Raw genomic sequence first — 56229 nt, 5'->3', positions numbered from 1 at the left:
CCTATCGGCACCGCCGCGGGGAACTGAAGGGTTGTGTGACCAGAACGTGAAGCAGGTCCGCTGGATCAGGCGGCAACGTCTTCGGCGACGGTCGCCTGGCCCATGTCGGCGCTGTCGAGCAGGGTCTCGATGTCCAGCAGGATCAGCATGCGGTCATCATGGGTACCGATGCCGGAGATGAAGCGGGTATCGACGGCGGCGCCGAACTCCGGGGTCGGGCGGATCTGCTCGGCCGACAGCGGGATCACGTCCGAGACGCTGTCCACCACGATGCCGACCACGCGGTCTTCCACGTTCAGCACGATCATCACGGTGAAGGCGTCGTAGCGGGCGTTGTCCAGGCGCAGCTTCAGGCGCAGGTCGATGACCGGCACGATGGTGCCGCGCAGGTTGATCACGCCCTTGATGTAGTCCGGGGCATCCGGCACGCGGGTGACCGCGTCATAACCGCGGATTTCCTGCACCTTGAGGATGTCCACGCCATAGTGCTCGGCACCGAGGGTGAAGCTGAGGAATTCGCCACCGGCGCTGGCGGCGGAGCTGGTCTTGTCGTTCATCGAGGGGTCCTGGTTCTGCCGGAAGTCCCGGTGTCAGGCTCGATATCGGCCCCGCCGTGGGGGACTTTAGCTGTGGCGCCCTGGGCATCCACGCATGGCGTGGATCTACCGGGGAGCGGTAGTGCCGGCCGCTGGCCGGCAATGGCCGTACCCGCATGGTCGCGAGGTTGCCGGCCAGTGGCCGGCACTACCACGTGACTACATCTCGCCGTTGCGGCGGGCCTTGCGCTGGCGGTCGATGCGGAAGATGTAGCGCTGGATGGCGCTGTCGGCGCCGCGCGGCAGGGTGTCGAAGCGCATGCCGACGCGCTTGACCTCGATGCCGTTGGGCTGGCGCTGCGGCAGCAGGTTGCAGACCACCAGTTCGATATCCAGGTCCGGGCCATCAGGCAGTGACAGCTGCGCCGGATAGCGCTTCTGCAGGCCGAACACCGCGCAGTCGTTGGGCACCACCACGGCCAGGCCGCCGCCGCTGATGTCCACCACCCGCATCGACAACGCTTCGGCGCGGGCTTCGCCGGGCTGCAGCAGCAGCTGCGGCGAGTCGGTGACCGGGGTCTCCAGCCGGTACAGCTCGCGTCGCTGCAGGTGCACCAGCTCGTCCGGCAAGGGCGCACGGAACGCAACGTGGCCGTCGTTGTCCACGCGCTGCAGTTCATGCAGGCGGAACCGCACCAGCACCCGTTCAAGCTGGGCGAAGCACAGCAGGTGGTCGGCCTGCTCGGCGGCGCGGTTGGACGCCTCCTGCGGGCTGCCATCGAGCAGCAGGTAATCCTCGTCCTCGTCAAGATCAAGCAGCGCCGTCGGGAACGAGCGGTCGCGGCCGTCGATATGCGCATTGATCAGTGATCGCTGGTCGATCAGCGAGCGCAGCAACTGGCGCAGCTGGCGCGGGTTGCGGACCAGGAAACGTTCGTCGGCGGCATCGGCCGCGTGGACATCATGCACTGCAGTGTCGTTGCCGTCGGACATGGAATCTACGGTCAGGGGCGGGCGCCAGCACGCATTGGCGCGAGGCTCGATGGGGATATCGGCCTCTGCATCGGATTATGAAGTGAGAATTACATCACTTTCCATGCGTGAGGGGTCAGATCCCTTTCCCGGAGGAAAGGAACCTGACCCCGATGTGCCACGCAGGTGGATCCACGCCATGCGTGGATGCTTTCCGCGTGGGGTCAGAACTCCTGCCAGTCGTCGTCGGCGGCCAGTGCCGGCTGGGCGCTCGAGCCGCGCAGCGTGCGTGCAGGTGCCGGCCTGTGGGCGGGCGCAGCGGCCGCTACCTGGCGCGGCAGCGGTGCGGTGGCCAGGCGCGGCGTGGCGCCCGGGGTCGCCTGCGATGCCAGCCGGAAGCGGGCCACGGCTTCCCCCAGCTGCACGGCCTGGTCTTCCATGGCGCGGGCGGCGGCGGTGGCTTCTTCCACCAGCGCGGCGTTCTGCTGGGTGGTTTCGTCCATCTGCACCACGGTCTGGTTGACCTGCTCGATGCCGGCCGACTGCTCCTGCGAGGCGGCCGAGATCTCGGCCATGATGTCGGTCACGCGCTGCACCGAGGCGACGATCTCGCCCATGGTGCTGCCGGCCTGGTGCACCAGGCTTGAACCTTCGGCGACCTTGCCGACCGAATCGTCGATCAGGCCCTTGATTTCCTTGGCGGCGGCGGCCGAGCGCTGGGCGAGGGTACGCACTTCACTGGCGACCACGGCGAAGCCACGGCCCTGTTCACCGGCACGCGCCGCTTCGACCGCGGCGTTCAGCGCCAGGATGTTGGTCTGGAACGCGATGCCGTCGATGACGCTGATGATCTCGGCGATCTTCTTCGACGAAGCTTCGATGGCCGACATGGTGGTGACCACCTGGCCGACCACCTCGCCACCCTGCGAGGCGACGCCATGTGCGCCGATGGCCAGCTGGTTGGCCTGGCGGGCGTGTTCGGCGTTCTGGCGCACGGTGGAGGTCAGCTCCTCCATCGAGGCGGCGGTTTCTTCCAGGTTGGCGGCCTGCTGCTCGGTGCGGCGCGACAGGTCACTGTTGCCCGAGGCGATCTCACCGGCGGCGAGGGTGATGCTGGAGGCGCTGGCCTGGATCTGGCCGACGATCTGGGTCAGCTGCGCGACGGTTGTGTTGGCGTCGTCGCGCATGCGGGCGAACACGCCGTTGAACTGGCCGTCCATGCGTGCGGTCAGGTCACCGGCGGCGATCGACTGCAGCAGCTGCGACAGCTGGCCGAGGTTGCCGTCGGCCACCTGCATCATGGTGTTGAGGTGCTCGATCATCAGCCTGAAGTCGTGCTGGAAACGCTGGGCATCGCCGCGCTGGCTGAAGTCACCGGCGGCGGCGGCCTCGGCCAGCTGCTGGATCTGCGTGTTGATCGCCAGCAGGCTGGCCTTGGCCGCGTCCATCGATTCGTGCAGGATCGCGCGGCTGCCGGGCAGGCGGCGCGCATCCGGGGCCAGATTGCCGATGGCGTACTGGTTGAGCACGTCGATGGCATCGCGGATCGCGTCCAGGTGCTCGAAGATCACCGTGTTGATGCCGCCGCCCAGCTGGCCGTAGACACCCGGGAAGTCTTCCGGGATGCGGTGGCTGATGTCCGGGCCGGCATGCATCTGCGCCATCAGCTGGGTCTGCTCGCTGAAGCGTCGCAGCATGGCGGTCATCTCGGCGGTGGCGGCCAGCATCTTGCCGGCCTCATCCTTGCTGGTGGCCTGGGTGCTGACGCTGAGGTCGCCGCGGGCGACGGCCTGGATCGCGTGCACGGCCTTGCCGAGCGGGCCGGTGACGGCGCGCGAGATCACCGTGGCCAGCGCGGCCGCGACCAGCGACAGCAGCACGATGCAGCCGATGATGGCGATCATGCTGGTGCGGTGGGTGGCGTTGGCGGCAGCGATCTTGGCGTCCATCAGGCCGGCGATGTGGGTACCGAGCGCCTTCATGGCCGCGAACAGTTCACGACGCGCCGGGCGTGACTGCTCGTCGGAGATCTGCTGGGCGAGTGCGCCATCACCTGCAGCTACGGCTTCGCGCATCGCCTTGTTGGCGCCGAAGTAGCGCTCCAGCTGCACGTTGGCGGCCTGGTAGAGCTCGCGCTCCCTGGCCAGCGCCGGCAACGCCGCGTACGCGGCCAGCTCGTCGCGTACGGTCTTGGCGGTGTCGTCCATGCGCTTGTTGTAGTCGGCCACCTTGTCCGGCTGGTCGAGCATGCTCAGCAGCGCCAGTTCGTAGGTGCGGAATTCACCCAGCTGCGAGCGCGCCTCGCCCAGGTGCTGGACCGACGGAATATCGTTGCCAGCCATCTCGCCCAATTGCGTATTGGCCTCGCTCAGGCGCAACAGTGCGAAGGCGCCGAGGACCAGGGTCATCAACGTGGTGAGGGTGAACCCCACGGCCAGCTTGCGTGCGATGGGCAGATCTTGGAACCACTTCATGCGGGGTGCTCCAGGTGGGCAGGGTGCCGGCGCAGTCGCGGCGGCTGGGGTGGTTGCAGAGCGAACGGAGGTGCCCGGTGGGGTTCGGTGACGGCCGTCATTGCGGGATAACGGCGCGGCCCGCGCGGACTTTATGGACGCAGATCACATTCGGTTGCGTAGGGATGACGGCGCGAAAGTGCTGCAGTGGCGGGGCTTTCGCTTGCGTGGCGTGGTTGCATGCGAAAGCACGGCGCCGACGGAGTTCACAGAAGGGATCTGACCCCGGGTGGAATGGGGCGCGCAAACAAAAACCGCCGCCCCGAAGGGCGGCGGTTCTGGACAGCCTGCAATGGGAATCAGGCGGCCTGTGGCATCCGCAGCGAGCGCACCAGGCCGCCGATATCGACGATCAGGGCGACGCGGCCGTCGCCGAGGATGGTGGCACCGGATACCCCGCCGATGCGGCGGTAGTTGTTCTCGATGTTCTTCACCACCACCTGCTGCTGGCCGACCAGCTCGTCCACTTCCAGCGCGATCTTCTGGCCATCGCCCTCGACCACCACCACCAGCGATTCGCTGCCCGGCGCACGGTTGCCGTAGCCGTAGTACTCGCTGAGCGACAGGATCGGCAGGTACTCGCCACGCACGCGCAGCACGCGGCCTTCGCCGGCCATGCTGCGGATGTCCTCGGCCTGCGGCTGCAGGGCTTCCAGCACATAGGCCAGTGGCAGGATCAGGGTTTCACCGGCCACCGCCACGGTCATGCCATCAAGGATGGCCAGGGTCAGTGGCAGGCGGATCAGGGTGCGCGTACCACTGCCCAGGCTGCTCTCGATCTGCACCTCGCCGCCCAGCGCCTGGATGTTGCGGCGGACCACGTCCATGCCGACGCCACGGCCGGACAGATCGGTCACCGCATCGGCGGTGGAGAAGCCGGGCTGGAAGATCAGGTCCCAGACCTGCGAATCGGTCGGGTTGTCCGGTACGGCCAGGCCACGCTCGTGCGCCTTGGCCAGGATCTTGGCGCGGTCCAGGCCGCGACCATCGTCGCTGACTTCGATGACGATGTGGCCGCCCTGGTGCGAGGCGGCCAGGGTGATCGTGCCGGTTTCGTCCTTGCCCGCACCGCGGCGCACATCGGGCATTTCCAGGCCGTGGTCGATCGAGTTGCGTACCAGGTGCACCAGCGGATCGGCGATCTTCTCGATCAGGCCCTTGTCCAGCTCGGTGCCTTCGCCGACGGTGCGCAGGCGCACCTGCTTGCCGAGGCGGCTGGACAGATCGCGGACCAGGCGCGGGAAGCGGCGGAACACCGCGTCGACCGGCAGCATGCGCACGCCGATCACCGCTTCCTGCAGGTCGCGGGTGTTGCGCTCAAGCTGGTCCAGGCCGGCGAACAGGCTCTCGGCAAGAACCGGGTCCAGCGCGTGCGAGACCTGCTTGAGCATGGCCTGGGTGATGACCAGTTCGCCGACCAGGTTGATCAGTGCATCGACCTTGTCGACGCTGACCCGGATCGAGGTTTCGGCTTCCTGGGGTGCGCCGCCGCTGGCCGCGGGCGCGGGTGCGGAAGGTGCCGCAGGAGCCGGTGTGGAAGGGGCTGTTGCGGACGGGGCCTGGGTGGCCAGGCTCGGCGGCGCCGCCGGACGGATGTCCAGTTCGCAGTCGTCCAGCACCCAGGCGAAGGTGTCTTCGATCTTGCTGCGCGGCACCTTGCCGACCAGGCCCAGGTCCCACGCCAGGTGGGCCTCGAGCGGGTCGAGCTGGGCGAAGCCGGGCAGGCGCTCGATGCGCGCGGCGACCTGCAGCGACCCGAGGTGTTCCAGTTCGCGGATGATGCGCAGCGGATCGTTGCCGCTCATGAACAGCGACGGTGCCGGAGTGAAGCCGATCTGCCAGGCTTCCGGCGTGTCGTCCACCTTGGCGGCCGCGGCGGCCGGGGCACTCGGCGCGGCCTGGCCGGAGAGCACCGCTTCCAGGCGTGCCTTCACCGCGGCGACGGCCGCGGGATCGGCGGCCTGGCCGTGTTCGGCTTCGCGCAACAGGGCGCGCAGCACGTCCACCGAGGACAGCATGGCGTCGACGGCGTGGCCTTCCAGTGCCCGCTTGCCGGCACGCAGCTCATCGAGCAGCGTTTCCAGCACGTGGGTCAGGCCGGCGATCGCATCGAAGCCGAAGGTGCCGGCGCCGCCCTTGATCGAGTGGGCGGCGCGGAACACCGAATTGATGATCTCCGCGTCCTGCTGCCCCGATTCCAGGGCCAGCAGGCCAGCCTCCATCGCGTCGAGGCCTTCGCGGCTCTCCTCGAAGAAGGTGGCGTGGAAGCGTTGCAGGTCCATGCTCATGGCAGTGGTGGTCCGGAAGCGAAGAAGGGGAGCGGTGCCGGGCGATCAGCCCAGCACTTTCTGCACGGTGGCGACCAGCTGTTCCGGATTGAACGGCTTGACCAGCCAGCCGGTGGCACCGGCGGCCTTGCCTTCGGACTTCTTGTCGGCGGCCGACTCGGTGGTCAGCATCAGCAGCGGGGTGAACTTGTAGTCCGGCAGCTGGCGCAGTTCGCGGATCAGCGCGATGCCGTCCATGTTCGGCATGTTGACGTCGGTGACCACCGCATTGAAGCGCTGGCCCTTGGCGCGACCGAGCGCGACCGCGCCGTCTTCAGCTTCTTCGACGGCAAAACCGGCCGAGGTGAGGGCGAAGGAAACCATCTGGCGCATCGACGCCGAATCGTCCACCACCAAGATACGTGCGCTCATGCAGCGTTCTCCACAGATTTCAGGTTGTCATGGGTTGCGTCCAGGCCCAGGGCCTGGGTGACGCCCAGCAGGCGCGCGGCGTCACGGAAGGTTGCGGTGCAACCGTGGAAGCCGGTGCCCAGGCCTGCCTCGCGGCGGGCCTGCACGAACGCACACAGCACCTGTATGGCGGCGGTGTGGATGCGGCCGACCTGGCTTGCATCCAGGGTCAGCTCGCCGGCCTGCGCCACCAGCGGGGCGAGGCGGTTCTTGAGCTCGGTGCTGCTCTCGATGCCGAGATCCTCACCCAGTTCGACAGTGCTCATCGTTGCTCCGGACAAACGGTTCCGTGATCCATAACGGCACCCCGGCGGGGTTCTTTAGAAGAATCGGCGCGATGCGCCGACTCAGCTCAACAGTTGCGTGGCGTCGAGCAGGATCATCGGGCGCTGGCTGACCCGGGCCACGCCACGGAACAGATCGTTGGAGATCTGGCAGATGCGCGCGGTATCGGGTGGCTCGATCTGCGAGTCGGTGAGGTTGGCGACGTCTTCCACCGCCGACACGCGCAGGCCGAGGGTCTCGCCGTCTTCTTCCAGCACCACGATGCGGGTCTGCGCGTCGTCCTCGGCGGCGGCGGCACCGAGGTGCAGGCCGAGGTCCATCACCGGTACTACCTGGCCGCGCAGGTTCATGATGCCGAGCATGGCCGGTGCGGTGCCGCGCAATGGCAGCAGCGGCACCGGCAGCACCACTTCCTGCACCTTCAGCAGCTCCAGCGCATAGGCCTGGGTGCCACAGCGCAGGCGCAGCCAGCGCGAGGTGCGCTCGCCGGCGCGGCGGTTCTGCGGGTGCGGGCTGCTGGCCGGGTGGTGCGCCTGCGCCTGCAGTTCCTGCCAGCTGCTGGGGCGGCTGGCTGCGGGGGCGTCCACGGCGACCCGCGGTGGCGGTGCAGCTGCGGCGCGTGCGGTGGGTACGGCGGCTGCTCGCGGTGCCGCCGGTGGTACCGGCGACGCAACCACGGCCGGCGGGGGCGTGGCGACGTCCTCGCCACCCGCGGCGGCTTCGAATGCCGCCTGCAGGCCCGGACTGTCGGTATGGGCGAGGCGATGGCTGTCAGCCGTATCGGTCTCGTAGATCACTTCGTCCGGAAGGTCGTCCCAGGTGGGTTCCGGGCCGGCGCTAGCGGTGGCCGGCGCCGGGGCTGTCTCGTGCAGCACCTCGTCTGGCAGGTCATCCCAGGTCGGTTCGCCGTCGGCGGCGGCCGGCGTTGCGGCGGCCTCGAATGCGGCCTCCAGCGCGGCGTCGTCCGCGGCCGGGGCAGCGGCCACGGTGTCGGTTTCGTAGATCACTTCAGCCGGCAGGTCGTCCCAGGTCGGCTCGCGCTCGATCGTTGCCGCCACCTCGAACGCGGCCTCGAGCGCGGCGTCGTCTGTGGACGGGGCGGTGGCCACGGTTTCGGTTTCGTAGATCACTTCGGCCGGCAGGTCATCCCAGGTCGGCTCGCGCTCGGCGGCCGCTCCGCTCGCTGCGCTCGGCCGGGCGCTGGCGGGCGGCGGCGCGACAATCGCTTCGCCCAGCAGTTCGTCCAGGTAATCGTCCAGTACGCCGGTGCTGTTCATGCGGCCTGCTCCAGGGCGCGCGCGTCCTCGCCGAGAATCCAGTTCAGGGCGCGGCGATACGCGGCCAGGCCGCGGCCAGGGTAGTCCTCGCCGACGCTGGGCAGGGTCAGGCCGGCGGCGTTGCTGATGCGGGTGTCGATCGGAATCGCGTCTTCCCATACGCGCGCGCCATGACGGTCCTGCATGGTGCGCAGCGACTCGTTGCCGGCGCGGGTGCGGCGGTCGAACAGGGTGGGCAGGATCGAGATCGGCAGCGGACGGCGGCGCGAGCGCTCGACCATCTCGCCGGTGCGGACCATGCCATCCAGGCCGTGCAGGGCCAGCGGTTCGGCCTGGGTCGGGATGATCAGGCGATCGGCAGCCGCCAGCGCATTGATCATCAGCAGGCCGAGGGTCGGCGCGCAGTCCAGCAGGATGTAGTCGTGCTGGCCCTGGTGGCGCGCCAGTGCATTCTGCAGGGCCAGGCCGAGGCCGGGCTGGTTGGCGCTGCGACGCTCCAGCGTGGCCAGTGCCGACTGTGCGCAGACGTAGTCCAGGCCGTGGATGCTGCTGGCATGGCACAGGCTGGACAGGTCGGCCGGTGGGGCGCCGAACAGTTCCAGCACGCCGGCCGGCGGCGGGTCCACCGGCACGCCGAAGGCGCGGCTGAGCGAGGCATGCGGATCGAGGTCGATCAGCAGCACGCGGTGGCCGAGCGCGGCCAGGCCGCGGCCGAGGGCGAGGGTGGTGGTGGTCTTGCCGACTCCGCCCTTCTGGTTGGCGACTGCCCAGATGCGCATCGGTTTACTCCTTCATTGCCGGGGGAACGGCGGCGCCGACGCGGCTGCCAGCCGGCACCGGCGGCAACTTCACCGGTGCGATGGGGGAGGTGGGGGCGGTAGCCGGAGTTGCGGCGGCTTGTTCGGTGGCGCTGGTGTCGACGGCGCCGGTGGCAGCGTTCAGGCGCTGCCCGAGCGGATCGACCGAGTGCGAGGTGTCGGCCAGGATGATGACCATCACCCGGCGGTTGCGGTTGCGGCCCTGCGCGCTGTCGTTCTCTTCGCGCGGGCGGAACTGGCCGTAGCCGACCATCGCCAGCCGTGACGGCTGCACGCCCTGGTCGGCGAACAGGTGCACCACGCTGGCCGCGCGCCCGGCCGACAGTTCCCAGTTGGACGGGAAGGTGGCGGTGGCGATCGGCACGTTGTCGGTGTGGCCTTCCACGCGCACGCTGTTGGGCACATCGCGCAGCACGTCGGCCAGGCTGGCCAGGGTCTGCCGTGCGTGCACGTCCAGCGCGGCCGAGCCGGTGGGGAACAGGATGTCACTGTTGATCTCGACCTCGATCCACAGTTCGGTGCGGCGCACGCTGATCATGCCGCGGTCGATCAGCGGCGCCAGCGCGGCGGTCAGGCGGTCGGCGATGCTGTTGAGCTGGCGCTCGGCGCGCGCGATCTGTTCCTGGTTGTGCACCGATACCGGCATGCGCATCTGCGATGCCATCGACGGCAGCAGCGTCGGGTCATGTGACGGGGCGGGTGCGGACGGACCGATCTTGGTGCCGGACTTGATCACCGACGGGCTGTCCCAGCCGCCGCCCTGCACCTGCTTGTTACCAACCTGCACCGGGTTGATGGTGCGCGGCGCACCACCGAAGGCATCGGTGAGCGCATCGGCCATGATCCGGTACTTGCCCTCGTTGACCGAGGAAATGGCATACATGACCACGAAGAAGGCGAGCAGCAGCGTCATCAGGTCGGCATAGGGGATCGCCCATGCTTCATGGTTGGCGTGCTCTTCGTGGTGCTTGCGGCGGGCCATGTCAGTGCAGGAAGCCGGAGAGATTGGTTTCGATGTTGCGCGGGTTCTCGCCCTGCGCGATCGAGATCAGGCCTTCGATGACCATTTCGCGGTCGCGGGTATTGTGCGAAATCACACTCTTGAGCTTGGCGGCGATCGGCAGGAACAGCAGGTTGGCCGAGGCGATGCCGTAGATGGTGGCGGTGAACGCGGCGGCGATGCCGTGGCCGAGCTTGCTCGGGTCGGCCAGGTTCTTCATCACCGCGATCAGGCCCAGCACGGCGCCGATGATGCCGAGCGTCGGCGCATAGATGCCCATCGCCTCGAACACCTTGGCGCCGGCCTGGTCCTGGTGTTCCTGGCTGCCCAGTTCGATTTCCAGCATGTGCCGCATCGACTCCGGTTCGACGCCGTCCACCAGCAGCTGCAGGCCCTTGCGCAGGAACGGGTCCTGCTGTGCTTCCACCTGCGACTCCAGGCCCAGCAGGCCCTGGCGGCGTGCGATGTTGCTCCACTCGACGATCTGCTGGATCAGCTCACGGCGGTCGCTGTGCGGCGGGCGCACGACCCAGCGCACGATCTTGAACGCGTGCTTGAATACCGCCGGTGAGGTGTGCAGCAGGATCGCGGCGATGGTGCCGACGATGACGATCACGAACGCCGCAGGCGACCACAACGACGCCAGGCCGGCGCCCTTGAGGATGCTGCCGCCGACCAGCGAGGCCAGGGCGAGAAAGAGTCCAATGAGGCTGAGTCTATCCATGGTTCCGGTATCGGCGTGTATGAATGGGACTTGAGACACCGGGAGATCGCGTACAGACGGTAGTCACAGTTTTCGGGCCGCCGGGCGGGGCCCGGCGGGGTTCATCGCAGGCCGTCCACGTCCAGGATCAGCGCCATGCGACCATCGCCGATCAAGGTTGCACCGGCATAACCACGTAGGCCGCGCAGGGCCTTGGGCAGCGGCTTGATCACCACTTCCTCGCGCCCGCGCACCTGGTCCACGACCAGGCCGAAGCGGGCTTCGCCAGCCTGCAGCACCACGATGGTCAGCAGGGTCGAGGCGGCCGGCGTCACATCCAGCCATTGGCGCAGATCGACCAGCGGCAGGGTATGCGAGCGCCGGTCGAGCACGGCACGGCCATCGAACCAGCCCAACGAGGTGCGCGGTGCGTGCAGCACTTCCATCACGCGCGCCAGCGGCAGCGCATAGACATCCTCGCCGGCCTGCACCAGCAGGGTGGGGAGGATGGCCAGGGTCAGCGGCACGCGGATCAGGAAACGGCTGCCTCGGCCCAGTTCCGACTGGATCTGGATCTGGCCGCTCAGTTCGCGGATGCGCGACTGCACCACGTCCATGCCGACGCCACGGCCGGAGATATCGGTGACCTGCTGCTTGGTCGAGAAGCCGGGCAGGAACACCAGGTGCAGGCATTCTTCACTGCTCAGGCGGGCCGCGGCTTCCGGATCGATCAGGCCCTTCTCGCGTGCCTTCGCACGCAGCTTTTCCGGGTCGATGCCGGCGCCATCGTCCTGCACCTCGATGCTGACATAGTCTCCTTCCTGCTGGGCTGACAGGCGCACATGGCCCATCCGAGGCTTGCCCTGCGCTTCGCGCAGGTCGGGCATTTCCACGCCATGGTCGATGGCGTTGCGGACCAGGTGCACCAGCGGGTCGGCCAGAGCCTCGACCAGGTTGCGGTCGAGCTCGGTCTCGGCGCCGATCAGCTCAAGGTCCACTTCCTTCTTCAGCGAGCGGGCGACGTCGCGGGCCACCTTGGGGAAGCGCGAGAACACTTTGCCGACCGGCTGCATGCGGGTACGCATCACTGCCGACTGCAGGCGGGCAGTGGCGATGTCCAGGGTGGAGACCGCGCGGTCCAGCTCTTCGTCGCGCAGGCGTGCGCGCAGTGTCTTCAGCCGGTTGCGTGACAGCACCAGTTCGCCGATCAGGTTGACGATCGCGTCCAGGCGCTTGGTGTCCACGCGCACGGTGTGTTCGGCCTCGGCCAGTGGCTTGGCGGCCGGCTTCGCGGGCGGCGTGGGCGCCGCCGGGCGGGGTGCCGGCGGCGGAGCAACCGGCGCGGCGGCGACCGCTTTGCTGCCGGGGGCCGCACCACCGTGCAGCTGGTCAAGCAGGGCTTCGAATTCGTCCTCGCTGATCAGCCCGTCGTCGGCCTTCTTCGCCGACGTCACCGCAGTGGGCGCGTTGCCGCCGTGCAGCTGGTCGAGCAGGGCCTCGAATTCGTCTTCGGTGATCAGGTCGCCGCCGCCGGCAGCGGGTGCCGAGGCGGTGGGGGCCACGGTTCCGCCACCGTGCATGTCGAACTGTGCGATCAGCTCCGGCGGGGCGTAGCCCGGTTCGGTGCCGGAAGACACTGCATCGAGCATCGACTGCAGGTAATCCAGCGATTGCTGGGCCGCGTCGAAGTGATGGGCCTGCAACACGGCGTGGCCAGCGCGCGCGATGCCGAGCGCTTCTTCGGCGGCATGGCACAGCTCGACCATGGCGGTGACGCCGAGGAAGCCGGCACCACCCTTGAGCGTGTGGTAACCACGGAACACCGCATTGAGCTGCTCGCTGTCCTGCGGTGCCTGCTCCAGCGACACCAGCTGTTCGCCCAGGCGGTCCAGGATTTCCTGTGCCTCGATGATGAAATCGGCAGTGATGTCGTCGGATACCGCGCTCATGCTTACAGCCCCAGGTCCGACAACAGGTCGTCGGCGTCGTTCTGCGAGACCGCGTGGCGGTCCAGTCCCTTCAGTGCCGGCCCGGCCAGTTCCGGGTCGGTGCGATGCTGTTCCGGCGGCAGGCCGAGCGCGCCGAAGCCTTCGTGCACGCGGCGGACGATGCCGACCACGCGACGGATGATCTGCCCGGTCAGGTCCTGGTAGCTCTGGGTCAGGGCGATCTCGGTGAGGTTGTGGCGGATGCGCTCAAGCTGCGCATCCTGGCCAGGCTGCAGGCCTTCGGCGCGCAGTTGTTCGGTCAGGCTGCGGCATTCCTCGGCCAGGTCGAGGGTGCGGTGCGTGGCCTGTTCGGTCATTGCCACCACGTGGTCCAGGCGCGCGCAGGCGTCATCGAGCTCACCGGCTTCGCTGGGTACGGTCGGCAGTTCACCCAGCGCCTGTCCCAGTTCGCGGGCCAGCCGCGAAAGGCCGCTCATCATCGGCTGCGTGCGCAGCGCGACCAGTCCGTCGATGCGCTGCCGCCAGGCGGCCTCGTCACCGGACTCCAGTGCGTCCAGGGCTTCCTGCAGGCGCAGGGCGAGGGCATTGCGGTCGACCGTGGTGTCCATCAGGCGCTGGCCGCCAGGCGTTCGAAGATCTTGCCCAGCTTTTCTTCCAGGGTCTGCGCGGTGAACGGCTTGATGATGTAGCCGTTCACGCCGCTCTGGGCGGCTTCGATGATCTGCTCGCGCTTGGCTTCGGCGGTGACCATCAGCACCGGCAGGGTCTTCAGCTTGGCATCGGCACGGATCGCCTTGAGCAGCTCGATGCCGGTCATCACCGGCATGTTCCAGTCGGTGACCACGAAATCGAACGGCTGGCTCTGCAGCAGCGACAGCGCAGCATGCCCGTCCTCGGCTTCGGCGGTATTGGTGAAGCCCAGATCGCCCAGCAGGTTCTTGACGATTCGACGCATGGTCGAGAAGTCGTCGACGATCAGGATGCGCATGTTCTTGTTCAAAGCAGAGTTCCTTTGTTGTTCATTCCGGGCGGCCGGGGGCAGCCGCCTCGGGGATGTTCATTCTTCCAGGCCGGCGTCCGCCGCCTCGAAGATTTTCAGCCGGCCACGCAGGCGCAGCACGGCCTGGCCGTGGATCTGGCAGACCCGCGACTCGCTCACGCCGAGCACCGCGCCGATCTCCTTCAGGTTCAGTTCCTGCTCGTAATAGAGCGAGAGCACCAGCTGTTCGCGCTCGGGCAGATGGCCGATGGCCTTGCCCAGCTCGCGGCCGAACTCGCCGCGCTCCAGCACCTGCTGCGGGGTCGGGCCGCCTTGGGCGACGGTGTCCAGCTCGCCCTGGTCCTCGATGCGCGACTCCAGGCTCAGCACCTGGCCACGCGCGGCGTCTTCCATCAGCCGCAGGTATTCGGGCAGCGGCATCTCCATCGCGGCAGCCACTTCGGTAGCGCTGGCGGCACGGCCACTGCTCTGCTCGAGCCGGCGGATGGTGGCGGCGGCGTCGCGGGCGCGGCGGTGCACCGAGCGCGGCACCCAGTCGCCCCGCCGGATTTCATCGATCATCGAGCCGCGGATGCGGATCGAGGCGTAGGTCTCGAACGAGGCGCCCTGGTCGGCGTCGTAGCTGCGCGAGGCCTCGATCAGGCCCATCATGCCGGCCTGGATCAGGTCGTCGACTTCGACGCTGGCCGGCAGGCGTGCGGCAAGGTGGTGGGCGATGCGCCGCACCAGGTCCGAGTGCTGGGCGATCACCTCGTTGGCGGCCGAGCGCTGGACCTCCCGGTACTGGGCTGCGCCTTTCATGCCGCCACCCCACGTTGCTTGAGGATGCGTTCGAGGAAGAACTCGACGCCGCCGCGCGGTTCGGTCGGCGCCTGCCAGCGTGCGGTGCGGCGGGCGATCTCGGTGATCGCCAGCGCCGCCGGGCTGGACGGGTAGGCCTTCACCACCGGCTGCTGGCGCTGCACCGACAGGCGCAGCCAGTCATCCTGCGGCACGCAGCCCAGGTAGTTCAGCGAGACATCGGCGAGGAATTTCTCGCAGACGCGGGTCAGCTTCTCGTACAGCACGCGGCCCTCGTTGGGGTCGCGCACCATGTTGGCCACCACCTGGATGCGGTCCACGCCGCGTTCGCGCGACAGCACCTTGATCAGTGCGTAGGCGTCGGTGATCGAGGCCGGCTCGTCGCAGACCACCACCACGGTGTCCTGCGCGGCCTGGCAGAAGGTCAGAACGCCGTCGGTGATGCCGGCGGCGGTGTCCACCACCATGATGTCCAGCTCGCGTTCCAGTTCGGAGAACACGTTGACCAGGCCGACATGCTCGGCCGGGGCCAGCTCGGCCATGTGCCGGCGGCCGGACGCGGCCGGGACCACCAGCACGCCGTTCGGGCCTTCGACGATGACGTCTTCCAGCGAGCAGCGGCCGGCGACCAGGTCGGCCAGCGTGAAGGTGGGGTTCAGCCCCAGGATCACGTCGATGTTGGCCAGGCCGAGGTCGGCGTCCAGCAGCAGCGTGCGCTTGCCCATGCCGGCCAGTGCCACGGCCAGGTTGGCCGAGACGTTGGTCTTGCCCACGCCGCCCTTGCCGCCGGTGACGGCAATGGTGCGCACAGGGCCGAGCGGCTCGCTGCGGGTGGCCGACAGCGGGAAGGTCTTGGTCAGCTTGGCGTACTCACGCGACGGCATGGTTCAACTCCGGGTTGCAGGGCATATCGGCCGCTCGGCGCAAATCTTCAAGGCGAAGTACAAGATTGGCTGCGCTGGCCCGGTGCAGGTCCTCCGGAACATCCTGGCCATCGGTCACCCAGGTGATCGGCAGGGAGTGGTCGACGGCCACCGACAGGGCGTTGCCGAAGCGGCCGGTCTCGTCCAGCTTGCTCAGTACCAACCCCTGCGGGTTGGCGGCGCCGAAGCGGCGGACCACCTCGTCCATGTCACCGAAGCTGGTGTTGGCTGGCAGCACCAGCAGGGTGCGGACCTGGCGGGCGGCGCGCAGCCACTGCAGCTGGGCGGCCAGTGCACGGTCGCGCGGGCCCAGGCCGGCGGTGTCGATCAGCACCAGCTTGTAGTCCTTCAGGCGTTCCAGCAGCTGGTCCAGGTCGGTGCCGCTGTTGGCCTCGTGCACGGCGATGCCGAGCTGGCGGCCGTAGCCGTACAGCTGCTCGCGGGCGCCGATGCGGGTGGTATCGGTGGTCACCAGGGCGACGTCACGCGGGGCGTGCTTCTCGGCGAAGCGCGAGGCGAGCTTGGCGATGGTGGTGGTCTTGCCGGCGCCGGTCGGGCCGACCAGGGCGATCACGCCGCCTTCTTCCAGCGGGTCGACCGGAGCGATCGGCAGCTTGCGCGAGATCAGCCCCAGCATCAGGCCGCGGCCACGGTGCGCTTCGGTCTCCAGCGGGATCTGCATGGCCACGTCGCGGGCCAGGCCGGCGTCGAAGCCGTATTCGTCCATCAGGTCCAGCGCGGTGGCGCGTACCGGGCAGCCGCGCAGGCGCTCGTCGGTGAAGCGGTTCATCTCGCGCTCGATCACCTGGCGCATGCCGGCCACTTCGTGGCGCAGCTGGCGGATCTCGGCGTCGTCCGGGGCGACCACCGTCAGCGTCGGGGCCGGGGCCAGCACCGGGGCCGGGCTGGCTTCGTCGTCGGCGTCCACCGCTGCCGGTTCGCTGGCGGCGATGCCGGGCTGCACGTCGGTCACGGCCACGGCAGCGGTCGGCAGCGGCGGCGGCTGTACGGCCGGCGCCGGACTTTCGTGATGCGCCTCGTGCGGCGGGTCGATCGGGAAGCGGGCGCGGTTGGCCGGTGCGGCCGGCGCGACGATGGTTTCGGCGAACGGGGCGAAGATCTGCTCCGGCAGCGCCGGTTCGTTGACGGCGGCGCGTGCCAGCGTGGCGGCGAAGCCGGTGCTGCCGCGGGTCGGCACGATTTCGTCGGCGCTGTCCAGGGTGCGGCCGGTGGCGCCGACGGCCGCACGGGCGAGGGCAGCGACGGCCGAGGTGGTGGCGGCCACCGGTTCCGGTGCCGGGGTGCTGCTGCGGCGGCGGGTAACCGCGGCGATCACCGCATCGGCGGCGGTACGCGGCTTGGGCGCCGGCGGCGGGGCCACGTCGCGGCGCGAGGCTTCCAGTGCACGCTGCACGGCGCTCTCGTCGTAGTTGGCGGCGGCGACGATCTCGATGCCTTCCTCGATCCGGCGGTTGGACAGGATCACGGCGTCAGGACCATGTTCCTTGCGCACCAGGTTCATGGCCGAGCGCATGTCGGCGGCGACGAATCGTTTGATTTTCATGCTGTGGTCACGGGACGAAGACGGCGGAGTGGCGGTCGGGGAACTCGGGTGGTCGGTGGTCTGCACGGTGCGGGTTCCCCTTGGTGTCTGTCTGTTGCGTTGGTTCGAAGGTGGTGTCTGTTTTCTGGCGCATCGAAGGGCGGCGTCAGCTGATCGTTCCGACCAGCTTCAGGCGCTTGTCTTCCGGCACCTCGCTGTAGGCCAGGACCGACAGCGACGGAACGCTGTGGCGGACCAGGCGGGCCAGCGCGGCGCGCACCGGGCCGGGTACCAGCACGACCGCGGGCTCGTTGCGGGCTTCCTGCTTGCTGACACATTCGGCCAGGCTCTGGTGCAGTCGCTCAGCGAGTCCGGGTTCCAGCGCGGCGCCGTTGCCCTGCGTGGACTCCTGCAAGACACGTTCCAATTGCGGGTTGAGGGTGAACACCGGCAGCTCCGCCGACATTCCGGCGATCTCCTGCACGATGAAGCGGCCCAGCGCAGTGCGCACCGCGGCGGTCAGCACGGCCGGGTCCTGGCTGCTGGGCGCATGCTCGACCAGCGCTTCGGCGATCTTGCGCAGCTGGCGGATCGGAATGCGTTCCACCAGCAGGTTCTGCAGCACGCGCACCACCGCCGACAGCGGCAGCGCCTTCGGCGTCAGATCTTCGACGAGCTTGGGCGCGCTCTTGGCCAGGTTGGCCAGCAGGTGCTGCACTTCCTCGTGGCCGAGCAGTTCCGGCGCGTGCTCGCGGATCAGGTGCGACAGGTGGGTGGCGACCACCGTGGCCGGATCGACCACCGTGTAGCCCAGCGTTTCGGCCTGGGCACGCTGGTGCGGCTGGATCCAGGTGGCATCCAGGCCGAACGCAGGGTCCTTGCCGGCAATGCCCTCCAGTGCGCCCAGCGCGCTGCCAGGGTCCAGCGCCAGCTCGCGGTCGGGATGGATCTCGGCGGTGGCCACCGGCACGCCATGCACCAGCACGCGGTAGCCGTTGGCCGGCAGTTCCAGGTTGTCGCGGATGTGTACCGAGGGGATCAGGAAGCCGACATCCTGGGTCAGCTTGCGGCGCACGCCCTTGATCCGCGCCATCAGCTCGCCGCCCTGGTTGGCATCCACCAGCGGGATCAGCCGGTAGCCGACCTCCAGGCCCAGCGGATCGACCGGGCGCAGCTCGTCCCAGCTCAGTTCGGCGGTCGGTGCCGGTGCGGCCGGGCGGCCCAGTGCATTGAGCGCGGCCGCGTCGCCGCCCGCGGCCGCCGCATTGGCTGCCGGTGCCTTCTCCTTGCGGTACAGCTTCCAGGCGATGAAGCCGAGGATCGCCGCCAGCGTCAGGAAAGCGACGTTGGGCATGCCCGGCACCAGCCCGACCAGGCCGAGGATGCCGGCGGTGATCGCCAGCGCGCGGTACTGGCCGAACACCTGGCCGGTCATGGCCTGGGCCATGTCCTGCGAACGCGAGGCGCGGGTGACCAGCATCGCCACCGCACTGGACACCAGCAGCGCCGGCAGCTGCGCCACCAGGCCGTCACCGATCGACAGCAGGGTATAGGTGGCGGCCGCCTGGCCGAACGGCATGCCGTGCTGCATCACGCCCACGGCCAGGCCGCCGAGCATGTTGATGAACAGGATCAGGATGCCGGCGATGGCGTCGCCGCGGATGAACTTGCTGGCACCGTCCATCGCGCCGTAGAAGTCGGCTTCCTCGCGGACTTCCTCGCGGCGCGCCTTGGCCTCTTCACGCGTCAGCAATCCGGCGTTGAGGTCGGCGTCGATGGCCATCTGCTTGCCGGGCATCGCGTCCAGGATGAAGCGCGCGGTCACTTCCGAGACGCGGCCGGCGCCCTTGGTGATGACCACGAAGTTGATGATGGTCAGGATCGCGAACACCACGATGCCGACCGCGTAGTTGCCGCCGATCACGAACTCGCCGAACGCGGCAATGACCTTGCCCGCGGCGTCATGGCCGTTCTGGCCGTTGAGCAGGATCACGCGGGTGGAGGCCACGTTCAGCGCCAGCCGCAGCATGGTGGTGATCAGCAGCACGATCGGGAAGATGGTGAAGTCCAGCGGGCGCTTCACGTAGACCACCGCCAGCAGCACCATCAGCGAGATGGCGATGTTGAAGGTGAACAGTGCATCGAGCACCGGCGCGGCCAGCGGCACCACGACCATGGCCAGCAGGGCCAGCACGATCAGCGGCGCGCCAAGTCCCTGGCGGATCATTTCCAGGGCGCGGCGGGTGTTGAAGCCGGAGGAAGGCTGGGCGCTCACGGGCGGCCTCCCTTGCCGAATTCATCCACCTGGATGTGCGGGGCGTCCGGCATCGGCCCAGTGCGCCAGGAGCGCAGCTGGTAGACGTAGGACAGGACCTGGGCGACGGCCGAATACAGTCTCACGGGGATTTCCTTTCCGAGTTGGCCTTCCCGATACAAGGCGCGTGCCAAAGGCGGGGCAGAGACGATCGCGACCTTGTTGCCGTCGGCCACTTCACGGATGCGCAGGGCGGTCTCGTCCACGCCCAGGGCGACCACGGTGGGGGCGTTCATGGCGCCGCCTTCGTACTTCAGGGCCACCGCGTAGTGGGTCGGGTTGACCACCACCACGTCGGCAGTGGGCACCGCTTCCATCATCCGGCGGTTGGCCATCTGCTGCTGCAGCTGGCGGATGCGCCCCTTCACCTCCGGGCTGCCCTCGCTTTCCTTCATTTCCCGGCGCAGCTCTTCACGGGTCATCTTCAGCTTGCGCATCCAGTTCCAGCGCTGGTACGGGGCATCGATGGCGGCCAGCACCAGCATCGCGCCGGCGGTGGCCAGCAGCAGCCGCAGGGTGAAGCCGAGGCCGTCGGTGATGGCGGTCTCCAGCGGGTGGTGGATCAACCCGCGCAGGGTATCGAAGCCGGTCCACACCACCAGGCCAGCGGCGACGCCGACGAAGGCCACGCGCAGCAGCGATTTGGTGAACTCGGCGATGGCCTCCGGGCCATACAGGCGCTTGAGCCCGCTCATCGGGTTCAGCCGGTTGATGTCGGGCAGCAATGCCTTCTGCGACCAGCGCAGGCCGCCCATCACCAGCGGCGCGACGAAGCTGGCCAGCAGGCAGACCAGCACCAGCGGCGCGATCACCAGCAGGAACTGCAGCAGCAGGTCGCCGAAGTGGCCGAACAGTTCCTTCGGGTTCTGCCGCAGGCTCTGTTCCGGGCTGAGCGCATGCTTCATCCAGGCGGTCGCGCCGCGGCCGATCGAGCCGCTCATGGCCATCACCGCCAGCACGCCGGCGCCGAACACGGCGGCCGTGCCGAGTTCGCGCGAGCGCGGCAGGTTGCCCTGTTCACGGGCGTCGCGCAGGCGTTTTTCGGTGGGTTGTTCGGTCTTTTCGCCGGCGGATTCGTTCTCGGACATCACGGGCACTGCGGCAGGGGATGCCGGGGTGCGTGCAAGAACTGTTCCGTGACGGGTTCAGGTGCCAACCAGGATGGGCACCTGCCAGGGCAGGTGCGGGCAGCACCAGGCCGTACCCCGCAGGCGTGCAGCCCGGAGTTACCCGGGTGGATGCTGGGTCGGCGGGCTCTGCGCCAGTTCCACCCGTGGCCGGGGCAGGTCGTGCAGCTGCATGAAGCGGGCGGCATCGACCGGGCGACCGAGCAGGTAGCCCTGCAGGTAGTCGCAGCCCAATCGTTCCAGGTAGGCGCGCTGGGCAGCGGTCTCCACCCCTTCGGCCACGATGTCCATGTCCAGTGCGTGGCCCAGCGCCACGATCGCCGAGACGATCACCACGTCCTCAGCGCTGTGCTCCAGGTCGCGCACGAAGGCGTGGTCGATCTTGATCTCGGTGGCCGGCAGCCGCTTCAGGTACAGCAGGCTGGAATAGCCGGTGCCGAAGTCGTCGATGGAAATGCCGACGCCGAGCGCCGACAGCGCCTGCAGCAGGCGCAGGCTGGTGTCGGTATCGCGCATCACCGTGCTTTCGGTGATCTCCAGCACCAGATGGCGGGGCGCGATGGCGTGGCGTTCGATCACCGAGCGCACGTCCTGCAGCAGATGCGGCGAACTGAACTGTACCGGCGACAGGTTCACCGACATCGACCAGCCTTCGTGGCCGGCGTCGTGCCAGCGCCGCAGCTGCTGGCAGGCCTGGTCCAGCGCCCAGCGGCCGATGTCGTTGATCGCGCCGCTGCGTTCGGCCAGGCGGATGAAGCGATCCGGCGGAATCAGGCCATGCTCGGGATGGCGCCAGCGGATCAGCGCCTCGGCGCCGGCCACCTTCTGCGTGGCCACGCGGATCTTCGGCTGGTAGTTCAGGAACAGCTGATCGCTGCCGATCGCCCGGCGCAGGTCGGCCAGCAGGCGGAACTGCTGCTCGGCGCTGTCGTTCATCCAGTCGGCGAACAGCACGAAGGCGTTGCGCCCTGATTCCTTGGCCTGGTACATCGCTGCATCGGCGAAGGCCATCAGCTGGCGCTCGCTTGCGGCGTGGTCGGGGCAGATCGCCACGCCGATGCTGGCGGTCACCTGCAGTTCGTTGTCGGGCAGCAGCGGGCCGCTGCCCACCGCCTGAAGGATGCGACGGGCCAGGGTCGGCAGGTCCTCGTCGTGCTCGATGCGCACCACCAGCACGAATTCATCGCCGCCCAGCCGTGCCAGCATGTCGTGCGGCCGCAACAGCTGGCGCGTTCGCTCCGCCACCGCCACCAGCAGGGCATCACCGGCCTGGTGGCCATAGGCATCGTTGACCTGCTTGAACCCGTCCAGGTCCATGAACATCACCGCGAAGCGGTTGCCGCCCTGTTCGGCCTCGGCCAGCGCCTGCACGATGCGCCGTTGCAGCAGCAGGCGGTTGGGCAGGCGGGTCAGGGGGTCGTGCAGCGCGGCCTGGGTCAGTTCCTGCTGGGCGTCGGTCAGCGAGGTGCTCAGCAGTGAATTGCGCAGGCGCAGCAGCTGCGCTTCCACGCGCTGATCCAGCCACGACACCACCAGCACGACGGCCAGGATGGCCACGGTCAGCACCACCACCAGCATCGCCAACCATTCGCTCTGCAGCCCGTCGCCCACCGCCGCGCCGCAGACGCTGCCTTCCGGGAAGCGTGCGGCGGCCATGCCGGTGTAGTGCATGCCGACGATGGCCAGCCCGAGCAGGCCGGCCGCGGCCAGCCGATCACCCACCCGCGTGCGCTGCGCGCGCAGGCGGAATGCCACGTACAGCGCGGTCCACGAGGCGGCGACCGCCACCATCAGCGAGAACAGCAGCCAACCGGGGTCGTATTCGATGCCCGGGCGCATGCGCATGGCGGCCATGCCAACGTAATGCATGCCAGCAATGCCGGTGCCCATCAGCAGCGCACCACCGGCCAGCCGCGGATGCGGCAGGGTGCGCAGCGAGACCAGCCACAGCGCGAACACTGACGAGGCAATGGCCAGAGCGAGCGAAAGCAGGGTGATCGGCAGGTCGTAGCCGAGCGGAATGGGCAGGTTGAAGGCGAGCATGCCGATGAAGTGCATCGACCAGATGCCCAGGCCCATGGCGAAGCCGCCGCCGAGCCGCCACCACCATGCGGCGCCCTTGCCGGGTGCGGTGACCGTGCGCCCGGCCATCGCCAGCGCGGTGTACGAGGCCATCACGGCAACCAGCAACGAGATCGCCACCAGCCACGGGTTGTACGTGCCTACCAGCATTCGTCAGTCTCCCGGACCTGCCTGTCGACGGAAACCACGGTGGGGCATGCATGAGGCGGGCCGGCGCGGAACGCTGGCCGATCGTGGCGTCCCCCCTGGACGCCACGCATTCACTCTAACGCGCAGACCCGGGGGAAGGGCAAGCGGCAAAACGTGATGACCGGGTCAGCGTGTGACCGCGTCCGCAGCCTGGAAGGCGGCGTCGAACAGGCGCTGTACCGGTGGGCCCATTTCCCCGGCCAGCAGGGCCAGCAGGAACAGGCCCAGCAGCAGCGAGACCGGCAGGCCGAGCTGGATCGGGTTCAGCGCCGGCGCGGCGCGGGCCAGCACGCCGAAGGCCAGGTTCACCGCCAGCATTGCCACTGTCAGCGGAATCGCCAGGGTCAGCGCGCCACGCAGCACGGTCAGCAGGAAGGTCGGGGCGATGCTGAAGAACGCGTGCGGGTCCGGCAGCGGAGCGCCGATCGGCAGCGCCCGGTAGCTGTCCACCACCAGCGAGATCAAGGCCAGGTGGCCGTTGGCAGTGAAGAACAGCAGGCCGAACAGCAGGTAGAACCACTGGCCGATCACGCCCGAGGTGCCGCCGCGCAATGGGTCGCTCATCTGCGCGAAGGCCAGGCCGGTGCCCTGGGCGATCAGTTCGCCGGCCATCGCGCCGGCCTCGAACACCAGCCGCAGCAGGATGCCGATGGCCACGCCGATCGCCAGTTCACGGGCGACGGTCAGCACGGTGGCGGCATCGAAGCCGGTCCACTCGGGTACGGGCGGCAACAGTGGCGCCAGCGCGATGGCCAGGGTGCCGGCCAGCACCACGCGGACCCGCGCCGGTACTGCGCGGGTTCCAACCATCGGCATCGCCATGGCCACCGCACCGATACGCAGCATGGTCCACAGCACGGTGCCGATCATGCCGAAGGCCTGCAGGCCGTCGGCGGCCATCTGGGTGGCGGCATCCATCGAGTTGCGCGTCCTAGCCGATCAGGTGCGGAATGCGCTGGAACAGCAGCGTGGTGAATTCAACCAGGTGGCCGATCAGCAGGCTGCCGAGGGCGAACAGCACGGCTGTCAGTGCCGCCGCCTTGGCGACGAAGGCGATGGTCGGTTCGTTCAGCTGGGTCGCGGCCTGCACGACACCGACCACCACGCCCACCACCAGCACGGTAAGCAGCAACGGGCCGGCCACCCACAACACGGTGATCAGGCCGCCACGCAGTTCGGTCAAGGCAAGTTCGGGAGACATCGTCTTTCCATCGGTAGCGCCGGGCGCTGCCCGGCGACGCTCATGTAGAGTCGAGCCATGCTCGACTGCGCTTTACGACGGATATCAGGCCGGATTGAAGCTGGCCGCCAAGGTGCCCACGGTCAGCACCCAGCCATCGACCAGCACGAACAGCAGGATCTTGAACGGGGCCGACACCAGCATCGGCGACAGCATCATCATGCCCATCGACATCAGCACGCTGGCCACGACCAGGTCGATGATCACGAACGGGATGAAGATCAGGAAGCCGATCTCGAAGGCGGTCTTCAGCTCGCTGGTGACGAACGAGGCCACCAGCACCGGGAACGGGATCGCGTCGGGGCTGGCATAGGTACCGTGCCCGGCGATGCCGGCGAAGGTCATCAGGTCGGTCTCGCGGATCTGCGCCAGCATGAAGCCACGCAGCGGTGTGGTGGTCAGTGTCCACGCGGCCTGGAAGTCGATCTCACCGTTGAGGTAGGGCGCCATGCCGGCACTCCAGGCCTTGTCCCAGGTCGGCATCATCACCATCGCGGTGAGGAACAGGGCCAGCCCCAGTAGCACCTGGTTGGATGGCGTCTGCCCGGTGCCCAGTGCCTGGCGCAGCAGGCCCAGCACGATGATGATGCGGGTGAACGAGGTCAGTACCAGCAGCATCGACGGGATCAGGGTGATCGCCGTCATCAGCAGCAGGGTCTGCAGCGGCAGGCTGACCGGCGCACCGCCGATCTTGCCGACGTTGATGTCCGGCAGCGGCGTGGTCGGCGCGCCGGGCGCGGCGAACGCCAGTGCCGGCAACAGGCACAGGGCAAGCAACAGCAGCCACGGCATCAGGGTGGCAACACGGGTACGGGTGACACGCATGTCAGGGGTCCTTGCGCAGCCGCTGCTGCAGCAGCTGGGCGAAATTCGGCAGGTTCTTGAAATCCGGCACGCGCACCGGTGCCGGCGGCGGCAGCGGTTCGGGCAGGGTGTGCAGGGTATTGATGCCACCGGCGGTCACGCCCAGCAGCAGCTGCTGGCCGTTGACCTCCACCACCACCACGCGTTCCTTGGCACCGACGCTCAGGCTGGCCACCAGCTTCATGCCTTCGGCCGGGCGGAAGCCGCTGCCGGGCAGGCGCTTGAGCAGCCAGCCCAGGCCGATGACCAGGGCCAGCACCGCCAGCAGCGCCAGCACCGCACCGAACAGGCTCGGTGCGGCGGCCGCGTGCTGGCCGACCTGCGGGCCAATCGGCGCGGCGGTCTTGCCGACCGCCAGCAGGGTGGAGGCCAGCAGGCTCAACGCAGTCTCCGGATCCGCTCGCTCGGGCTGACCACGTCGGTCAGGCGCACGCCGAAGCGGTCATTGATCACCACCACTTCGCCGTGGGCGATCAGGGTGCCGTTGACGAACACATCCAGCGATTCGCCGGCGCCGCGTTCCAGTTCCACCACCGAGCCCTGGTTGAGCTGCAGCAGGTTGCGGATCGGCAGGCGGGCGCGACCGACTTCCAGCGACAGGGTCACCGGCACGTCGAGAATCACGTCCAGGTTCAGGTCGGGACCGTTCGCCTCATCGGCCTGCAGGCTGCTGAACTGGGCCGGGGTCGGTTCGAGGGCGTCGATATCGTTCATTGCGGGTCTTCCTGGGTGACGGGTACGCGCGGACGGGTGCCCGGCGGATGGGTAGCGGTGATCTTCACGGCGTTCATGCCGTTGGCGATGCCGAACTCGCCGGTGAACACCGGGATGTTCTCCACGCACAGCGGCACCTGCGGATTCAGCTCGATCGGCAGCACATCACCAACCTTCAGCCGGGTCAGGTCGCGCAGGGTCATGCGCTTGCTGGCCAGCACGCTGGACAGCGTCACCTCGGCGATGTTGAGCTGCTCGCGCAGGGTCTGGCCCCAGCTCTCGTCGCGGTCGTTGCGGTCGCTCTGGATGCCCGCGTCGAGCAGTTCGCGGATCGGCTCCAGCATCGAGTACGGCAGGGTGACGTGGATGTCGCCGCCGCCACCGTCCAGTTCCACGTGCAGGCGGCACACCACCACGTATTCCCGCGGGGTCACGATGTTGGCGAAGTGCGGGTTGATCTCCGAGTTGATGTACTCGAAGTCGACGTCCATCACCGGTGCCCAGGCCTCGCGCAGGTCGGCGAAGGTCTGCTTCAGCAGCAGGTGGATCACCCGCATTTCGGTGGCGGTGAACTCGCGGCCCTCGATGCGCGTCGGGTAGCGCCCGTCGCCGCCGAAGAAGTTGTCGACGATGGCGAACACCAGGGTCGGCTCGAACACGATCAGGCCGGTGCCGCGCAGCGGCTTGAAGCGGATCAGGTTCAGGTTGGTCGGCACATACAGCGAGTGCATGTAGTCGTTGAACTTGATCAGCTCGATGCCGCGCACCGACAGCTCGGCCGAGCGGCGGATCAGGTTGAACAGGCCGATCCGCCACAGGCGCGCGAAGCGCTCGTGGACCATTTCCAGGGTCGGCATGCGACCGCGGATGATGCGGTCCTGGCTGGCGAAGTCGTACGAACGTGCCTCGCCTGACGGCGGTTCCGGATCGGTCTCGACCGCGCCACTGTCCACGCCGTGGAGCAGGGCATCGATCTCATCCTGGGACAGCAGGTCATTCATCGGTGGGCCCTTACTGGGTCACGAAGCTGGTGAACAGCAGATCGTCGGCGCCGTTGCTGCCGGTCTCGGCTTTGAGCACCTTCTGCACTTCGGCGAGCGAGGCGGCCTGCAGCTTCTGCTTGCCGGCGATATCGGCGATCTGGTCGGGGCTGACCTGCGAGAACAGCATCAGCAGGCGCGCCCGGATGGCCGGGGCGTGGGTCTTGATCGCCTCCAGCGCGGCCGGGTCGCGGGTCATCAGCTGCACTTCCAGCTGCAGGTAGCGCGGGCCGTCGACCGGGCCGTTGAGGTTGACCACGAAGGCGGGGTCCAGCGCGAAGTACTGGGCGGGGGCGGGCGTGGTGGTCTTCTTCGGCGCCTGCGCGGCCTTCTCTTCGTGCTTGGACTGGGTGAAGAACCAGACGCCACCACCGGCGGCTGCGGCGGCCAGTACGGCCACCAGTGCGGTGATCAGGATCGGACTACGCGGCTTGGCGGTCTTGTCCTTCTCGGCGGTCTTCTTGGTTTTTTCAGCGGCTGCGGCCACGGGGTGAAGCTCCTGAGGGTTGCTTCACCGGGATATGCAAGGGGCGTGCCGAAGGGCGGGTGGAGGGGTGCGACGGAATTCCGTCGGATACCTGTGTCGGTGGGTGCCAACCGCTCCGCTCTGGTGGGTGCCAACCTTGGTTGGCACGCCTGTCAGGCATAGGCGTCCAGCAACCCGCGCTGGCGGATCAACTGGGCGGGGGAGACGCTGGCGTCGCCCGGCGTCGGTTCTCCGTCACCGGCCAGCCCGCCGCCACCGGATGGTCCCGACGCATTGCCGTCACCACCGGGGGCCTGGTGGCCGACATCGGCGTGGGCCAGCTGGAAGCCCTGCTCGCCGAGCAGCTCGCGCAGGCGCGGCAGGCTGTTTTCCAGGGCCTGGCGCACGTCCACATGCGGGCTGCTGAAGCTGGCATGCACCTTGTCGCCATTCAACTGCAGGCGCACATCGACCGGGCCCATGTCATCCGGGCTCAGCCGGATGTGGGCGTGGCCGATCTTCTGGTCGGCCAGCCAGCCCAGCCGCGCGCCGATGGCCTGGTCGAAGCCATCATCACCGAGCACCGGCTTCGGCGTCGGCTCGCCGTTGAAGATCGCGTTGCCAGCAGCGAGTGCGGCCTTCAGGTCCTGCACCGCGGCGTTGGCCGGGGCGTGCAGCAGGGGCGCCGCGGTGCGCTCGCCGATCAGGGGCGCGTCGCCGTCTTCACTACGCTCGCTGCGTTTTCCGGGCAGCAGCATCTCAGGCAGTGGCAGCGTGGTCGCCTGCTCGGTGCCGGACGCGGCGTTGGCCTTGCCTTCGGTGGCGGCGGCAGCCGGTGTGGTAGCGGCCGGCACAACCGCAGCGGCCGATTGTGCAGCTGTGGCAGGCAGGGCAACGCCGTCTGTGTCGGTGGCCGGCACAACCGCAGCGGCGGGCAGGGCAGCGGCAGGATCGGCGGGAAGCGGTACCGCCAGCACCAGCCCGGCCAGGCCCAGCGGCGGCCAGGGCGCTTCCTCGGTTGCAGCCGGTGCGTCCTTCTCGGCAAGGGGCTTGGCCGGTACTGCAGGCACCACGGCCGCGGTGTCCTCGGGTGCGGCGGCAGTGTCCGGGTTGCGCTCGCTGCCAGCCTGACCCCTGCTGTCCGACGCTGGACCCTGCGGGGTGGTGGGTGCCGGCGCGCTCGACGCCCGGGCGGGCGCATCGGCAGCCGGCGCGCCTCCCTGCAGCAGCTGGCTGAATTCCTTGTTGCTGTCGCTGCGCGGGGTGCGCGCGGCACCATTGCCGGAGCCCTGCGGCTGGGCGCTGGCGCTGCCGCTGAGTGGAGCGGGCATCACGCGCGGCCTCCCTGCTCGGCACCGTCCTGGTCTTCGGCCTGCACCAGCCGCGCCCGGCGCGCGCCGATGTCATCCATCTCGCGCTGGTCGCGGCGGTCGGTCACCACTTTCTCCTGCGCGCGGTAGCTGGCGGCCAGCTGCTCCAGTACGGCCTTGTCGCGGCTGGCCAGGATCAGTCGCGCCCGCTCGGCTTCCACTTTCTCGCGGTTGCCGTCGACGGTGCGCTGCTGCTGCTCCACCGCGCTGTCGAGGCGGTCGAGGAAGGCGCGACGGTTGAGCAGTTGCGCCGGGCTGGTCGCCGCCATCTGGGCGTTGGCGTACTCCTCGGCATAACGGCGCAGTTCGTCCAGTCGCGATAGATGGGTATCGAGCGCGCGCTGGCGTTCGGCGAGATCGCGGGCCACCGCGTCCTCGTGTTCCTGGGCCCGCTTGAGCAGGGGATCGATGCGCTTGGACTGGTTCATGGCTTAGCTCTCTTGTTCCACCAGGCGCTGCAGCGCCGCCTGGCTGTGCGGGAGATCTGCGGCCTTGGCAACGTCCTGGCCGAGGAACTCCATGATTTCCGGCCAACGTTCCAGGGCTTCGTCGGTCGCGGCGTCGTTGCCGCGCTGATAGGCACCGATGGCGATCAGGTCGCGGTTGGCCGAGTAGGCCGACACCAGCCGCTTCAGCTTGCGGATGCGCAGGCGCCACGGCTCGTCGGCGATTTCCGTGACCACGCGGCTGACCGACGATTCGACGTCGATGGCCGGGTACAGGCCACTGTCGGCGACGCGGCGCGACAGCAGGATGTGGCCGTCGAGGATCGCGCGCGCCGCATCGGCGATCGGATCCTGCGGATCGTCGCCCTCGGTCAGCACCGTGTAGAACGCGGTGATCGAGCCGCGGCCCTTGGCACCGTTGCCCGCGCGTTCAACCAGCGCTGGCAGCTTGGCGAACACCGACGGCGGGTAGCCGCGGGTGGTTGGTGGTTCGCCCACCGACAGGCCGATCTCGCGCTGCGCCTGCGCGAAGCGGGTCAGCGAGTCCATCAGCAGCAGCACGTTCAAGCCCTGGTCGCGGAACCACTCGGCGATGGCGGTGGCGCGGTAGGCGCCGTGCAGGCGTGCCAGCGGCGGCCGATCGGCGGGGCTGGCGACCACCACCGCGCGGCGCAGGCCTTCCTCGCCCAGCGTGGTCTCGACGAAATCGCGCACTTCGCGGCCGCGCTCGCCGATCAGGCCAACCACGATCACGTCGGCGGCGGTGTAGCGGGTCATCATGCCCAGCAGCGTCGACTTGCCGACGCCGGAGCCAGCGAACAGGCCGACACGCTGGCCGCGGCCAATCGGCAGCAGCGCATTGATCGCGCGCACGCCGACGTCCAACGGCTGGGTGATCGGTTCGCGCGCCAGCGGATTGATCGACACGCCGGCCATGCCGACATGCCCTTCGGCGCGGATCGGGCCCTTGCCGTCCAGCGGTACGCCGTCGCTGTCGATCACGCGGCCGAGCAGGCCTTCGCCCACTGCCACGCCGCCACGGCGCGCCGAGGGCACCACCCGCGCGTTGGGCAGCAGGCCGTGCAGTTCGGCACTGGGCATCAGGTAGGTACGTTCGCCGGCAAAGCCGACCACTTCGGCATCGACCCAGCCGCCATCGACCACTTCGACCTTGCAGCTGGCGCCCAGTGGCGCCTCGCAGCCGACCGCTTCCAGGGTCAGGCCGACCGCGCGGCGCAGCACGCCTTCGCGGATCAGCCCGCGACCATGCGCGGTGTCCACGCGCAGGCCGTCGAGACGGCTGGCCAGGCGCAGGTTGCGGGCCACGGCCCAATCGGCCGGCTGCGCCGCCGGTTGTGGCGCGGCTTGCGATTCCGGGCTCATGCGGTTGCTCCGGTCTGGCGGATCACCGCATCCAGCGCACCGCGCAGGCGCGCTTCCAGGGTGCCGTCGATGCGCACGGCTTCGGCGTGCACGCGCAGGTCGCCACGACTGAGGCTGGTATCCGGTACCAGGCGCTGCTGCGGCGACAGGTTCAACAGCGGGGCGAGGGCGGCAATGTCGTCCGGGTGCAGGCGGACTTCCACCTCGCGGGTACTGCCACCCACGGCATCGATCGCTTCACCGACCAGCTGCGCGAGCAGCGCCGGCTCGGCCTCGTAGGCACGACCGACCAGCGCACCGGCGATACGCACCGCCAGCTCGCCCAGCGCGCCGACGACTTCGTTTTCCAGCCGCACCAGCGGCCGGCTGAAGTTGTCGAGGATGCCCTCGATCTGCGCGGCGAGGCGTCGCACCTCGGCCTGGCCCTGGCCATAGCCTTCGGTATGGCCGTGCTGGAAGCCTTCCTTCTCGGCGCTGTCCTGGATCGCCTGGATTTCCTCCAGGGTCGGCAGCTGCAGCGGCGGCTCCGGTTCGTGTTCCGGGTCCGGCTCGGTGAGTTCGAACACATCCTCCTGGGCCCGCGCCGGTTCGGGCTGGGCCAGCAGGTCCGGGGCAAGCCAGCGCACGACGTTGCTCACAGCATGGCCTCCGCGCTGCCACCGATGGTGACAGTGCCTTCATCGGCCATGCGCTTGACGATGGCCAGGATCTCGCGCTGCGCGCCTTCCACGTCGGACAGGCGCACCGGGCCACGGGCCTCCATGTCTTCCAGCAGGATTTCCGCCGCGCGCTGCGACATGTTGCGGGTGATCTTGTCGCGCACCTTGATGTCGGCACCGCGCAGGGCCAGGCCCAGGCGCTCGCCGCTCACTTCGCGCAGCACCAGCTGCATCTCGCGGTCGTCCAGGTCGACCAGATCGTCGAATACGAACATCAGGTCCTGGATGCGGTTGCTCAGCGGTGCGTCGATACGGGCGATCTCGCCCAGGATCGCCTGGTCCTGGCCGCTGTCCATGAAGTTCAGGATGTTGGCCGCGCACTGCACGCCGCCGATGTTGGACGACTTCAGGTTCTGGTTGCCGGCGAACTGGCGCTCCATGATCTCGTTGAGTTCATTCAGCGCGTTCGGCGGAATACCGTCGAGGGTGGCAATGCGCAGCAGCACGTCCACGCGGGTACGGTCGGGCAGCAGCTTCAGCGCATCGGCGGCCTGGTCGGTTTCCAGGTGGGCCATCACGATGGCGATGATCTGCGGGTGCTCGTTGCGCACCAGGTCGGCCACCGCACGCGGATCCATCCACTTCAGCGCATCCAGGCCGGTGGTGTTGCGGCCGAGCAGGATGCGGTCGATCAGGTTGCCGGCCTTCTCGCTGCCCAGCGCCTGCACCAGCATGTTGCGGATGTAGTCGTCCGAGCCCACGCCCAGCGAGGTTTTCGAGCCCAGCTCCTGGCCGAACTGGTCCATCACCCGTTCCACCTGCTCGCGGGTGATGTCGGTCATGGTGGCCATGGCGATGCCGATCTTCTGCACTTCCTTGGGTTCCATGTGGCGCAGCACCTCGGCCGCGTCCAGCTCACCCAGGGACAGCAGCAGTACCGCCGCGCGCTGCACACCGGTCAGTTGTGCCTCAGTCATTGGCCACCCAGCCCTTGACCACCTGGGCCACGCGCTTGGAGTCGGTCTTCACGGCTTCACGCGCCATCCGCAGTCGTTCCTCATATGAATCCACCGGCAGGGCCAGTGCATCCGGCCCGCCCAGGCTGGCCCGGTCGGCGCCCAGCGCCGGCAGCGGCATGCCATCGTCATCCACCAGCTGCACGTCCGCGGTATGCGGCTCCAGTGCCTGCTCGTCGTTCTTCTTCTGGCCGGTGATCGCGCGCAGCGCCGGGCGCAGCACGCCGAACAGCAGCGCCAGAACCACCACCGCGCCCAGCAGCATGCGGCCGGCATCGTGCACCCACGGCAGTTCCCACCAGGCCGGGCCTTCGACCGGCGTGGTGTCACGCACGAACGGGGCGTTCATCACCGACACGGTGTCGCCACGCTCGGCGTTGAAACCGACCGCCTGCTTGACCAGCGCTTCGACGCGGGTCAGTTCGGCGGCCGACAGCGGCTGCGGCGCAACCTTGCCGTTGGCACCGGCGCGCGGCACGTTGTCCACCAGCACCGCCACCGAGACGCGCTTGATGCGGCCGGCCGGCTGGCGGGTGTGCTGCAGGGTGCGGTCCAGCTCGTAGTTGCGGGTCGCGTTCTTGCTGCTTTCGGTCGGCGCCTGCGCGGTGGCCGGTGCGGCCTGCTGGCCCGGCGGGCTGTTGCTGGTCGCACCCGGCACGCCCTGCGGGCCCGGCGTGGTGGTGCTGTTCTCGCTCATCTGCTCGCTGCGCAGCTTCTGCGGCTCACCGTTGTAGAGCTCACGGGCTTCCTCGGTCACCGAGAAATCCATGTCCACGCTCACTTCCGGGTTGACCCGGCCGGGGCCGGTCATCGGTTCCAGCAGTTCGCGGATGCGCTGGTTGAACGAGGTTTCCTGGCGGCGCACCTGCTCGAACTGGGCGGCGTTGACCGCAGCCTCGCTGTTCGGATCGCTGACGCTGAGCATGCGGCCGCTCTGGTCGACCACGGTCACCCGTTCAGGCGCAAGGTCCGGGATGCTGGCCGCGACCATGTGCACGATTGCGTCGACCTGGCTGCGTTCCAGCTGCTGCCCGCCACGCAGCTCCAGCGTTACCGAGGCGCTGGCCACGTCACGCTGGCGGGTAAAGGCGCTGGGCTTGGGAATGGCCAGGTGCACGCGCGAATCGCGCACCGGGCGCAGCGTGTTGATGGTGCGCGACAGTTCGGTTTCCAGCGCGTGCTGGTAGCGCGCGCTTTCCACGAACTGGCTGACGCCGAAGCCGGGGTCGCGTTCCATCAGCTCGAAGCCGAGCTTGCCGCTGTCGGTCAGGCCCGATCCGGCCAGCTTCAGGCGGGCGTCGTGCAGGTTCTTTTCCGGCACGGTGATGCCACCGGTGGCCGGGTCGAGCGCGAACGGAATCTGCGCGGCTCGCAGCAGGTCGGTCGCTTCAGCGGTCGCCTTCTGGTCCAGGCCGGTATACAGCGGGACCATGCCCGGCTTCTGCGACCAGAAGAACACGGACAGGCCTGCCGCCACCGCCACCGCGATCATCGCCATCAGGCCCAGCCGACGGGTGATCTGCAGACTCTGCAGGCGGTCGAACCATTGCCCGGCCTTCTCGGCGTTCAGGCTGTCCTTGGAGAGCGTCAGTGCCATGCGTCAACGTTCCTTACAGCGGCATGTTCATCACGTCCTGGTAAGCCTGGACGAGACGGTTGCGGACTTCCACGGTGGCGCGGAAGGCGATCTGGGACTGCTGCGAGGCGACCATCACCTTGGCCAGGTCGGCACTGGGGTCACCCATTTCGAAGGCCTTGGCCAGGGCGCCGGACTTCTGTTGCGCATCGTTGACGCCGGCAATCGCTCCGCGCAGGGTTTCGGTGAAGCTGGCGGGCTGGACCTGCGGCGCATCCAGCACCGTGCCCGGCAGGGCATTGCTACGCGGCGCTTCGGCCAGCGGGTTGAGCGCCGCGGACTGTCCCACCTGGGTCTGGTAGGAGCGGATCTGGGAAAGGATCGAAGTGACGGAGTGGGACATCTGCAACGGTTCCAGAAACAGGGATGGGGTTGTCTGCTGGAGCTTGTGCAAGTGCCGTGCCGAAACCGGTTTTCGATTCAGTGTCGTGAGGGTGTGGGTGTGCTGGCAGGGCTGCGCCCTGCACCCGCGGTAGTGCCGGCCGCTGGCCGGCAACTTCAACAGCAACGGCAGAAGCTGGTGTGCTGAGGGGTGGCGGGGTGGGTCCGGTTGCGGGGGACGCCGTGAATCCCCCTCCGGGGTCCGGCCCAGCCGCTGGCGGCTGTGCGTTCGGGCGTTTGCGAAGCAGTGCTTCGCAAGCAAAGCGCCGTCACCCATGGAGGCTCGGTCGCGCCATCCATGGCGCTCACGCCCCCGCAACCGGACCCACCCCGCCTTCGACAGTTTCCTGCTGCTGTTGGTGGGTGTCGACCTTGGTCGACACGATTTGGCCGGCACGGGCGCTGACCACCATTGATGGCGCCATTTAACCGGCGTCGGTTTTCTGGCCTAGGGCTGCAGGGTCCAGTGGCCGGAATTCTGGCGCTGGCGCGGTGCGATGGGGCCGTCGTGCTGGGTGTAGATGAAGCGGCCCTGGCGGTCGCCCAGGCAGGTCAGCAGCAGGGTGTAGCGGGCAGGGCCAGCCGGGTGGGCTTCGGTCATCTGGATCTCGGCGATGTGCGGGGCCAGGCGCTGGTAGCGGTAGCTGCCGCCGATGCGCAGATCGGTGCCGAGGATGTCCAGCACGTACTGGTTGCCGGCGAAGCTGACCTGCACCATGCGCCCGGCATTGGGGTTGTCCGGTGCGTACAGTGGATCGCTGAGGTTGGTGAACTGGCGTTGATCCAAAGTGGTGGGCAGGCTGCAATCGGCGGCAGTGGCCACGACCGGGAAGAGCAGGGTGGCGAGCAGGGTGAGGCGATGCATGGTGGGACCTCCTTGGGATGTCCTTGCCATGCTCCGCATTGCGGCGGCGTTGTCTTTAGGAAAATGTGCAAATGCATCGGGCACGCAGGTAGCGCGTGGATCTTCGGCGCCACAAACATCAACGCCTGGGCAAGCCCAGGCGTTCGTGCCCCCTTCATGCTGGAAACGCGGTTCAGCCGGCCAGTTCGGCCTGCTCGCGTTCAATGCCGTACTTGCGCAGCTTTTCCACCAGGGTGGTGCGGCGCAGGCCGAGCAGCTGGGCGGCGTGGGCGACCACGCCCTGGGTGCGTTCCAGTGCTTCGTTGATCAGGCCCAGTTCGATGTTGGCCATGTGGTTGCGCAGGTCCATGCCTTCGTCGGGCAGGGCGGCCGGTGCTGCCACACGATTGACGGCGATGCCATGCTCCAGCGCCGGCTGGTTGCCGCTGCCCGGGGTATGGAACGAGAAGCTGCGCAGGTCCAGGCGCTCTTCGCTGGCGACGGACTGCACCGGTGCCGGTGCGGCGACTGCCGCCAGCGCGGCGTCGCCCCGGTAGCGGGCCGGCAGGTCCTGCACGCGCACCGAGCCACCCGGGTGCAGCACTGCCAGGCGCTCGACCAGGTTGGTCAGCTCGCGTACGTTGCCCGGCCATTCGTAACCGGCCAGGGCCTGAAGCGCCTCGGCGGTGAAGCGCACTTCGCCACGGCCGGTACGCGCCAGCTGCGCGGCGATGGTTTCCACCAGCGCCGGCAGGTCCTCGCGGCGTTCGCGCAGGGCCGGCACGTCGATCGGGAACACGTTGAGGCGGTAGAACAGATCCTCGCGGAACTTGCCTTCGGCAATGCGCGTTTCCAGGTCGCGGTGGGTCGCGGCGACGACGCGCACGTTGCAGCGGATGGTCTGGTTGCCACCCACGCGTTCGAAGCTGCGCTCCTGCAGCACGCGCAGCAGCTTGACCTGCATCGGCAGGCTCATGTCGCCGATTTCGTCGAGCAGCAGGGTGCCGCCCTCGGCCATTTCGAAACGGCCCTTGCGCGCGGTGAGCGCACCGGTGAACGCGCCCTTCTCGTGGCCGAACAGTTCGCTTTCCAGAAGGTCGGCCGGAATGGCGCCGCAGTTGATCGCCACGAACGGGCCGTCACGGCGCGGCGAGCGCTGGTGGATGGCGCGCGACACCACTTCCTTGCCGGTACCAGATTCGCCCAGCACCAGCACGGTGGTATCGAAGGCGGCGACCTGTTCGATCATCGTGCGCAGCGCGGTAACGGCCGCGCCGTTGCCGGTCGGGCCCTGGTCCTGCGCGGCGCCGGCCTGGTGCTCGGCGTCCAGGCGCTTGAGGCTGGCGCGACGCAGCAGGGCTTCCATCTGGGCGTGGCGCAGCGGTGTCTCCAGCGGCCAGATGTTGGCCTCGTGCAGGCCATGCTGCAGCGCGAAAGCAGCGGCATCGCCGTCGGCCAGCAGCACCGGCGGCGGCAGGCTGCTGCCGCCGAGCCAGTGGTACAGCGCAGTGCTGGCGGCGCTGTCATCCAGGCTGCCGACGATCACCGCCATCCAGTCGTTCTGGCGCTGGCGGCCCAGGTCGAAATCGGCCGCGTCGGAGACCCAGCGCGGGTTGAAGTCCATGAATTCCAGCAGGGCAACGGTGCGCTCGGCACGCACGGCGTCGTTGTCCAGTACAAGGATGCGCGATTCGCTCACGATCGATCCTCCCTGAGGCCTTCCAGGATCGGCATGACTTCCTGGATGTAGGACAGCTTGCTGACGAAATTGTCGGCGCCGGCGCGCAGCGCGTGTTCGCGGTGCTCGGCGTCGTCGAAGTGGCTGGCGATCACGATATACGGTGCGTCGTCCTGCGACTTGATCAGGCGGGTGGCCTGCAGGCCGCCCATTTCCGGCATGGCCAGGTCCATCAGTACCACCTTCGGGCGCAGCGTTTCCGAGCGCTCGATCGCTTCCAGGCCGTTGCCGGCGCTGCCGACGATCTGCAGCCAGTCGATCTTGCGGAAATGGCGCATCGCCGCGTTGATGAAGCCCTCGTGGTCATCGACCAGCAGGACCGTAAGCTTGTTCATGTCCAACATCCTTTTCAGCCCACCCGGGCCAGCTGCGGTTGCCTGGCGCCGAGCCGGCGCCGTTCACGGGCCGGGGCGATGTCCAGTTGTTCCCGGTATTTTGCGACGGTTCGGCGGGCAATGTTCACCCCCTGGCGCGAGAGCAGGCCGGCAATGGCCTCATCGGCCAGCGGCCGGCCGGCCGGTTCGGCGTCGATCAGGCGGCGGACCATGGCCTTGACCGCCTGGCCGGAGACGCTGGCGCCTTCCAGGCGCACGGCGAAGAAATGCTTCAGTTCGAAGGTGCCGCGCGGGGTCTGCAGGAATTTGCCGGTGGTGATGCGCGAGACGGTGGACTCGTGCATGCCGATTTCCTCGGCCACTTCCTTCAGGGTCAGCGGCGCCATGGCCTCCTCGCCACGCACCAGGAAAGCGGCCTGGCGCTCGACGATCACCCGCGCGGTCCGCAGCAGGGTGTCGTAGCGCATCGACAGGCCGCGGCTGAACCAGCGCGCTTCCTGCAGCATCTCGCGCAGGGCCGGGGCGGCTTCGCTCGTCTCCGACAGCGCCTGCTCGTACTGGCTGTTGATCGACACGCGGCGGCTGGTGGCCGGGTTCAGCGCCACCTTCCACTGCGCGTCGGCGTGCCAGGCGACCACGTCCGGCACCACCACGGCGTTGCGCTCGGGCAGCAGGCTGTCGCCCGGGCGCGGTTGCAGCGAGAGGATCAGGCGCACCGCCTCGCGCACGTCGTCGATCTCGGCGTCGTGCTGGCGGGCGAGGGCGGGGTAGTCATGCGCGGCCAGCGCATCGAGCGCGCCGTCCAGGATGCGCGCGGCCAGATGACGGGCAGCCACCACGCCGTGCAGGCTGCGCAGCTGCGCCTGCAGGCCTTCGCGCAGGTCCTGCGCTGCCATGCCGGCCGGTTCGCCGTGCAGCAGCTGCTGGCGGATCGCTTCCACGCCGTCGGCGTCGATGTCGAACTGGGCGCTGGCCAGCAGCTGCAGCTGGCCCAGCGGCGCCTGCAGGTAGCCGGCGTCATCGCAGTGGTCCAGCCAGAAGGCAGCAACGGCCAGCCCGCGGTCGTCCATGTCCAGCGACAGGCGCTGCAGCACGCGCAGCTGCGGATCGGTCGATTCACCGGCGGCGATGCGCGCCATGCGATCGTCGTCGCCGTCCTGCCAGCTGGTGCCGGCCACGTCCCACATCGAGGATTCCGGCAGCTCGTCAAACGCGGCCGTCTCCAGCGTGGTGGTGCTGGCCTCGGTGGCCTCGGCGGCGGGGGCTTCGGCCTCTTCGATCTCCAGCAGCGGGTTGGAGTCCAGCAGGCGCTGGATTTCCTGTTCCAGGTGCAGGCCATCGAGCTGCAGCAGCCGGATCGACTGCAGCAGCTGCGGGGTGAGGTGAAGTTGTTGGCCCAGCTGGGTCGAGAGTGCAGCCTTCATCGTGGTTCCCCGGCACCGCTCCCCGGCGCCTTGTGGAACGCATCTTGCTTTTGATCCGACGGGTGCGGAATCGGGGGGTTCCTGAGGGCTTTCGTATATATCCCGACAGGATGTAGGGATTTTCCCTACATGGACGCGGGATGTTGACGAAGGTCGTCGCCAAGTCATTGATTCGTGGTGCCGAGCCGGCCGTGCTCGCGGGGCGCCATGTACGGATTCCTGTCAGGGCCTGTCAGGGTGACGGGAATTCGTCGCCGATGCGGGGATGTCGCGGGTTGGTAGAGTCGACTGTTAGTCGACTGCTCTCAGATCAGGCTCTGGAAAAGTCCCGCGCTCCGCGCGCAAATCGACTAACTGTCGACTCTACCGACAATCGACTCCACCCCGGCATTGTCCGGCGATCACGGTGAGGCCGATTCACTCCAGCTCGTGCTGGTGGCGGGCGGCCAGCAGCAACAGATCGTTGGCGCGGCGGCAGCCCAGCGATTCCATCATGCGCGCGCGGTGGGTCTCCACCGTCTTGACGCTGATGCCGAGGTCAGCGGCGATTTCCTTGTTGCTCTCGCCCTTGCCGATGCGGCGCAGGATCTCGCGCTGGCGCGGCGACAGCGCGGCGATGCCGGTGGGCTTCTCGCGGCCCAGCATGGGCGCCAGCATCTTGGCCGAGATCTGCGGGCTCAGGAATACCTGGCCGGCGTGCGCGGCACGCAGGGCCAGTTCCAGCTCCTGCGGCGCGGCATCCTTCACCACGAAGCCAACCGCGCCGCGATCGAGTGCATCGCGCACATGCGCGGCGTCGTCGTGCATGGTCATCATCACCACGCGGGTACCGGGGGCGCGCAGGCGGATGTCACTGAGCGCTTCCAGGCCGGTGCGCCCGGGTAGCGACAGATCCATCAGGACTACATCCGGCGCATGCTGCAGGGCCAGCTGCAGCGCCTGTTCGGCATTGCTGGCCTCGGCAACCAGCTGCACGTCGGCAAACCCCTGCAGCAGCCGCGCCAAGCCGGCACGGACCAGGGTGTGATCGTCGACGATGAGAACTCGCACAGGCACGCAACTGGTCCGTGTAGGGGAGTCCACCTTAACTTAGCTGAACGGGCGCGCCAAGCGTTGCCTGTCCTGCACCGCAAGGGTGGGTTTCAGCGGGCCCGGCGCGCCTCGGCCACCTGGCGGCGGTGCAGGCGGAACAGGTGCCGCTCCATGGCCATTTCCAGGCCGTCGCCGAGGCGCTGGAAGCGCAGCCAGAGATAGTGGCCACCGCCGCCGTCGGCGGCTTCGGCGATCACTTCCACCGGCAGGTCGATATGGTCGGGCAGCCAGTCGCTGGGCTGCAGCCGCACAAGTCCGGCCTGGCCAGGCGTGGCGGCGCTGCGCGGGCCCAGCTGCAGGCGGATGCCACGGCGTGACCAGCGCACCGGGCGCAGGGTCAGTTCCTGGCCCTGCTGGCGGACCAGCCGGCCGAGCAGCACCATCGCCAGGTCCAGCTTGGCCTCGAGCCGCTGCAGCTGCAGGCTGGCCTCGTTGCGGTCGTCATGCTCGTCAACGCGGCTGTCTTCCACCAGCGCCAGGCTGCGCAGCAGGCCTTCGGCGCTGCTGGTGCGGCCGGCGGCACTGCCGGGCTGGAACTCGGCCGGCAGGGCCAGTTCGCAGCTGAGCGTTTCGTCGAACAGCTCGCTTTCGGCGGGGTGGTGCAGCGACGTTGTCGGCAGTTGTGTCATGCCAGCGATTCTGCCTGCAGGTAGGCATGCGCCGCGCGAAGAGAACGCTGTCCATCGTTCATCAGGGCAGCGACCGCGTCGCGGCGCTGGCGCAGCAGCCCGAGCAGGTTCTGCTGGCGTTCGAACAGCGCGCTCAGTGGCGCGTGGTCGGCCGCGGTGAGCGGCTGGCTGAGCAGGGCATGCAGGGCGCAGTCGTGGCCGTCGAGCAGGCTGTCGGCCTGGTCGAGGGCTTCTTCGCCCAGTGCCTTCTCGAACGCGTCCAGCTGCGCGTGCAGTTCGTGCAGGCTCATGGTGCCACCGCGGCCGGGCGGCGCTGTTCGTGCGGGATCGCGTTCCAGGCGCTGTCGATTTCGCCCAGCAGCTGCAGGGCTTCGTCCAGTGCTGCACGATCATTGTGCAGGTTGGCCTCGGTCAGGCGCTGCAGCACGTAGTCATAGAGTGCCGACAGGTTGCCGGCGATCTCGCCGCCGGCCTCATGGTCCAGCGAGCCGTTGAGGTGGCCGACGATCGCACAGACTTCGCCGATCGCCTTGCCCTTGCCGGCCTGGTCGCCACGCTCGAGGCTGGCCTGTGCGCGGCGCACGCGCTCCAGCGCGCCAGCCAGCAGCATCGCCACCAGCTTGTGCGGATCGGCGTCGGCGACCGCACTGGTCACTCCCACCTGGCGATACTGTTCGGCATATTGACGGCTGGAACCGTACATTCGTGATTCTCCTTGCGCGGGGTGCCGCCGGGCGATCGAGGGGATCGTTGCCGGCGGCGCGGCGATGATTGCTGTTGCGTCCGTTATCGGTGCGTTGCACGCCAAACTTGAGCGTTGCGCGTAGACCTTCAGCGGTTCAGCTGTGCCAGCTGCTGCTGCAGCGACGTATTGCTCTGCTGCAGCTTGCCCATCAGGCTGTCCAGCGCGATGAACTGCTTCTTGTAGCGCTCTTCCACGCCCTTCATGCGCGTGTCCAGGTCCTTGCGGCGCTTGTCGATGTTGTCCAGCGTGGTGTTGAGGCCTTTGGTGCGGGCGACGAAGGCGCCTTCCTTGCCGACCGTGGTGCTGACATAGCCGTCGACCATGGTGTAGAGCGTGCCGGCACCGCCGGTGTCGCCGGTGATGGCCGAGCGGATCTTTTCAGGCTGGCTGGCCAGTGCGGCGGCAAACTTGGTGGTGTCGAGCACCAGGCTGCCGTCGGCGTTTGGATAACCGCGTGTCTGCAGGCCCAGTACCTTCGGGTCCAGGCCGTCGGCGGAAAGCTCCTTCAGCACGCCCGACATCATGGAACGCAGCTGGCTGGCGGCACCACGCATCTGCGCGTCGCCGGTCAGCGTGGCCGCTTCCTTGGTCTTGGCGTCGTACTTGGTTTCGGTGTTGATCGCTGCGATGGCCGCGTTGTAGGCGGTCACGAATTCCTGCATCACCTTGGTGGCGGCGGCCGTGTCGGTACTGATCACGACCGTGCTCTTGCCGGGAACCTTCAGGTTCAGGGTCAGGCCAGGCACCGCATCTGCCACCGTATTGCTGGCGCTGACCACCTTGACGCCATCGATGGTCAGTTCGGCGTCCGCTGCAGCGGTGTTCTGTTTCAGGCTGCCGACCAGTGCGCCCAGCTTGGGATCACTGCCGCCGTACTCCAGCTTGATCGCATTGGCGGCACCGGTCTTCTCCTGGGCGATCGACAGGTACTGGTTGTCGCCGGAGGTGATCAGTGTGGCCTGGACGCCTTCCTTGCGGCCGGCGGCATCGATCTTGTTGCGGATGGTGGTCAGCGTGTCGCCGTCCTCCACCGCCACGTTCATGGTCTTGGCCTTGTCGCCCACGCCGACGGTCAGCGTCAAGGTTCCGGCGCCGAAGGTGTCGGTCTTCGGGAACGAGGTGTCGGCAATCAGCTTGTGCGCCGTGGCGAGGGATGTCACCTCCACCTGGTGCGTGCCGTTCGACGCGGCCGCCTTGGTCGTGCCCAGGTCGTACAGCGCCACCGATGCGGTGAGCACATCCTCGGTATTGGCGGGCTGCGCCTTGCCGCTGGCGGTCACCGTGCGGGTATCGAAGGCGGTGGTGGCCTTCAGCGCGGTCAGTGCAGTCTTCAGCTTGTCGAAGGCCGAGGTGACGGTGCCGATCGACGACAGCTGCATCTTGGCTTTGGACTGCTGCAGGTTCAGTGCATTGTCGGCCGGCTTGCGGTCGGCTGCGACCAGCTGGTTGACGATGCTGGAGATATCCAGTCCCGAGCCAATGCCACCGTATCCAAAGTCTGCCACGTCGTTTCTCCTGGTATACGGGCCTGGCCGTCGTGCGGTGGCCCGTCGTCAACGAAAATAGCGGCCTGTGCCGCTGGGTCTTGAGGACTTCGTTGATGCATGCGCCGTGCCAATGCTCTGGCGCGGGTTCTGGCACGCAGGTTGCAGGAGGGTTGGGGCAGGGTGCGGGGAGGTTCACCGCGGGCTGCCGGGAGTCTGCAAAAAACCCTCCCCCAATGCAGGGGAGGGATCAGGCTACTGACAATCGGGGGGAGACGAAGCCGCCCGGTACGTACAGTCAAAGGTACAGCGCTGAAAGAGAGGTCCGCAGGAGCGGGCGATGCCAAGCCGGTTCGGGAGGGTTCCCGGGCCGGGCATGGCCCGCGCCTTCGTGCACCGTGGCTTCCGGGTTGCCGCTGCCGTCGGTTCAATCCGACGGCAGCGGCGCCTTCTTGCCGTGGATCAGCGCAGCAGGCTGAGCACGCCCTGCGGCACCTGGTTGGCCTGGGCCAGCATGGCCGTACCGGCCTGCTGCAGGATCTGGGTGCGGGTCAGCTCGGCGGTTTCCTTGGCGAAGTCGGTGTCCTTGATGCGGCTGCGCGACGCCGACAGGTTTTCCGACGAGGTCTGCAGGTTGGCCACGACCGAGGTGAAGCGGTTCTGGATCGCACCGAGGTCGGCGCGGGTGCTGTTGATCGCACCCAGGGCCTTGTCGACCACTTCCAGCGCCTGCTGGGCGCCGAGCACGGTGCTCACGTCCAGCTTCTGCACGTTGGCGGCGGTATCGGTGCCAGCGGTGTACGCACCGGCTGGAGCCTTCGCGCCCCACACGCCGGTACCGGCGTTCAGGTCGCTGCGCTCAAGCGCGATGTCGGCAGCGACGACCGCCTTGCCTTCCTTCACCGAGCTCAGCTTCATCGTGCCGTCGGCATTGGCTTCGGCGTAGATGCCGGCCTCGCCGATCTTGGCGTTGATCGCGGTGGCGACTGCCTTCGAAGCATCAGCGGTGGTTGCACCGGCCTTCAGTTCGACGGTGCCGATGTCCACGCCCATCACCTTGCCGGTGATGCGCGAGCCATCGGTGCTGGCGACCAGCGCGTCAGTGGCACCGCTTGCGAAGGTCGAGGTGCCCAGCGAACCCGCCTTGGCGTCGATGGTCTTGTCGATGGCAATCGACTGGCCAGCGTTGGCGCCAACCTGGAACAGCTGGCTGGAGAACGAGCCGTCCAGCAGCTTGGTGCCGTTGAAGTCCGACTGCTTGGCGACGCGGTCGATTTCCGAGACCAGCTGGGTCACTTCGGCCTGCAGCGCCTTGCGGTCGCTGGCCGAGTTGGTGGCGTTGGAGGCCTGCACCGACAGCTCGCGGACGCGCTGCAGGTTGTTGCCGATTTCGGTCAGCGAACCTTCGGCGACCTGGGCCAGCGAGATGCCGTCGTTGGCATTGCGGATGGCGACGTCGGTGCCGCGGATCTGGGTGCCGAAGCGCTCGGAGATCGCCAGGCCGGCGGCGTCGTCCTTGGCGCTGTTGATGCGCGAACCGGAGGACAGGCGCTGGATGGTGGTGGCCAGCGAGCTGCCGCTGGTGCTCAGGTTACGCTGAGCATTCAACGACATCGTATTGGTGTTGATGACTTGTGCCATGAGGAGAGGTCCTTGAGCGGTTGCACGTGAGTTGGGTTAGACGCCCCCGACGTGCCCCGGGGGCGGCTCATGTCAGCGCTGCAACAGGCTGAGCACGTTCTGCGGTACCTGGTTGGCCTGGGCCAGCATGGCCGTACCGGCCTGCTGCAGGATCTGGGTGCGGGTCAGCTCGGCGGTTTCCTTGGCGAAGTCGGTATCGCGGATGCGGCTGCGCGAAGCCGACAGGTTCTCCGAGGAGGTCTGCAGGTTGGCTACCACCGAGGTGAAGCGGTTCTGGATCGCGCCGAGGTCGGCGCGGACGCTGTTGACCGATTCCAGGGCCTTGTCGACGATCGACAGCGCCTTCTGCGCGCCTTCGGCCGTGGTGACGTTCAGGTCCTTGACGAAGTTGGATGCAGCGCCGGTCAGCAGGCCGCCGTTGGTGCTGGTCTCGGTCAGGCCGAGGCCGGCGATGGTCGCCGCGGTGGCGCCGGTCGGCGGGGTGGCGGCGCTGACGCCCAGGGTGAAGGTCTGGCCGTCCTTGACCGAGGCCAGGCTGACCACGCCGGCATTGACCGAGGCCATGACGCCGGTTTCGCCCAGCTTGCCGTTGATCGCGGCGGCCGTGGCCGAGGTGATCGACTCGCCCGCCTTCACGGTGAAGTCGTTGATGGTGACCGTGGTGGCGGTGCCGCCCGGCGGGGTCACCGAGATCTGCAGGCCGGAGTAGGTGGTGTCGGCGGTGGCCTTGTCGGCGGCTGCCAGGCTGGTGCCGGTGTAGCCGTTGGCGAAGGTGGCGGCGCCCAGCGAATCGGCCTTGGCGTTGACCACGCTGTTGATGGCGATGGCCTGGCCGGCGTTGGCACCGACCTGGAACAGCTGGCTGGTGAAGGAGCCGTCCAGCAGCTTGGTGCCGTTGAAGTCGGCCTGCTTGGCGACGCGGTCCACTTCCGAGACCAGCTGGGTCACTTCGGCCTGCAGCGCCTTGCGGTCGCTGGAGGAGTTGGTGGCGTTGGAGGACTGCACCGCCAGTTCGCGGATGCGCTGCAGGTTGTTGCCGACTTCGCTCAGCGAACCTTCGGCGACCTGGGCCAGCGAGATACCGTCGTTGGCGTTGCGGATGGCCACGTCCAGACCACGGATCTGGGTGGTGAAGCGCTCGCTGATGGCCAGGCCGGCCGCGTCGTCCTTCGCGCTGTTGATGCGCAGGCCGGACGAGAGGCGCTGGATGGTGGTAGCGAGCGAGCTGCCGCTGGTGCTCAGGTTGCGCTGAGCGTTGAGCGACATCGTATTGGTGTTGATTACCTGTGCCATGGGGTCGTCTCCTCTTATATGGAACCCGTTGGTGAATGAAACGAAGCGCCGCCTGTTTTTTTGTGTGGCTGTGTGCTTCGCTGTTGCCAAATGAATAACGGCGCTTTGTCAACAACCTTTAGCCGTGAATTCCGCTGGAGCCGAAATTCGGTGCTGGAGGCTGTTTTTCCCGGGTTTTTCAGCCCTGGAAGGGCGTGAAGGCAATCCCGGAAAGGGGCGGTCGGGGCAGGCCCGACCAGCGCTGATGAAGGTATCGGCGGGGCAGCGCCGGCCTTGATGGGCAATCACGGGTATTCCGCCGCAGCGGGCATGGCGCCGGGCACGGAAACGAAAAAGGCCGCGATGCAGGGCATCGCGGCCTTTCAGCGGTGACGCGAGGGAAGCGTCAGCGGATCTTGTTGAACAACGACATCGACTGCATCTGCGAGAAGATCGTCTGTGCCGCCTGCAGCGCGGTGCTCTGCAGCTGGTACTGGCTCAATGCATCGGCATAGTCCAGGTCACGCATCTGCGAGAGCGTGGTCTTCAGGGTCACGCCGTTGGCCTCGCGCATGTCCGCGGCGTTATCCAATGCCTTCAGCTGTGCGCCGCCTGCGGCACGCGAATCGATCATGCGTTCGGAGGCGCGTGCCACGTCGCGCAGGGCACTCTGCAGTTCGTTCTGCTGCGCGGACATCTTCGCGGTGGTACCGGTGTCGGCATCCAGCGCGGCGATCAGCTTGTCCATGGTGTCGAAGATGTCGCGGCTGCTGGCAGGCGTGACGTTGAAGCTGTCACCCGCAGCGGGCGCACCGGTGATCTGCAGGCGCACCCCGTTCACTTCCACGTTGTCACCGGCCTTGTAGGTGCCGGTACCGGTGACGTTGCCCGCGCCGTCCAGCACCTGGTACTGGTCGGCAGCGGTGAAGCGGATGCTGAAGGCCTGTCCGTTCCAGCTGTCACTGCCGTCGCGGGTGATGTTGGTCAGCACGCCGTTGCCGGTGTTGCCGGCCGCCGCGCCGCCATCGACAAAGCCATCGCCGGTGGGGATGCGCATGAAGATCTCGCTGCCGGGCAGCGCATCGCGCACGTAGGTATCCGGGCCGACTTCGATCTGGCGCTGGGTCTGGTCGCCCCGGTAGACCACCTTGCCGTTGATCTTGGCAAACGGCGGGTCGCCGTCGTTGGTGCCGCCGAACACATAGCGGCCGGTACCATCGTCGGCATTGGCCAGCGACAGCAGGCCATCGCGGATCTGGTTCAGCTCGGTGATCAGGGTCTTCTTGTCCGGTGCACTCAGCGCCGGGTTGCTGGCCTGGATGGTCAGATCATTGACGCGCGCCATCAGGTCGTTGACCTGGGCCAGGGTGTTTTCCTGCACGCCCAGCCGGTTCTGCACGTTGCCGGCATTGAGCTTCATGCGGTCAAGCGCGGCCAGGCTGCGGTCAAGACCGACTGCGGCACCGGCGGCGACCGGATCGTCCTTGGCGCTGACGATCTTGCTGCCGGTGGCGATCTGCTGCTCCAGGTGGCTGAGCTTGGCCTGCTTGGCCATCATCAGCGACACGGACTGGTTGAACATCATGCTGGTGGAGATGCGGCTGCTCATCGGCGGACGGCTCCCAGGATGGTCTGGAACATGCTGTCGGCGGTGGAAATCAGCTGCGAGGCGGCCTGGTAGGCCTGCTGCAGGCGCAGCATGTCGGCCGCTTCCTCGTCCAGGTTGACCCCGGACACTTCATCACGCGCTTCCTGCGCCTTGTCGTTGATCACCAGCTGCGCTTCCAGCGAGTACTCGGCCGAGCGGGCCGCGGCACCGACCTGGGTGGTCAGGCCGCCCAGCGCACCGTTCAGGGTGACCGTGCCGCTGTTGAACGCCTTGGCGCTCTCCACCTTGGCCAGCCGGGAGGCATTGCTGTTGTCCGACGAGCCGGCAGGGGTAGGGGTGATGTTGAAGGTGTCGCCGACCTTCGGCGCACCGTCCAGCACGAAGCTCCAGCCATTGGCGCTGATGGTCTGGCCCGGGGTGTAGGTCTGCGGCGGGCCACCATCGATGGTGTAGGTGGTGGCCGAGGTGAACACGATCGCAGCCGGATTGCGCAGGTTGGCGTTGGCTGAATCGCTGACGGTGACCCCGCTCAGCTTGCCGGTGCCGGTGTTGGACGTGGCGGCAGCACCCTTCACCGCCGCAGCGGCGGCGATGCGCGAGGGATCGGTGATCGCCACTTCCATGCTGCCGGCCACGCCAGCGGTGGGCTGCAGCAGGAATCGATCATTGGCAGCCGGGGTACCGCCGACCACCAGCTTGACGCCATTGATCACCAGCGGATCGGTGGCGGTGCCGGTACCGGTCAGCGGCACGTTGGCGCCGGTGTCGGCGCGGCTGGCCTTCCACTGGGTGCCATCGAACTGCAGCACCACGTTCTGCGCGTCCAGCTTGCCCAGGTCGCCATAGGTGGCGCTGAGGCTGGCCGTGCCGGTGTTGGCATTGTTGGCGGTGACGCGCGGATTGCCGATGTTGAAGAAGTCACCGCCCAGCTGGCCATACATGTCCACACCCTGGTGATGGGTCTGGTTGAAGGTCTCGGCCAGGCCGACGGCCAGCTTGCCCAGTTCGGCCTGGGCCGGGGTCAGCACCGTGTCGCGGAATTCCAGCAGGCCGCCGATCTGGCCACCGACGGCCTTTGCGTCAAGCCGGATCGTGTTGCCCTGGGTCTCCAGCGCCAGCTGCAGGCGCTCGGGCTGGTAGGGGTCGGCCACCGTGGTGACCTTGGTCGCCGTGGTGCCCACCACCAGTGCGTTGCCGCCGGCGGTGTAGACATTCATGATGCCGCCGTCCTGGATCACCGCCGTGCCGCCCGTGTAGCCGATCAGCTGGGTGATCAGCTGGTCGCGGCGATCAAGCAGGTCCGGCGCGGCATTGGCGATGTTGGTGCCGATGGCGCCGTTGATCTGCGCGATCTCCTGCGCCAGGCGGTTGACCTCGGTGGCACCGGCCAGCAGGCCGTTGTTGACCTCGCCATTGAGGTTGTTCAGGTGCGTGTTGAGCTGCACGAAGCGATTGGCCAGGGCCTTGCCGCCGTCGAGCATGTTCTGCCGGTCGGCGGTGCCGGAGGCGTTGGAGGGCAGGCCGCTGACCGAGTCGAAGAAGTTCGACCAGACGCCGGCAATGTTGGTCGCGCCTTCCGAGAACAGCGAGTTGACCCGGTCGGCCATGCCGGAAAGCTGCTTCAGGCGTGCCAGCTCGCCGCTGCTGTCGAGCAGGCGCGAGATCGCCAGCTGGTCGGCGGTGCGGCGGATATCGGTGATGCGGGTGCCGTTGCCGACCGTGCCATAGCCGTAGTTCTGCGGATCAGCGGTAGCGAAGTTGACCTTCTGCCGGCTGTAACCCGGGGTATTGAGGTTGGCCACGTTGTGGCTGGTGGTCGCCAACGCACGCTGGAAGGCGAGCAGGGCACCGGTACCGGTGGAAAGTACGCTGGACATGGGGTTCCTCAACGACGAGTGATACCCAGCGCCGCGGTTGCGGTGCTGGCGAAGGTCTGGCCAAGGCGCGTGCCGGCGTCGGCCACGGCGCTGACGGCGCGCTCGATGGTCGGGCCGCCGGCGATCGCGGCGATCTTGGCGGCGTAGCGTGGGTCGGTGGCATAGCCGGCACGCTGCAGGCCACGCGCGAAGCCCTGCACGTCGGTGCCGGCCTGCAGGGCCTGCTGGTAGCGCGGGCTGGTCTTCAACAGGCGCACGTAGTCGGCGAAGCTTTCGGCCGGCGAACTGTAGGCACGGAAGCTGGCGGTCTCGTTGCGGCGCACGCCATCGACATATTCATGGGTGCCGGCCACGGCACGCTGGCCGCTCCAGCCATTTGCCTTGATGCCGAACAGGTTGTGCGAGGTGCTGCCGTCGGCATGCTTGATGTGGCGCTTGCCCCAGCCGGTCTCCAGCGCGGCCTGGGCAACCAGGGCGCGGGCATCCACGCCGAGCTCCTTGGCTGCGCTTTGTGCGTGCTGCCAGATGCTGGCAACGAAGCCCTCCGGGGTGTGCTCGCCCAGCTGCGCCACGGCGGTGCGGGTGGCCAGGGCATCGGCTGGGCTGATCGCGGTGCCGCGATTGCTGGCGGTCGCCGACCACTGGTCGCTGCCAGCCGCCCAGTCATCGCCCTGCAGGCTGCCGATGTAGGGATCGTCGGTGCCGAGCGAGCGGTGCATGCTGCTGCTCTCGCGGCCGGCAATCAGGTCCAGTGCCTGCTCCATCGGTGCCACCGCGGCATGTGCCCCCGACTGTGCGCCGGCCGCCATCTGCTGCAGCAGGCGCACGGCCTGGCTGCCGTCTTCCAGGGGCAGCGACGGTGCCGGCCTTGCCGGTGCGTTCAGCTGGTAGGCGCGGCTGGCCCTGGCCGGGTCCACGCGGGTATCCAGCGCCGGGCCGTCGGCAGCCTGGCCAGACAGCTGGCGGCTGATCATGCCCGACAGGCCCAGGCCCTTGCCGCGTGTCATCGCCTCGGCAATCTTCTGGTCGTACATGTCGCGGAACATCTTGTTCTCGCCGGGGAACAGCGAATCGCCGAAGCTGGCGTCACGCATGCTCTTGACCAGCATCTGCGCGAACTGGCCTTCCAGCTGGCGCGCGACCTTGTCGATCTTGGCCGGATCGTTCTGTTGCGCCGGGTGCAGATCGAATGCGGGATTGATGCGCATGTCAGATCACCTCGAGTTCGGCACTCAGCGCGCCGGCCTGCTTCAGGGCTTCCAGGATCGCGATGAGATCGCCCGGCGCCGCGCCCACTGCGTTCACCGCGTGCACGATTTCGTCCAGGGTGGTGCCGCCGCTGAACTTGAACATGCGGCTGCCGTCGTTGGTGGCGGTGATGGTCGACTGCGGGCTGGCCACGGTGCGACCGCCGGACAGGGCGTTGGGCTGGCTGACGTTGGTGTTTTCCTGGATCGTCACCGTCAGCGAACCATGCGAGATCGCGGCCGGGCCGACCCGTACCTGCTGGCCGATGACCACGGTGCCGGTGCGCGAATTGACCACCACCTTGGCCGGCGCGCTGCCCGGGGCCAGCTCCAGGTTCTCGATGCGTGCCAGCAGGCCGATGCGCGCGCCGGGATCGGTGGGTGCGGTGACCGCCACGGTTACACCATCGACGGCACGCGCCGCGCCCTCGCCGAAGGCGTTGTTGAGTGCAGCGACCATGCGCGAGACGGTGGTGAAATCGTTGTTGTGCAGGTTCAGGGTGATGTCGCCGCCATTGGCGAGCGGATCGGGCAGGGCACGTTCAACCGTGGCGCCGTTGGGAATGCGGCCGACGCTGGGCACGTTCACCGAGACGCGGGAACCGTCCTTGCCCTGCGCACCGAAGCCGCCGACGATCAGGTTGCCCTGGGCGATCGCGTAGATCTGGCCATCGGCACCGCGCAGCGGAGCCATCAGCAGCGAGCCGCCACGCAGGGACACCGCATTGCCGATCGAGGACACGGTGATGTCGATCGGCTGGCCCGGCTTGGCGAACGGCGGCAGTTCGGCATGGATCGCCACCGCCGCCACGTTCTTCAGCTGCGGGTTGACGTTCGGCGGCACATTGACGCCCAGCTCGCCGAGCAGGTTCTTCAGGCTCTGCACGGTGAACGGTGCCTGGCTGGTGCGGTCACCGCTGCCATCCAGGCCCACCACCAGGCCGTAGCCCACCAGCGCATTGCCGCGCACGCCACCGACCTGGGCCAGGTCCTTGATGCGCTCGGCGCTGGCCGGCGCAGCCATTGCCAGCAGGAGGAAGAATGATCCGTAGAGCGACGCGATGCGTCGCTGCCACGTAGAAGAGAAGAGAGCTTTCATGGCCATACTCAGAACGGCGTCAGGCCGGAGTTGAAGAAGCGGCTCAACCAGCCCATCGCGTTGGACTGCGCGACCGGGCCGCGTCCGCCGTAGACAATGCGGGCTTCGGCCACGCGGCTGGAGGGGATGGTGTTGTCCTGGCTGATGTCGCCGGGGCGCACGATGCCCTGCACCTGCACCAGTTCGTCGCCCTGGTTCAGCCGCAGGTTCTTCTGCCCCTGCACGACCAGGTTGCCGTTGGGCAGGCGCTGCACCACGGTGACCGTGACGCTGCCCTGCAGCCGGTTGCTCTGCGCGCTGTTGCCCTTGCCGGTGAAATCACGCTTGCCGGTGGCCGACGCGCTGAGGATGTCCTTGCCGCCCAGGGTGACCGGCGCACCGAGGATCGAGGGCGTCCCCAGGTTGAGGTTCGACTCCTTGTTGGTGGCGGTGTTGGCACTGGTCTGCGCGGTGGTGTTTTCCAGCAGGGTGATGGTCAACAGGTCGCCGACGTCGCGTGCGCGACGGTCCGAATACAGCTGCAGGGTCGGGCCGGCAGCGTAGATCGCACCGGCGGTCGGCGCGGCCTGCGGCGGCATGATCGGCTGGATCGGCGCCATCGCCGCGTAGGGGCGCACGTCGCCGGCGATCACGCAGCCACCGAGCAGGGCGGCCACGGCGCAGGCGAGGGCAGTGCGGGCGAAGGTGGAAATGGGCGACATGGCGGTTTCCCGGTTGGGCCGGTCAGAGCTTGTTGTTGAGATAGCCGAGCATCGAATCGGTGGTGGAGATCGCCTTGGCGTTCATTTCGTAAGCGCGCTGGGTTTCGATCATCGACACCAGCTCTTCCACCACGTTGACGTTGCTGCCTTCCAGCGCGCCCTGCACCACAGTGCCGAGGCCGTTGAGGCCAGGGTTGCCGTTCTGTGCGGGGCCGGAGGCGGTGGTCTCCAGGAACAGGTTCTCGCCGCGGGCCTGCAGGCCGGCCGGATTGACGAAGTCGGTAAGGGTCAACGCGCCCACTTCCACCGAGGCGGCGCCGTCGGCCATCTTCACGCTGATGGTGCCGTCGGTACCGATGGTCACCGACTGCGCGCCTTCGGGAATCTGGATGCCCGGCTGCACCGGATAGCCGCTGTTGGTGACCAGCTCGCTGTCCTGGTTGATCTTGAACGAGCCATCACGGGTGTAGGCCGAGCTGCCGTCGGGCATCTGCACCTCGAAGAAACCGCGGCCGTTGACCATCACGTCCAGGGCGCGGCCGGTCTGCTGCTGGCCACCCTGTTCGAAGTTCTTGGCGGTGGCCACCACGCGCACGCCGGTACCCAGCTGCAGGCCGGTCGGCAGCTGCGTCTGCGCCGACGAGGAACCGCCGGGCTGGCGCACCTGCTGGTACAGCAGGTCCTCGAAGCTGGCACGGTCCTGCTTGAAGCCGGTGGTGTTGGTGTTGGCGAGGTTGTTGGAAACCACCGACATGCGCATCTGCTGCGCATCCAGTCCGGTTTTCGCGATCCACAATGCCTGGTTCATCTTCGGTGTCCTGTCTGGTGGAACCGGCCGCGCGATGCGGCCCTTGGTAGCGGGTCTGCAAGCGGTGTGCCAGCGCCGCGCTCGGGCGGCGCCGGAATTCCGTCAGCTGCCCAGGCGCAGCAGGCTGTTGGCGCTGCGCGCGTTGTCGTCGCCGTGCTTGATCACCTGCACCTGCATTTCGTACTGGCGCTGCAGCTGGATCATCTGCACCAGTGCACCGGCGGCATCGACGTTGCTGCCTTCCAGCTGGCCGCTGTGCACGGCGGTGCCTTGTGCGGGTGCGAACGGCTGTTGTGGGTCGGTGTTGCGGAACAGGCCATCGAGGCCGCGCCCGAGGCGCTCGTCCGGGGCCTGCACGACCTTGATCCGGCCGACCTGGGCCATGGTCTGCGGGCCTTCGCCCTGCGGGATGATCGAGATCGTGCCGTCGGCGCCGATCTCCATCGCCTGGTAGGGCGGAATGGCGATCGGATTGTTGTTGTCATCCAGCACCGGGCGGCCGCTGGAGGTCACCAGCTGGCCGTTCGGGGTGACCGACAGTGCAGCGCCGCGCGTATAGGCTTCGCTGCCATCGCTGGACTGCACGGCCAGCCAGGTGCCGGTCTGCAGTGCAAGGTCCAGCGGCTTGCCGGTGATGTGCTGCGCGCCGGGCCGGCGGTTGAAGCCGGCGTCGACGTGCAGCGCATCCACCCGCGAGGCAAAGCCCGGGCCGCGGATCGGGAAGGCTTCGGTGTTGGCCAGCGCTTCCTTGAAGCCGGGGGTGTCCGAGTTGGCGAGGTTGTGGCTGAGCGTACCCTGCGCCTGCAGGGAGGCGCGGGCACCGGTCATCGCCACGTAAAGGGCTTTATCCATGCGGGGAGTTCCGTAGCAGGGTCAGCAGCTCATCAACGGATGTTGATGACGGTCTGGGTGATCTGGTCCTGGGTGGTGATCATCTGCGCGTTGGCCTGGAAGTTGCGCTGCGCGGTGATCATGTTGACCAGCTGCTCGGTGAGGTCGACGGTGGACGCTTCCAGCGAACCGGCCTGGATCTTGCCGAGGTTGGAGGTGTCCGGCATGCCGGTACGCGGCGTGCCCGAGCTGAAGGTATCCACCCACAGGTTGTTGCCCTTCGACTCCAGCCCTTGCGGGTTGTTGAAGGTGGTCAGCGCGACCTGGCCCAGCGGCTTGTCGGCACCGTTGGAGTAACGTGCGTAGACCACGCCGGTCTCCGACACGGTGATCTCGTTGAGCTTGCCGGCGGCATAGCCGTCCTGCTGGGTGTTGCGCAGGGCGAACTTCTCGCCGTACTGGGTCGAGCCGGTGATATCCAGCGTCATGTTCAACTGGCCGGCGCCGGTGTTGGGGGTGAAGGTGCCGAGGCTGACCTTGCCGTCCGCCGGTGCGGTCAGCTTGCCGCTGTTGTCGAAGGTGACCGGGGTCGGCGTGCCGGCCGGCTGGCCGTCCACGTAATTGCGCACGGTCCACTCATTGGGGTTGGCGCCCTTGACGAAGTACGAGACCTGGATGTGGCTCACGCCCAGCGAGTCGTACACGGTGATGCCGCCGCTGGAGTGGTTGTAGGTGTTGGAGTCGGTCGGGTCGAAGGTGGCGACGGTCGGCGGCTTGGCGTTGGCCGGCAGGGTGAAGCCGACCTTCACTTCGCTGGTCTGCTTCGGCGCGCTGTCGGTGGTCAGCAGCTGCAGGTCGACGATGCGGCCGGAATCGAAGTTGGTGCCGTCGGCATTCGGTGCGAACACCTGCAGGCGTGCGCCCTGCGGATTGACCACGAAGCCGGAGGCATCGGTCTGGAAGTTGCCGGCACGCGAATACACGCGGGTGCCGTTCATGTTCATGGTGAAGAAGCCCTCACCGGAAATGGCCATGTCCAAGCTGCGGCCGGTCTGTTCGTTGTGGCCCTGCTTGAACTGCTGGGCAACGTTGGAGACGCGCACGCCCGAACCCACTGCGTTCTTCGACAGGCCGTAGCCGGTGGCCGAGAACAGGTCGGCGAATTCGGCGCGCGACTCCTTGAAGCCGGTGGTGTTGACGTTGGCGACGTTGTTGGCGGTGACGCTCAGGTCGGAGTTGGCGGCATTGATGCCGGACAGCGAGACATTGAAGCCCATGGGATGCTCCTGGTAAGTGCGGGATGTGCGGCTCAGCTGACGCGGAGCACGTAGTCGATCGGGGCCGTGCCCAGGCCCTTGAGATTCAGGTACAGGCCGTCGGAGCCGACGGTCACGCTTTCCACCGGGGCCTGCACGTAGGTGGACAGCTTGGTGCTCTTGCCGGCGGTGTCGACGTGGTTGGCCACCACGCTGTACTTGCCGGGTTCCATGCGCTTGCCGTTGGCGTCCTTGCCGTCCCACTGGAAGGCGGTTTCGCCGGCAGCCTTGGCCTCCACGCTCAGCGAGGTGACCTTGGTGCCATTGGCATCGGTGATGTCCACGGTGATGATGCCGGCCGAGGGTGCGGCGACCGTGCCTTCAACACTGCCTTCCTTCTCCAGCACCAGCTTTTCCGACGGCACCAGCACCTGGTGGCCGACCAGCGCCGCACCACGCAGCACCTGGTCGCTGGCCATCGACTCCTGGAAGCCCTTCACCGTCTTGTTCAGATCGGTGATGCCCTGCACGGTCGACATCTGCGCCATCTGCGCGACCATCTGCGTGTTGTCCATCGGCTTCAGCGGATCCTGGTGTTGCAGCTGTTCGGTCATCAGCCGCAGGAAGTCCGCCTGGTCCAGCGTGTTCTTCTTTTTCGTGGCGTTGCTGTTCGGAGCGTTCAGGCCGAGCGCGGCGTAGACGTCCTGGTTGGTCTGGTTGTTGACGGAGGTGGTCATGGCGGTATCCGGTACTGCGGGCCTCAGCGGCCCATGGTCAGGGTGGCCAGCGCCAGTTCCTTGGCCGTGGTCAACATCTCAACGCCGGCCTGGTAATTGCGCGACGTCGAGATCAGGTTGACCATCTGCGCCACCGGATCGACATCAGGCTGGTAGATGTAGCCGTCGGCGTCGGCCAGCGGATGGCCGGGCTCGTAGCGCTTGATGGGCGCGGCCTCGCTCTGGGTGATCTCCTTCACCTTCACCGACGTGATGTTCGGATCGTTCTTGCTGGTGACGGCCTGGAAGATCGGCTCCAGCGGCTTGTACACAGCGTCGGCGGAACCGGCGACGGTGTCGGCGTTGGAGAGGTTGGAGGCGATGGTGCTCATGCGCACCGACTGCGCCTGCAGCGCGGAGCCGGCGATGTCGAAGATCGGCAGGTTGCTCATGGCTTATTGCCCCGTGATCGCGGTCAGCATGGAACGCACCTTGCTCTCGACGAAGCTGAGCGAGGCGCGGTACTCGAGCGCGGCACGGCCATAGGCGGCACGCTCGGCATCCGGGTCGACGGTGTTGCCGTCCAGGCTGGGCTGTACGCCCTCGCGCGCGATCTGGAACGGGTTCAGGCCACTACTGATCTCGTAGTGCTGTTCGTGGGTGGTGGCCATCAGGCCGTTGGCATCCTGCCCCTGGGCGTGGCGCAGGGCGGCGTCGAAGTCCAGGTCCTGGGCCTTGTAGCCGGGCGTATCGGCATTGCCGAGGTTGCTGGCGATCAGCTTCATCCGCTGTTCGCGCAACGGCATGGCCTGGGCATGGACGCCCAGGTAGTCGGTAATCAGGTTGCGCACGGTGCACTCCCACGGGAACGTTGCCCGGGAAGCTGCAAGCGGTGT

54 protein-coding genes and 1 pseudogene are annotated in these 56229 nt (G+C 67.9%); all 55 read right to left on the bottom strand.

Annotated features, from left to right (window positions below):
* Nucleotides 1–65: 65 nt before the first annotated feature.
* The 55 genes and pseudogenes from N7590_RS09535 to flgB all read right to left on the bottom strand — a co-directional run bounded on the left by N7590_RS09535 (nucleotide 66) and on the right by flgB (nucleotide 56184).
* Entirely contained in the window at nucleotides 66–557 is a 492-nt protein-coding gene (locus N7590_RS09535; RefSeq protein ID WP_053512123.1) for a chemotaxis protein CheW, read from the bottom strand.
* Between the two features lie 198 nt (nucleotides 558–755).
* Nucleotides 756–1529, bottom strand: coding sequence for a flagellar brake protein (locus N7590_RS09530; RefSeq protein ID WP_053512124.1), 774 nt, complete (start codon nucleotides 1527–1529; stop codon nucleotides 756–758).
* A 203-nt stretch (nucleotides 1530–1732) separates the two neighbouring features.
* The gene (locus tag N7590_RS09525; protein ID WP_279935377.1) at nucleotides 1733–3982 is read right to left on the bottom strand and encodes a methyl-accepting chemotaxis protein; all 2250 of its coding nucleotides are present in this window, start codon (nucleotides 3980–3982) and stop codon (nucleotides 1733–1735) included.
* A 338-nt stretch (nucleotides 3983–4320) separates the two neighbouring features.
* The gene (locus tag N7590_RS09520; RefSeq protein ID WP_164241648.1) at nucleotides 4321–6309 is read right to left on the bottom strand and encodes a chemotaxis protein CheA; all 1989 of its coding nucleotides are present in this window, start codon (nucleotides 6307–6309) and stop codon (nucleotides 4321–4323) included.
* Between the two features lie 45 nt (nucleotides 6310–6354).
* The gene (locus tag N7590_RS09515; RefSeq protein WP_005409521.1) at nucleotides 6355–6720 is read right to left on the bottom strand and encodes a response regulator; all 366 of its coding nucleotides are present in this window, start codon (nucleotides 6718–6720) and stop codon (nucleotides 6355–6357) included.
* Nucleotides 6717–7025 carry an STAS domain-containing protein gene (locus tag N7590_RS09510; RefSeq protein WP_164241649.1) on the bottom strand — a complete coding sequence of 103 codons (309 nt, stop codon included), beginning with the start codon at nucleotides 7023–7025 and terminating at the stop codon, nucleotides 6717–6719. Before N7590_RS09510 ends, N7590_RS09515 begins: the two co-directional genes overlap by 4 nt.
* Nucleotides 7026–7106: 81 nt before the next feature.
* Nucleotides 7107–8321: a chemotaxis protein CheW gene (locus tag N7590_RS09505; RefSeq protein WP_164241650.1), complete on the bottom strand. Its 1215-nt coding sequence runs from the start codon at nucleotides 8319–8321 to the stop codon at nucleotides 7107–7109.
* Nucleotides 8318–9100, bottom strand: a complete 783-nt coding sequence (locus N7590_RS09500) for a ParA family protein (protein WP_071229213.1) — start codon at nucleotides 9098–9100, stop codon at nucleotides 8318–8320. The genes N7590_RS09505 and N7590_RS09500 overlap by 4 nt, the downstream gene beginning before the upstream one ends.
* 175 nt (nucleotides 9101–9275) lie before the next feature.
* Nucleotides 9276–10121: pseudogene (gene motD / locus N7590_RS09495) on the bottom strand (flagellar motor protein MotD); the annotation flags it as partial.
* Nucleotide 10122: 1 nt separating this feature from the next.
* Nucleotides 10123–10863 (bottom strand): flagellar motor protein, encoded by a 741-nt coding sequence (locus N7590_RS09490; protein ID WP_006442919.1) that lies wholly within the window; start codon nucleotides 10861–10863, stop codon nucleotides 10123–10125.
* 101 nt (nucleotides 10864–10964) lie between these two features.
* Nucleotides 10965–12791, bottom strand: coding sequence for a chemotaxis protein CheA (locus N7590_RS09485; protein WP_164241651.1), 1827 nt, complete (start codon nucleotides 12789–12791; stop codon nucleotides 10965–10967).
* A gap of 2 nt (nucleotides 12792–12793) precedes the next feature.
* A complete protein-coding gene (locus N7590_RS09480; RefSeq protein ID WP_049465790.1) occupies nucleotides 12794–13399 on the bottom strand; it encodes a protein phosphatase CheZ in 606 nt (201 codons plus the stop codon).
* Entirely contained in the window at nucleotides 13399–13791 is a 393-nt protein-coding gene (gene cheY / locus N7590_RS09475; protein WP_006365466.1) for a chemotaxis response regulator CheY, read from the bottom strand. The genes N7590_RS09480 and cheY overlap by 1 nt, the downstream gene beginning before the upstream one ends.
* Nucleotides 13792–13848: 57 nt before the next feature.
* Nucleotides 13849–14592, bottom strand: a complete 744-nt coding sequence (locus N7590_RS09470) for an RNA polymerase sigma factor FliA (RefSeq protein WP_005413248.1) — start codon at nucleotides 14590–14592, stop codon at nucleotides 13849–13851.
* Nucleotides 14589–15476 (bottom strand): MinD/ParA family protein, encoded by an 888-nt coding sequence (locus N7590_RS09465; RefSeq protein WP_008267550.1) that lies wholly within the window; start codon nucleotides 15474–15476, stop codon nucleotides 14589–14591. Before N7590_RS09465 ends, N7590_RS09470 begins: the two co-directional genes overlap by 4 nt.
* Nucleotides 15463–17079: a flagellar biosynthesis protein FlhF gene (gene flhF, locus N7590_RS09460; RefSeq protein ID WP_279935376.1), complete on the bottom strand. Its 1617-nt coding sequence runs from the start codon at nucleotides 17077–17079 to the stop codon at nucleotides 15463–15465. The genes N7590_RS09465 and flhF overlap by 14 nt, the downstream gene beginning before the upstream one ends.
* Nucleotides 17080–17224: 145 nt before the next feature.
* Nucleotides 17225–19285 (bottom strand): flagellar biosynthesis protein FlhA, encoded by a 2061-nt coding sequence (flhA, locus tag N7590_RS09455; RefSeq protein WP_180878096.1) that lies wholly within the window; start codon nucleotides 19283–19285, stop codon nucleotides 17225–17227.
* A gap of 44 nt (nucleotides 19286–19329) precedes the next feature.
* A complete protein-coding gene (flhB, locus tag N7590_RS09450) occupies nucleotides 19330–20460 on the bottom strand; it encodes a flagellar biosynthesis protein FlhB (protein ID WP_006443036.1) in 1131 nt (376 codons plus the stop codon).
* A 138-nt stretch (nucleotides 20461–20598) separates the two neighbouring features.
* Nucleotides 20599–22731, bottom strand: coding sequence for a bifunctional diguanylate cyclase/phosphodiesterase (locus tag N7590_RS09445; protein ID WP_133934587.1), 2133 nt, complete (start codon nucleotides 22729–22731; stop codon nucleotides 20599–20601).
* A 165-nt stretch (nucleotides 22732–22896) separates the two neighbouring features.
* Entirely contained in the window at nucleotides 22897–23688 is a 792-nt protein-coding gene (fliR, locus tag N7590_RS09440; RefSeq protein ID WP_279935375.1) for a flagellar biosynthetic protein FliR, read from the bottom strand.
* Nucleotides 23689–23701: 13 nt separating this feature from the next.
* A complete protein-coding gene (locus N7590_RS09435; RefSeq protein ID WP_005413254.1) occupies nucleotides 23702–23971 on the bottom strand; it encodes a flagellar biosynthetic protein FliQ in 270 nt (89 codons plus the stop codon).
* An 84-nt stretch (nucleotides 23972–24055) separates the two neighbouring features.
* Nucleotides 24056–24835 (bottom strand): flagellar type III secretion system pore protein FliP, encoded by a 780-nt coding sequence (fliP, locus tag N7590_RS09430; RefSeq protein ID WP_164241654.1) that lies wholly within the window; start codon nucleotides 24833–24835, stop codon nucleotides 24056–24058.
* 1 nt (nucleotide 24836) lies between these two features.
* Nucleotides 24837–25256: a flagellar biosynthetic protein FliO gene (gene fliO, locus N7590_RS09425; protein ID WP_008266130.1), complete on the bottom strand. Its 420-nt coding sequence runs from the start codon at nucleotides 25254–25256 to the stop codon at nucleotides 24837–24839.
* Nucleotides 25253–25588: a flagellar motor switch protein FliN gene (gene fliN, locus N7590_RS09420; protein WP_005409543.1), complete on the bottom strand. Its 336-nt coding sequence runs from the start codon at nucleotides 25586–25588 to the stop codon at nucleotides 25253–25255. The genes fliO and fliN overlap by 4 nt, the downstream gene beginning before the upstream one ends.
* A complete protein-coding gene (gene fliM, locus N7590_RS09415) occupies nucleotides 25585–26589 on the bottom strand; it encodes a flagellar motor switch protein FliM (RefSeq protein ID WP_164241655.1) in 1005 nt (334 codons plus the stop codon). Before fliM ends, fliN begins: the two co-directional genes overlap by 4 nt.
* 10 nt (nucleotides 26590–26599) lie before the next feature.
* A complete protein-coding gene (locus N7590_RS09410; RefSeq protein WP_053449671.1) occupies nucleotides 26600–27115 on the bottom strand; it encodes a flagellar basal body-associated FliL family protein in 516 nt (171 codons plus the stop codon).
* A gap of 152 nt (nucleotides 27116–27267) precedes the next feature.
* The gene (locus N7590_RS09405; RefSeq protein ID WP_053511017.1) at nucleotides 27268–28425 is read right to left on the bottom strand and encodes a flagellar hook-length control protein FliK; all 1158 of its coding nucleotides are present in this window, start codon (nucleotides 28423–28425) and stop codon (nucleotides 27268–27270) included.
* Nucleotides 28425–28892 (bottom strand): flagellar export protein FliJ, encoded by a 468-nt coding sequence (gene fliJ, locus N7590_RS09400; RefSeq protein WP_279935374.1) that lies wholly within the window; start codon nucleotides 28890–28892, stop codon nucleotides 28425–28427. The genes N7590_RS09405 and fliJ overlap by 1 nt, the downstream gene beginning before the upstream one ends.
* Nucleotides 28893–28895: 3 nt before the next feature.
* Nucleotides 28896–30293, bottom strand: coding sequence for a FliI/YscN family ATPase (locus N7590_RS09395; RefSeq protein ID WP_053511015.1), 1398 nt, complete (start codon nucleotides 30291–30293; stop codon nucleotides 28896–28898).
* Nucleotides 30290–30931 carry a FliH/SctL family protein gene (locus N7590_RS09390; RefSeq protein WP_049456082.1) on the bottom strand — a complete coding sequence of 214 codons (642 nt, stop codon included), beginning with the start codon at nucleotides 30929–30931 and terminating at the stop codon, nucleotides 30290–30292. Before N7590_RS09390 ends, N7590_RS09395 begins: the two co-directional genes overlap by 4 nt.
* Nucleotides 30928–31914, bottom strand: coding sequence for a flagellar motor switch protein FliG (gene fliG, locus N7590_RS09385; protein ID WP_024958226.1), 987 nt, complete (start codon nucleotides 31912–31914; stop codon nucleotides 30928–30930). The genes N7590_RS09390 and fliG overlap by 4 nt, the downstream gene beginning before the upstream one ends.
* 7 nt (nucleotides 31915–31921) lie before the next feature.
* A complete protein-coding gene (gene fliF / locus N7590_RS09380) occupies nucleotides 31922–33565 on the bottom strand; it encodes a flagellar basal-body MS-ring/collar protein FliF (protein ID WP_008266228.1) in 1644 nt (547 codons plus the stop codon).
* 13 nt (nucleotides 33566–33578) lie between these two features.
* Complete coding sequence (fliE, locus tag N7590_RS09375) at nucleotides 33579–33947, bottom strand: flagellar hook-basal body complex protein FliE (protein ID WP_006443488.1); 369 nt, start codon at nucleotides 33945–33947, stop codon at nucleotides 33579–33581.
* 486 nt (nucleotides 33948–34433) lie between these two features.
* On the bottom strand, nucleotides 34434–34850 hold the full coding sequence (locus N7590_RS09370; protein WP_053511013.1) for a hypothetical protein: 417 nt from the start codon (nucleotides 34848–34850) through the stop codon (nucleotides 34434–34436).
* A 172-nt stretch (nucleotides 34851–35022) separates the two neighbouring features.
* Nucleotides 35023–36528 carry a sigma-54 dependent transcriptional regulator gene (locus N7590_RS09365; RefSeq protein WP_164240900.1) on the bottom strand — a complete coding sequence of 502 codons (1506 nt, stop codon included), beginning with the start codon at nucleotides 36526–36528 and terminating at the stop codon, nucleotides 35023–35025.
* A complete protein-coding gene (locus N7590_RS09360) occupies nucleotides 36525–36902 on the bottom strand; it encodes a response regulator transcription factor (protein ID WP_164240899.1) in 378 nt (125 codons plus the stop codon). The genes N7590_RS09365 and N7590_RS09360 overlap by 4 nt, the downstream gene beginning before the upstream one ends.
* Before the next feature lie 14 nt (nucleotides 36903–36916).
* Nucleotides 36917–38326 (bottom strand): RNA polymerase factor sigma-54, encoded by a 1410-nt coding sequence (gene rpoN, locus N7590_RS09355; protein WP_164240898.1) that lies wholly within the window; start codon nucleotides 38324–38326, stop codon nucleotides 36917–36919.
* 417 nt (nucleotides 38327–38743) lie between these two features.
* On the bottom strand, nucleotides 38744–39376 hold the full coding sequence (locus tag N7590_RS09350) for a response regulator transcription factor (RefSeq protein ID WP_005413261.1): 633 nt from the start codon (nucleotides 39374–39376) through the stop codon (nucleotides 38744–38746).
* 92 nt (nucleotides 39377–39468) lie between these two features.
* The gene (locus tag N7590_RS09345) at nucleotides 39469–40047 is read right to left on the bottom strand and encodes a PilZ domain-containing protein (RefSeq protein ID WP_164240897.1); all 579 of its coding nucleotides are present in this window, start codon (nucleotides 40045–40047) and stop codon (nucleotides 39469–39471) included.
* Nucleotides 40044–40337, bottom strand: coding sequence for a hypothetical protein (locus N7590_RS09340; protein ID WP_164240896.1), 294 nt, complete (start codon nucleotides 40335–40337; stop codon nucleotides 40044–40046). The genes N7590_RS09345 and N7590_RS09340 overlap by 4 nt, the downstream gene beginning before the upstream one ends.
* A complete protein-coding gene (fliS, locus tag N7590_RS09335) occupies nucleotides 40334–40750 on the bottom strand; it encodes a flagellar export chaperone FliS (protein WP_006443675.1) in 417 nt (138 codons plus the stop codon). Before fliS ends, N7590_RS09340 begins: the two co-directional genes overlap by 4 nt.
* A 128-nt stretch (nucleotides 40751–40878) precedes the next feature.
* The gene (gene fliD / locus N7590_RS09330; RefSeq protein WP_006443677.1) at nucleotides 40879–42297 is read right to left on the bottom strand and encodes a flagellar filament capping protein FliD; all 1419 of its coding nucleotides are present in this window, start codon (nucleotides 42295–42297) and stop codon (nucleotides 40879–40881) included.
* A gap of 441 nt (nucleotides 42298–42738) precedes the next feature.
* Nucleotides 42739–43917, bottom strand: coding sequence for a flagellin (locus N7590_RS09325; protein WP_164240895.1), 1179 nt, complete (start codon nucleotides 43915–43917; stop codon nucleotides 42739–42741).
* 72 nt (nucleotides 43918–43989) lie between these two features.
* The gene (locus tag N7590_RS09320) at nucleotides 43990–45210 is read right to left on the bottom strand and encodes a flagellin (RefSeq protein ID WP_008266078.1); all 1221 of its coding nucleotides are present in this window, start codon (nucleotides 45208–45210) and stop codon (nucleotides 43990–43992) included.
* 385 nt (nucleotides 45211–45595) lie between these two features.
* Nucleotides 45596–46798 carry a flagellar hook-associated protein FlgL gene (gene flgL / locus N7590_RS09315; RefSeq protein WP_008266080.1) on the bottom strand — a complete coding sequence of 401 codons (1203 nt, stop codon included), beginning with the start codon at nucleotides 46796–46798 and terminating at the stop codon, nucleotides 45596–45598.
* Entirely contained in the window at nucleotides 46795–48675 is a 1881-nt protein-coding gene (gene flgK / locus N7590_RS09310; RefSeq protein WP_279935372.1) for a flagellar hook-associated protein FlgK, read from the bottom strand. The genes flgL and flgK overlap by 4 nt, the downstream gene beginning before the upstream one ends.
* Before the next feature lie 8 nt (nucleotides 48676–48683).
* A complete protein-coding gene (flgJ, locus tag N7590_RS09305; RefSeq protein WP_164240892.1) occupies nucleotides 48684–49883 on the bottom strand; it encodes a flagellar assembly peptidoglycan hydrolase FlgJ in 1200 nt (399 codons plus the stop codon).
* A 1-nt stretch (nucleotide 49884) separates the two neighbouring features.
* Nucleotides 49885–51027: a flagellar basal body P-ring protein FlgI gene (locus N7590_RS09300; protein WP_164240891.1), complete on the bottom strand. Its 1143-nt coding sequence runs from the start codon at nucleotides 51025–51027 to the stop codon at nucleotides 49885–49887.
* Between the two features lie 2 nt (nucleotides 51028–51029).
* On the bottom strand, nucleotides 51030–51722 hold the full coding sequence (flgH, locus tag N7590_RS09295; protein ID WP_008266280.1) for a flagellar basal body L-ring protein FlgH: 693 nt from the start codon (nucleotides 51720–51722) through the stop codon (nucleotides 51030–51032).
* Nucleotides 51723–51744: 22 nt separating this feature from the next.
* Complete coding sequence (gene flgG / locus N7590_RS09290; RefSeq protein WP_005409571.1) at nucleotides 51745–52530, bottom strand: flagellar basal-body rod protein FlgG; 786 nt, start codon at nucleotides 52528–52530, stop codon at nucleotides 51745–51747.
* Nucleotides 52531–52632: 102 nt separating this feature from the next.
* Nucleotides 52633–53382, bottom strand: a complete 750-nt coding sequence (locus N7590_RS09285) for a flagellar basal body rod protein FlgF (RefSeq protein ID WP_164240890.1) — start codon at nucleotides 53380–53382, stop codon at nucleotides 52633–52635.
* Between the two features lie 32 nt (nucleotides 53383–53414).
* The gene (gene flgE / locus N7590_RS09280; RefSeq protein ID WP_053511839.1) at nucleotides 53415–54638 is read right to left on the bottom strand and encodes a flagellar hook protein FlgE; all 1224 of its coding nucleotides are present in this window, start codon (nucleotides 54636–54638) and stop codon (nucleotides 53415–53417) included.
* A 32-nt stretch (nucleotides 54639–54670) separates the two neighbouring features.
* Nucleotides 54671–55354, bottom strand: a complete 684-nt coding sequence (locus N7590_RS09275) for a flagellar hook capping FlgD N-terminal domain-containing protein (protein WP_049457671.1) — start codon at nucleotides 55352–55354, stop codon at nucleotides 54671–54673.
* Nucleotides 55355–55377: 23 nt separating this feature from the next.
* Nucleotides 55378–55785 carry a flagellar basal body rod protein FlgC gene (gene flgC, locus N7590_RS09270; protein ID WP_005416461.1) on the bottom strand — a complete coding sequence of 136 codons (408 nt, stop codon included), beginning with the start codon at nucleotides 55783–55785 and terminating at the stop codon, nucleotides 55378–55380.
* Between the two features lie 3 nt (nucleotides 55786–55788).
* Complete coding sequence (flgB, locus tag N7590_RS09265; RefSeq protein ID WP_005409576.1) at nucleotides 55789–56184, bottom strand: flagellar basal body rod protein FlgB; 396 nt, start codon at nucleotides 56182–56184, stop codon at nucleotides 55789–55791.
* Nucleotides 56185–56229: the final 45 nt, after the last annotated feature.

This window comes from Stenotrophomonas sp. GD04024, from assembly GCF_029837545.1.
Lineage (GTDB): Bacteria > Pseudomonadota > Gammaproteobacteria > Xanthomonadales > Xanthomonadaceae > Stenotrophomonas > Stenotrophomonas forensis.
Note: the sequence above shows the minus strand (reverse complement) of the source record. Positions and strands in the feature narration are given on the sequence as shown.

What these genes read in the sequence shown, in the direction of transcription:
- N7590_RS09530 (WP_053512124.1), bottom strand. Translation starts at nt 1,529, where the DNA reads ATGTCCGACGGCAACGACACTGCAGTGCATGATGTCCACGCGGCCGAT.
- fliN (WP_005409543.1), bottom strand. Translation starts at nt 25,588, where the DNA reads ATGAACGATATCGACGCCCTCGAACCGACCCCGGCCCAGTTCAGCAGC.
- N7590_RS09360 (WP_164240899.1), bottom strand. Translation starts at nt 36,902, where the DNA reads ATGAACAAGCTTACGGTCCTGCTGGTCGATGACCACGAGGGCTTCATC.
- fliR (WP_279935375.1), bottom strand. Translation starts at nt 23,688, where the DNA reads ATGGATGCCGCCACCCAGATGGCCGCCGACGGCCTGCAGGCCTTCGGC.
- N7590_RS09500 (WP_071229213.1), bottom strand. Translation starts at nt 9,100, where the DNA reads ATGCGCATCTGGGCAGTCGCCAACCAGAAGGGCGGAGTCGGCAAGACC.
- N7590_RS09505 (WP_164241650.1), bottom strand. Translation starts at nt 8,321, where the DNA reads ATGAACAGCACCGGCGTACTGGACGATTACCTGGACGAACTGCTGGGC.
- N7590_RS09535 (WP_053512123.1), bottom strand. Translation starts at nt 557, where the DNA reads ATGAACGACAAGACCAGCTCCGCCGCCAGCGCCGGTGGCGAATTCCTC.
- N7590_RS09490 (WP_006442919.1), bottom strand. Translation starts at nt 10,863, where the DNA reads ATGGATAGACTCAGCCTCATTGGACTCTTTCTCGCCCTGGCCTCGCTG.
- flhB (WP_006443036.1), bottom strand. Translation starts at nt 20,460, where the DNA reads ATGTCCGAGAACGAATCCGCCGGCGAAAAGACCGAACAACCCACCGAA.
- fliM (WP_164241655.1), bottom strand. Translation starts at nt 26,589, where the DNA reads ATGAATGACCTGCTGTCCCAGGATGAGATCGATGCCCTGCTCCACGGC.
- N7590_RS09510 (WP_164241649.1), bottom strand. Translation starts at nt 7,025, where the DNA reads ATGAGCACTGTCGAACTGGGTGAGGATCTCGGCATCGAGAGCAGCACC.
- flgH (WP_008266280.1), bottom strand. Translation starts at nt 51,722, where the DNA reads ATGTCGCCCATTTCCACCTTCGCCCGCACTGCCCTCGCCTGCGCCGTG.
- N7590_RS09370 (WP_053511013.1), bottom strand. Translation starts at nt 34,850, where the DNA reads ATGCATCGCCTCACCCTGCTCGCCACCCTGCTCTTCCCGGTCGTGGCC.
- N7590_RS09470 (WP_005413248.1), bottom strand. Translation starts at nt 14,592, where the DNA reads ATGAAAGGCGCAGCCCAGTACCGGGAGGTCCAGCGCTCGGCCGCCAAC.
- N7590_RS09445 (WP_133934587.1), bottom strand. Translation starts at nt 22,731, where the DNA reads ATGCTGGTAGGCACGTACAACCCGTGGCTGGTGGCGATCTCGTTGCTG.
- N7590_RS09340 (WP_164240896.1), bottom strand. Translation starts at nt 40,337, where the DNA reads ATGAGCCTGCACGAACTGCACGCGCAGCTGGACGCGTTCGAGAAGGCA.
- N7590_RS09465 (WP_008267550.1), bottom strand. Translation starts at nt 15,476, where the DNA reads ATGCCGTCGCGTGAGTACGCCAAGCTGACCAAGACCTTCCCGCTGTCG.
- flgJ (WP_164240892.1), bottom strand. Translation starts at nt 49,883, where the DNA reads ATGCGCATCAATCCCGCATTCGATCTGCACCCGGCGCAACAGAACGAT.
- fliS (WP_006443675.1), bottom strand. Translation starts at nt 40,750, where the DNA reads ATGTACGGTTCCAGCCGTCAATATGCCGAACAGTATCGCCAGGTGGGA.
- N7590_RS09345 (WP_164240897.1), bottom strand. Translation starts at nt 40,047, where the DNA reads ATGACACAACTGCCGACAACGTCGCTGCACCACCCCGCCGAAAGCGAG.
- flgG (WP_005409571.1), bottom strand. Translation starts at nt 52,530, where the DNA reads ATGAACCAGGCATTGTGGATCGCGAAAACCGGACTGGATGCGCAGCAG.
- N7590_RS09325 (WP_164240895.1), bottom strand. Translation starts at nt 43,917, where the DNA reads ATGGCACAAGTCATCAACACCAATACGATGTCGTTGAATGCTCAGCGT.
- N7590_RS09395 (WP_053511015.1), bottom strand. Translation starts at nt 30,293, where the DNA reads ATGAGCCCGGAATCGCAAGCCGCGCCACAACCGGCGGCGCAGCCGGCC.
- N7590_RS09520 (WP_164241648.1), bottom strand. Translation starts at nt 6,309, where the DNA reads ATGAGCATGGACCTGCAACGCTTCCACGCCACCTTCTTCGAGGAGAGC.
- flgL (WP_008266080.1), bottom strand. Translation starts at nt 46,798, where the DNA reads ATGAGCAGCCGCATCTCCACCAGCATGATGTTCAACCAGTCCGTGTCG.
- N7590_RS09275 (WP_049457671.1), bottom strand. Translation starts at nt 55,354, where the DNA reads ATGACCACCTCCGTCAACAACCAGACCAACCAGGACGTCTACGCCGCG.
- fliE (WP_006443488.1), bottom strand. Translation starts at nt 33,947, where the DNA reads ATGTCCCACTCCGTCACTTCGATCCTTTCCCAGATCCGCTCCTACCAG.
- flgK (WP_279935372.1), bottom strand. Translation starts at nt 48,675, where the DNA reads ATGTCCAGCGTACTTTCCACCGGTACCGGTGCCCTGCTCGCCTTCCAG.
- N7590_RS09480 (WP_049465790.1), bottom strand. Translation starts at nt 13,399, where the DNA reads ATGGACACCACGGTCGACCGCAATGCCCTCGCCCTGCGCCTGCAGGAA.
- flhF (WP_279935376.1), bottom strand. Translation starts at nt 17,079, where the DNA reads ATGAAAATCAAACGATTCGTCGCCGCCGACATGCGCTCGGCCATGAAC.
- N7590_RS09320 (WP_008266078.1), bottom strand. Translation starts at nt 45,210, where the DNA reads ATGGCACAGGTAATCAACACCAATACGATGTCGCTCAACGCTCAGCGC.
- N7590_RS09525 (WP_279935377.1), bottom strand. Translation starts at nt 3,982, where the DNA reads ATGAAGTGGTTCCAAGATCTGCCCATCGCACGCAAGCTGGCCGTGGGG.
- flhA (WP_180878096.1), bottom strand. Translation starts at nt 19,285, where the DNA reads ATGATCCGCCAGGGACTTGGCGCGCCGCTGATCGTGCTGGCCCTGCTG.
- N7590_RS09300 (WP_164240891.1), bottom strand. Translation starts at nt 51,027, where the DNA reads ATGGCCATGAAAGCTCTCTTCTCTTCTACGTGGCAGCGACGCATCGCG.
- fliP (WP_164241654.1), bottom strand. Translation starts at nt 24,835, where the DNA reads ATGCGTGTCACCCGTACCCGTGTTGCCACCCTGATGCCGTGGCTGCTG.
- N7590_RS09485 (WP_164241651.1), bottom strand. Translation starts at nt 12,791, where the DNA reads ATGAGCGCGGTATCCGACGACATCACTGCCGATTTCATCATCGAGGCA.
- N7590_RS09515 (WP_005409521.1), bottom strand. Translation starts at nt 6,720, where the DNA reads ATGAGCGCACGTATCTTGGTGGTGGACGATTCGGCGTCGATGCGCCAG.
- flgC (WP_005416461.1), bottom strand. Translation starts at nt 55,785, where the DNA reads ATGAGCAACCTGCCGATCTTCGACATCGCCGGCTCCGCGCTGCAGGCG.
- rpoN (WP_164240898.1), bottom strand. Translation starts at nt 38,326, where the DNA reads ATGAAGGCTGCACTCTCGACCCAGCTGGGCCAACAACTTCACCTCACC.
- N7590_RS09405 (WP_053511017.1), bottom strand. Translation starts at nt 28,425, where the DNA reads ATGCCCGCTCCACTCAGCGGCAGCGCCAGCGCCCAGCCGCAGGGCTCC.
- flgE (WP_053511839.1), bottom strand. Translation starts at nt 54,638, where the DNA reads ATGGGCTTCAATGTCTCGCTGTCCGGCATCAATGCCGCCAACTCCGAC.
- N7590_RS09285 (WP_164240890.1), bottom strand. Translation starts at nt 53,382, where the DNA reads ATGGATAAAGCCCTTTACGTGGCGATGACCGGTGCCCGCGCCTCCCTG.
- N7590_RS09435 (WP_005413254.1), bottom strand. Translation starts at nt 23,971, where the DNA reads ATGTCTCCCGAACTTGCCTTGACCGAACTGCGTGGCGGCCTGATCACC.
- fliF (WP_008266228.1), bottom strand. Translation starts at nt 33,565, where the DNA reads ATGGCACTGACGCTCTCCAAGGACAGCCTGAACGCCGAGAAGGCCGGG.
- fliJ (WP_279935374.1), bottom strand. Translation starts at nt 28,892, where the DNA reads ATGAACCAGTCCAAGCGCATCGATCCCCTGCTCAAGCGGGCCCAGGAA.